Origin of the sequence: Pantoea wallisii, assembly GCF_002095485.1 — a bacterium.
Lineage (GTDB): Bacteria > Pseudomonadota > Gammaproteobacteria > Enterobacterales > Enterobacteriaceae > Pantoea > Pantoea wallisii.
This window is the reverse complement of record NZ_MLFS01000038.1, coordinates 1-48,433: the sequence shown is the minus strand read 5'-3', so window position 1 is coordinate 48,433 and position 48,433 is coordinate 1. Positions and strand designations below refer to the sequence as shown.

Genomic DNA, 48,433 nt, shown 5'->3' with positions numbered 1-48,433 from the left:
GCCATCCAGCGTTGGCAGGCCCAGCGCGGCCGTGAAGTTACCGTCGCTGCCGCCGCCTACGGCTTTGCCCTCAAGAGAGAAGCCCAGCTGTTGCGCCACCTGCTGCGCACGATCAAACAGCGCACGGGACGCGGCCGTCTGGCGCATTGGCGGGCGGCTCTGTTCACCTGTCACCTGCAGGGTGACGCGGGGATCTACAACCGTGAGATGGCGAATGGCTTTGTGTACGCGCGCAGCTTCCTCTTCTGAGGTTACCCGGGTATCAATACCGAGCTGTGCACGATCGGCGACGACGTTCACGCGGCTACCACCATGCGCAATGCCGACATTCACTGAGGTACCACGCTCCGGCGCATTCAGGCTATGCAGATAGATAATCTGCTTTGCCATCTCCTGAACGGCGCTGGCACCCTCTTCGGGGTTATTGCCCGCGTGGGCAGCCTGGCCGGTAATGCTGACCTCATAGCGGCCAACACCTTTGCGTGCTACCTTCAGCGCGCCGCTGCCCGCGACAGCCGGTTCAACCACCAGCACCTGTGCGGAACCCTGCGCATGCTGCTCAATCCAGGCGCTGGAGCTGGGGCTGCCCAGCTCCTCATCGCTGTTGCACAGGAAAACAATGCGCTGCCCAATCGGCCCTTTACAAGCCTGTAGCGCGCGGACGGCCCAGATGGCCTGGATCAAACCTGATTTCATGTCAAGAATACCCGGCCCGTAGAGCTTACCGTCCGCTTCACGAAGCGCCAGCTCCCCTTTATCCCACACGGTATCAAAATGGCCCAGCACGGTGGTTTGTGGTCCGCTGGTGCCGAGCACAAATTTTCGATGATTACCGTAATCGCGCTGTTCGGCGATCGCCGCACTCAGCCCGAGCCGCTGCTGAAAAATGGCTTCCAGTACATCACCACAGGCATCCACCGCCGCTTTGTCATGCGAAGGTGACTCTGCCAGTACCAGGCGTCTGATATCACCCAGAATCTCATCGGCATGCCGGGCTAACCAGGTTTGTATATTTTTCATGTAATTACCCTGTCTGTTGAGTTTGCTCAGGCAGTATGCGCAGATTAAATGCTGTAAAAAAATGAGGCGTAATGGCTATTATTGTTGCTCTGTGAGCAACGAATAAGTGAAAAATATGACGCTCTCCACCTATCCGGAGAAATCCATCAGTTATTTGTATGAAGTGGGGATGCACGGCGGGATTCGGCGCGCCGCGGATGCGCTGGGGATCAATCCCTCGGTGGTCAGCCGCCAGCTCTCCCTGCTGGAGAGAACGTTACAATTGCCGCTGCTGGAGCGGCGCGGACGCAACGTGGTGCTCACCGAAGCGGGCAGGCTGCTGGCCGAGGATTACGCGCTGACCGCTCAGCGCCGTAAACAGCTGGCGCGGCAGCTACAGGATATGCGCCACATGCGCGGCGGAACGATTACGCTGCGCATCGGACAGGGGATGGTTGATGAAGTCATCCGCAACGTGATCGCCGAGTTTTCCCAGGCCTATCCCGGCGTGTTTGTGAATATTCAGTCCGGAGATATGCAGACCACGCTTACGCTGCTGGGAAAAGGCGAAGTGGATATGGCGGTAAGCTTTGGCCCCGCCGGGCCGCCAGGCTTTAAGTGCAACAGTTTCCGCCGTGGCCCGATTTGCGCCATTGTGCGGCCAGACCATGCACTCGCTGAACTCAGTTCAGTTAGCCCACAGCTTCTGTCGGAGCAGCGATTAATCGCGATGAGCGAACACTTCGGTTTACAGCGCTATCTGAATGCCATATTCAAAAGCGAAGGGTTGATTTTGACGCCGTCCTGGTGCTGCAACCTGTTCACCAGCGCGATCGCATTGTGTCAGGCGGGACAGGGCGTTGCCTTTATGACGCCGCAAACGTTGCAAAGTATTCAGTATCATGATCAGCTGGTTGCCGTGCCGATAGCGCACCGCATCGCGCACGAGAGTCAGTGCCATCTGTTGCACAGTACCGATCACCGCATGACGCCTGCAGCACACTACCTCTGGCGTTTGCTTAACAGCTACTTTGCTGCGCAACCCCGGCAGGCCTGACGAAAAAAAACCGGCCAGCGCATTAAGCGCTAACCGGTTTTCAGCATTACCGTTTGCAGCAGATGTGGCTGATTACAGCGCCATATCCTGCTTTGCAGACTCTTCACGCGGCTTCGCCTGCAGCGGTGCAGCCTGCTGATCGCCCATGTTGATCACTGGCGGTTTAGTCAGCAGCAGCGTTGCGGCAGTATTGTCCCAAACCTGCTGAGTCAGCGCGGTGTTACCATTCAGTTTCTGACCGAAGCTTGGAATGATGCTACGAATTTTCTGCTGCCACTCCGGTGAAGCGAACTGCTCCGGGAACAGCTTCTTCATCACGTCCAGCGTGATCGGTGCAGCCGTTGAGGCACCCGGTGACGCACCCAGCAGGGCCGCAACCGTTTTCTGCTGGTCGGTGACGATCTCCGTACCCAGCTTCAGCACGCCGCCTTTCTCAGCATCTTTCTTGATGATCTGAACACGCTGACCGGCCTGAATCAGCTTCCAGTCCTCTTTACGCGCATTCGGATAGTACTCTTTCAGCGCAGCAAAGCGGTCATCATCATTCAGCATCACCTGACCAATCAGGTATTTCACCAGGTCAAAGTTATCAATGCCTACGTGGGTCATCGGCATGAAGTTGCTGGTGGTGGTGGCGCTCAGCAGATCAAACAGTGAACCGTTTTTCAGGTACTTGGTTGAGAAGGTCGCGAATGGCCCGAAGAGCACCACTTTTTTGCCGTCGAGGTTACGCGCATCGATATGCGGAACCGACATCGGCGGCGCACCGACCGAAGCCTGGCCGTACACTTTTTGCAGGTGACGGCTGGTGATCTCCGGATTCTCAGTCATCAGGAACGAACCGCCAACCGGGAAGCCACCGTAGTTGTCCGCTTCCGGAATACCGGTTTTCTGCAGCAGTTTAATGGCTGCGCCGCCCGCACCGATGAACACATACTTCGCGTCCACTTCACGGTTAGCGCCGCTCTTCACGTCTTTAATGGTGACGTGCCAGGAGTTGTCGCTGTTACGTTTAAAATCAGTGACTTCAGAGGAGGTTTCCAGCTTGAAGTTCTGATCTTTTTTCAGGCTGCCGATCAGCTGACGGGTAATCTCACCGTAGTTAACATCGGTACCCACCGGCGTCCAGGTCGCAGCCACTTTCTGCGCCGGATCGCGGCCTTCCATCACCAGCGGTGCCCACTGCTCAATCTGCTTGTGATCGGTCGAGAACTTCATACCCTGGAACAGCGTGGTTTTCTGCAGTGCCGCGTAACGCTTCGTCAGGTACTCAACGTTTTTGTCGCCCCAGACAAAGCTCATGTGCGGGGTAGAGTTGATAAACGAGTGAGGATCGTGCAGCACACCGCGCTCAACCTGGCTGGTGAGGAACTGGCGGGTGATCATGAAGGATTCATTGATCTCCAGCGCCTTGGTCACGTCGATTGAACCGTCTGCACGCTCTGGCGTGTAGTTCAGTTCCATGTTGGCGGAGTGGCCGGTACCGGCGTTGTTCCAGCCATTCGACGACTCCAGCGCGACGCCATCCAGACGCTCAACCATCAGCTGTTTCCAGCCCGGTTGCAACTCCTGCAGCCAGGTGCCGAGTGAAGCACTCATGATGCCGCCGCCAATCAGCAGCACGTCGGTTTTTTCTGGTGCGTTTTCAGCGTGAACCGCTGAAGAGACAAGCAGTGCCGTCAGCGAAAGCGCGGACACAATTTTTTTGGTCTGAGTCATGCCAGTCCTGTCTTTATCAATTTTGTGCAGATGAACGTTAAAAATTCGCTGAGCAAATTAAAAGATTGTTACGAAAAGATTAAGTTATTTTTAGTTAATAAAGTATTGGTGTTAATTACTTAACTTATAAAAGAGAAGAGGCGGGGAAATAGTGCGCAGAATATGCCGGGTGCCGAGAGGAATATAAGTCAAATATCCGCGAGTATGGCGCGGTTATTATTTATATCGGGCTATGACACTTAGGTCAAATAATTCCCGCGGCTGTCGCCACACATCATGCACAGGCTCTGCACGAAGCGTGTTCATTCTCCCGGCATGAACTGTAGTACCCTGGTGACTCTCTATAGCCGATACATCCTTGACGTGGGCAACAGCATGGCCGGAAAAACACTCTACGAAAAGCTGATCGATCAGCATGTGGTGCGCAGGTTAGATAGTGAGGGGCATGTGCTGCTCTATATTGATCGCTCCATCCTCAACGAATATACCAGTCCGCAGGCTTTTAGCGGCCTGCGCGACAGCCAGCGCCCGGTGCGCCATCCGCAGACCATCCTGCTTAATGTCGATCACGTTAACCCAACCCGGCCGCTGCGCGATGCCGCCATGACTGATGCCGGCGGTCAATTACAGGTTGAGTATTTCCGGGAAAATGCCGCGCACTTTGGTATTGAACTGTTTGATGTGCTGGACCCGCGTCAGGGTATTGAACACGTTGTCGCGCACGAGCAGGGCCTGGTCATGCCGGGCATGGTAATCGCTGCAGGTGACAGCCATACCACAACCTATGGCGCGTTTGGCGCCCTGGGCTTCGGCATTGGAACGTCTGAGATTGAACATCTGCTGGCAACGCAAACGCTGATCTATCGCCAGCTGAAAACCCTGCTGGTCACGGTGAGCGGTGAACTGCCTTACGGCTGCTCGGCTAAAGATATCATTCTGGCGCTGATTGAGCAGATTGGTGCCTCCGGGGCGACGGGTTATGCCATTGAATTTGCAGGAAGCACCATTGATGCGCTGAGCATGGAAGGGCGCATGACCCTGTGCAACATGGCGGTAGAGGCCGGGGCGCGCGGTGCCATTATCGCGCCGGATGAGAAAGTGTACGCCTATATTGAAGGCAAGCCACAGATGCCGACCGGCGCACTCTGGCAGCAGGCGAAAGCCGAGTGGCAGACGCTGCGCAGCGACGCCGATGCGCAGTTTGATCGGCGGCTTAGCCTGGCGTGCGAGGCGCTGGAGCCTAAAGTCACCTGGGGGATCAGTCCGGATCAGACCAGTGCAATCTCCGGACGCGTGCCCGATCCGGCGCAGGAGCGCGATCGAACTAAACAGCAGGCGATGCAGAGTGCACTGCGCTATATGGGGCTGGAGTCCGGCATGCCGCTGGAGGAGATTGTCATTACGCACGCGTTTATCGGCTCCTGTACCAATGGCCGCATTGAGGATCTGCGTGCGGCCGCAGCGGTGATCGGCTCACGCAAAATCGCCCGCCACGTACGGGGGATAATCGTACCGGGCTCGACGCAGGTTCGGCTGCAGGCTGAAGCCGAAGGGCTGGCGGCTATCTTTATCAATGCCGGGTTTGAGTGGCGTCAGTCAGGCTGCTCAATGTGTCTGGCGATGAATGAGGATGTGCTGGCCGCGGGTGACCGCTGTGCATCGGGTACCAATCGCAATTTTCCCGGCCGCCAGGGGGCTGGCGCCCGCACTCATTTGATGAGTCCCGCCATGGTGGCGGCGGCCGCACTGGCGGGACATCTGGTGGATGTTCGTCGCTACATGCATTCGGAGGTCTGACATGCAAGCCTTTCAGCGCATGACCGGTAAGCTGGCGCCACTGCCGGCAGCCAATATCGATACTGATGTGATTATGCCCAAGCAGTTCCTTAAAGGCATCGATCGCCAGGGCCTGGATCGTGGCGTATTTTTCGATCTGCGTTTTCTGGCTGACGGCACGCCTGATCCGCAGTTCATCCTTAATCAGCCCGGCTGGCAGGGAGCCACATTTTTGCTGACCGGGCCGAACTTTGGTTGCGGCTCAAGCCGGGAGCATGCGGTGTGGGGGCTGCATCAGTTGGGTATCCGCGCGATAATCGGCACCAGCTTCGCCGGCATCTTTGATGACAACTGTCAGCGGAACGGCGTGCTGACGCTAACCTTAAGCGATAATGATTATCAGCGGCTGATCGCGGTAGCCGGTGACGCTGCACGCAATACCATCACCGTGTCGCTTGAACAACAGACCATTACTTTCGGCGAGGGTGACATCATCCCTTTCATGGTGAGCGCACTGAAACGTGACATGTTGCTGGGTGGCGGCAGCGCCGTTGAGTGGACCCTGCAATATGAGGCGGATATTCGCGCCTTTGAAGCGCAACACTTTGCGCAGCGTCCGTGGCTGCAACGTACACAGGAGCGGGGATGAGCAAGATTATCGCCCGGGGCCCATCGCCGTTTATTCCGGGCTTCACGTTGCAGGATGTCACGCTGGACAACGGCGTGACGCTTCGCGTGGCGCGTGGCGGGCAGGGCGCACCGCTGTTAATGCTACATGGCCATCCGCAAAACCATCTGGCATGGCGCAAAATAGCGCCTCAGCTGGCGCAGCACTACGAGGTCATCCTCCCGGACTTGCGCGGGTACGGGGACAGTGACAAACCCGCCAGCGATGAGATGCATCAGCCATACAGTAAACGCGCCATGGCCGGAGACATCAGTCAGCTGATCGATGCGCTCGGGCTTAAGCGCGTCGCCTTTGTCGGGCACGATCGGGGCGGGCGTGTAGGACATCGCCTGGCGCTCGATCACCCGGAGAAGGTGAGCTGCTGCGTGTTCGTTGATATCGCACCCACAGCCACCATGTACGCCCGCACCGATAAAATATTTGCCACGCGCTACTTCTGGTGGTTTTTCCTGATTCAGCCCTGGCCACTGCCGGAGACGATGATCGGTCACGATCCGGCTTTCTTTCTGCGTAAACACATTGATGGTCAGCTGAAAACGCCCGGTGCCACGGAGCCTGAGATATTCAACGACTATCTGCGATGCTATCAGGATCCGGCCATGATTCATGCGGTGTGCGAAGATTATCGCGCCGCCGCCAGCCTCGATCTGCAGCATGACGCCGCCGACAGCGCCAGACGCATCGGTTGCCCGCTATTGGCGTTATGGGGCGAAAAGGGCACGGTTGGCCAGCTCTATGATGTGGTGGAAACCTGGCAGGATGTCGCTGACGACGTACAGGGTTACGCGCTACCCTGCGGCCATTCGCCCCACGAGGAGGTACCGGCGCTGTTTCTGCAGCAGCTTGAGCGCTTCCTCGCGTCTGTGTGATAACCTAATAGCCCTTGCTAACCCTGTGATGTGGTGAAAGAGTGCTTGCCGGAAAGAGTTATCAGAAGCCGCTTCAGGGCTGGCCTGCAGTAGAAGATCTCTATGTGTTCATCAGCGTTGCGCGCCATGAAGGGTTTGGTCGCGCGGCGCTTGAGCTCGGCCAGTCGCCCTCTTACATCAGCAAACGTATTGCTATCCTTGAGAAGCAGTTGGATACACGGCTGTTTCTCCGCAGCAACCGCGCGATCCGTTTAACGCCGGAGGGCGAAAAAGCGCTGGAAGGTGCGCTGCAGGTGCTGCACGAGATGGATGGCTTTCTGCAAAATTTTCAGCAGTGGCGCGGTGAGCTCTCCGGTGAACTGACGGTTGGCTGCTCATTCGGTTTTGGTCAGGAGTACCTCTCTTCCGCCATTTCGGCGTTTATTCACCAGCATCCCCGGCTCAATATCAAACTGATGCTTAGCGATCGTGAATTTGATCTGCTGCAGAGCGGCACCGATATCGAGATCTGCGTAGGTGACGATCTTAATCCCGCCTATATTGCACGTAAGCTGATCGCAAACCGGCGCATCCTTTGCGCCTCTGCGGACTATTTATCCCGCGCCGGCACGCCACAATCGCTGGATGATTTAATTCATCACAGCTGTTTGATGATTAATGAACGTGGAAACTCTTTTGGCAACTGGGCGCTAACCGATGGCAGCCAGCAGGTTTTGTGTCGGCTAAATAGCCATTACGCGTCAAACAGTGGCAAAGTTATTCTTAACTGGGCGTTGCATTCGCACGGTATTGCATTGCGTTCTGCATGGGATGTAGCCCCTTATCTGGCGAGCGGACAATTAGTACAACTATTACCGGAGTGGTATCAGGAAGCGAATATCTGGGCGGTCTATACGCAACGGGCATCTGAATCCCAGCGTATTAAAGCTTTTATTGATTTTCTTGCCGGCTATTTTAACCAGCAAAGCCTGCCGCCAAAAGGAGACAGGCTTTAATGATCGGTCTGAAACAGGGTGAACATTAGCCGTACGCCACTTTATCGTTAATGTGGTACAGCGTAGCGGTTGCCGCCATAACATGTTGACCATCGTGGCCCGGCTCATGTGATTCCACATCCGTAATATGATATCCCACGGCCCCTACCGCCCGCGCTTTTTTGACAATGGCATCGGTCAGCTCCTCCATTGAGGTCGCCCAACTCACAGACGTAACGCCCAGTGGATGAATGGATGATAATTCGCGGTGGGTTAAATCCGCACGAATTAAAACGGGTTTAACATTTTGCGGTGTAAAAATGGAGATAACATCGTTAATTAACTCTTTCATGGTCTTACTCCTCAAAGAAGCTGAGCCGATGTTTTAACAGCAGCACAAAATCATTATTGATTGTTTGTTTTTAATTACCGGCAGTAGCGCACATCAGGTGATGGCTGCCGACAGCTTTAATAAACACGTTTTGATGTAACGCGTTTTAGCTTTAATTGCTAATTAGATGTTAAGAAAAGTTCCGCCACAACTCAGACAATGTTTCGGGAATATTTTTTCATCTGGTTACATTTCTCACGGAATCTTAATTATCACCTCGACAGTTAAAAGCCTGCGTTAATGTGGCAATAGGGCATTAAGCTATGGCGGCCCTGATGGGTCGCCACTCCGAAAGTCAAACGCGTCTTTATAATCAGGGACCGCATTGATGGGGCCGTAGCCGTTTCAGGCGAGCTCACGCTCGCTGCTGACCGGGCTCAAAACTCGCGCTGTCCGCCCAGCTCAATGACCCGATTGGGTGGGATGCTGAATTGTTCGTGCGCGCGTAATGCGTTGCGCTGGCAAAAATGGAAAATGCCACCGCGTATACGCGCCAGCCCCTTACGTTTCTTCATCACCAGCGTATCGTGTGAGGTGAAGAATGAGGCCTCATTCACCGTGCAGCCAAAGCCTTCCAGCCCGCACAGATGCAAAATCTCTTTCATCGACGGCACTTCGCGCCAGCCATACGCCGCGGTAACCTGCCAGAAAGAGGGCGACAGCGGTCGGATGCTGATGCGCTTCTGGTTATAGACGCGTGGGGTATCAACCGTACGGATATGCAGCAGCACGACGCGGCGATGCAGCACGCGGTTATGCTTCAGGTTATGCAGCAATGCCTGGGGAATCTCAAACTCTTTGCGCGACAGGAAAATAGCCGTGCCATCAACGCGCGTGGGCGGATTGCTCTCCAGCGATCTCACCAGCGCCAGCAGGCTCTCCTGGTCGCTGTCCAGACGACGGATCAGCCGGTTGCGCTCCGTGCTCCAGATCAGCATCAGCGCCATCATGGTTAATGCCAGCAGAACCGGCACCCAGCCGCCGGAGAGCAGTTTCATCAGGTTGGCGGCAAACAGCGGCAGGTCAATCATCCACATGCAGAGTAAAAACAGAAATGCCAGCGGCCACGGCCAGCGCCAGTTGCGCAGCGCGACAACCCCGGCGAGGCCGGCCGTGATCACCATAGTGCCGGTGACCACGATGCCGTAAGCCGAAGACAGCGCGGAGGATTGCCGGAACGCCAGCACAATCACCGTGACGGCAGCAAACAGCAGCCAGTTAACCACCGGGATATATATCTGACCGGCTTCCGTGTGCGACGTGAAGATGATGCGCATCGGCGGCAGAAAACCCTGACGAATCGCCTGATGCGTCAGAGTATAAACGCCCGAAATCACCGACTGCGCGGCGATCACCGTCGCCAGCGTCGAGAGCACGATCAGCGGAATCTGTCCCCAGCCTGGCGCCAGATTAAAGAAGGGGTTAGCAAGCGCTTTCGCATCGGCAATCACCAGCGCACCCTGACCAAAATAGTTGAGCACCAGCGCCGGCATCGCCACCAGCAGCCAGGCCAGGCGGATCGGTTTTTTACCCAGGTGGCCCATATCCGCATACAGCGCTTCCGCACCCGTTACGGCCAGCACCACCATCCCCAGCGCCGCAAATGAGAGCGCCTTGTGCGTAAGCAGGAACGTCACGGCATACGTGGGGCTGAGCGCCTGCAGCACCTCAGGATTGAGCAGAATACCTCGCACGCCCAGAACACCAATCGTAATGAACCACAAAAACATCACCGGGCCAAACACCCGGCTGACCTTCTCCGTACCGTGTTTCTGAATCATAAACAGCAGCGTCAGAATCACCACCGCCAGCGGCACCACATACTTCTCCAGTTCTGGCGAGACCACTTCAATCCCTTCAATAGCGGAGAGCACCGAAATGGCCGGCGTGATAATGCCATCCCCGTAAAAGAATGCGCCGCCAATCAAGCCCGCCAGCACCACAATGTGCCCGACCTTCGCGCTCACATGACGACGGGCCAGCGACATCAGCGTTAAAACGCCGCCTTCGCCATCGTGGTCGGCCCGCATAACAAAGCAGACATATTTCAGCGTCACGATCAGCGTCAGCGCCCAAAAAATCAGGGATAGAAAGCCCATGACGGCAATTGCCGATGCACCGCTTCCTGGCAGAATCGACAGGCACTCTTTCAGGGTATATAGCGGGCTGGTACCGATATCGCCAAAAACAATGCCGGCGGCAGCCAGCACGCCAGCGGGCAGAGACTGTTTCTCTGATTGACTCATAACGTTCCTGCTTAGTCAGGGAAGATTCGCGAGCGCTGCCTAATCACAAAACGTGCAGCCTCACGCCGGAAAATGCTGGCGAACATACCGTTTTCAGGGCGTTACGGGTAGATTGTGGCGATTATTTGTACGCAATTTTTATACAAATCGCCGATATTTTTACGCCATTTTTACACCCTGTCTATTTTTCATCCTGACTATAGCGGGTTTTAGTGACGCGGGGGGAGAGGGCGCGCGGTCGTAACAAGCACGACCGCGCAGGATTCAGGATGCGGTAACGATTACCAACCTTTGATAATGTCGCCTTTGTAGATCTCGTTGGCTTTATCCAGCACCGCCTGAGAACGGAACGCCTCTTTCAGCTTCTGCACGTTGGCGCTCTCTTTGTTGTCTTCGCGCGCTACGATGGCATTCACGTAAGGTGACGCTTTGCCCTCCATAAACATACCGTCCCGCGAAGCTGACAAGTTAACCAGCGCAGCAAAGTTGTTGTTGATGATGGAGATGTACACCTGCGGATCGTCCAGCGTTCGCGCCAGCTGCGGCGTGTCAACTTCCACAATCTTCAGCTTTTTCGGGTTTGCGGTAATATCCAGCGTCGTCGGCAGCAGGCCGGCTTCTGGCTTCACCTTGAGCAGACCCTGCGCCTGTAACAGCAGCAGGCTACGGCCAAGGGTGGTGGCTTCGTTGGAGATCGTCACCGTCGCGCCATCTGGTAGCTCGCTCAGGCTTTTGATTTTGCGGGAGTATCCGGCAATCGGGAAGACAAAGGTGTTAGTGACGACCGCAAATTTATACCCGCGCTCTTTCGACTGCATCTCCAGATACGGCAGGCTCTGGAAGGCGTTAGCATCCACATCTTTGTTAAACAGCGCTTCGTTGGGCTGCACGTAATCGTTAAACGCGATTACATCCACATCCAGCTGGTACTTATCGTGCGCCACCTGTTTGACCGTCTGCCACAGCGCTTCATCAGGCCCGGTATTGATCGCCACCTTAATCTTGTTGTCACCGTTTTGGTCGCAGGCGCTCAGCAGCGAAACAGAGGCGGCCAGCAGGGCAGTAAGCAGAACTTTCTTCATCGGAGCGGTTTCCTTATTGTTGTAGGAGATGGACTATAATATACGTCCAGACGTCTGTACATCCGCTCACGATGCGATCGATGCTTATTCAACCAGCTACCGTATCAGCGTGGCGTGCCCTGCAGGCAGGCAAGATAGTGCTCGCCTGAGCTGCGCACCCGCTGTCTGGCGTCGGCGGTTATCTCTCGTCCGGCGAACGCGCCATACAGGCGCTGATACGCTACCGGCTCCAGCCGGGCGAGCATGTCGCTAACCGATGCCGCCGCCAGCGGCAGCATATTGGGGTAGCTCCACATAAAAGAGACCGCGTTGGCGCCGGGCGTTACCTGCACAATATCACCGCTCAGTAACACGCCTTGCTGGTGTGCCCAGTGCAGCACCGTGCCACCGGCAAAGTGCCCACCGAGGCGCAAGAGCGTCACTTCCGGGAAGAGCGTGAGCGCTTCACCTTGCCACAGGTGAATATGCGGGCTGGCGCGCTGAATCCATTCGCTGTCGCTGGCATGCAGATAGATGGGCGCGTCAAAGGCGGCGGCCCAATCCTGCATAGTGCTGTAGTAGTGCGGATGGGAGATGGCGATCGCGCTGATGCCGCCCAGTGCCTGAATGAGGGTCTCCGTCGCGTCATCCAGATGGGCAATGCAATCCCACAGAATATTACCGTGGCGGGTCTGGAGCAGAAAAGCACGCTGGTCAATGGCGAAGGCCGGCACGGTTTGCACACTCAGTAAGCCAGGTTCCAGCTGCTGCCACATATTGCGATGCGTGGCACGTAGCTGAGCCCGGCTCAGCCACTGCTGTCCGCTGGCGGGAACAAACTGGCGCGCATCCTCGCAAATATTGCAGTGCGCTGGCTGGCCGTGCGTCGCATCATAAGAGGTGCCGCAGGCGGTACAGATTGTGATCATGGTTGCTCCTCATCGTGTGATGAGGATAAGGGTAGGCGCTGGCGTGCGATGCCGCGCGTCTGTTACCCGTTTTGTGGCTGCAGCTGATAGATCCACGCGCGCATCTGCTCTCCATCAACGGTGGTTACAGCCACTTCAACGCGGTCATACCCCTCTTCAAACGCATCAAGCATCGGCCAGTGCTGATCCAGCCGGGGTGAAGTAAACACATAGCCGTTGACGTGTGCGCCTTGTTGATCCAGCACGATACCGGGAAAATCGGCGGCGGCGCCCCAGCCGCGTTCATAGAAAGTCCCGTTCACCGAACCGGCCAGCCACTCACCGCCGATGTTCTCCAGAATATGTGCATTGCTATGGCCGGGCTGCAGCGTGCCGTAAACAAAGAGTGGTTTCATTTTTCCCTCGTGAATGTAAAAAGTGTTCGTTGCAGTGATATATCAACGGGTTCACCGCCCATTATGTGATGTCTGGCTATAACAAAGCCGCTATTCTGAACTACCCCCGATGCCAGGTAAAATAACAATGTTGAATTGTTCAGGCGTGTCCCGCTGGAGTAATAAAAGCTATCCGCAATCCGCCCAGTTTGACGGTAAGCGGTTCCGTAATTCCCGTCCGCGCCAGTCGCTGAGCGTGGCGGATTACAGCAAAATGATGTGGGATTTCTTCTTTAATAAACCGCGCGATACCGTACCGGATCATGCGCTACCGCTAAAAATCATCGACGCGCATGCGCTCTCTGCTGCGGCTGACAACACGGTATTTCGTCTCGGGCACTCTTCGCTGTTACTGAAATTAACCGGCAAGTACTGGCTGGTTGATCCGGTATTTTCCGAGCGCGCATCGCCTTTTAAAAGGTTTGGACCCCGACGCTTCCAGCCTGCGCCCATTGGACTTCGCGATCTGCCGCCGCTGGAGGGGATAATCATTTCACACGATCATTACGATCACCTCGATCGTCAGACAGTAATAGCGCTAAAAGATCGGGTGACATATTTCCTGGCGCCGCTGGGCGTTGGCGACTTATTGGTAAAGTGGGGTGTGGCAGCAGAGAAAATTACCCAGCTTGACTGGTGGCAGTCGCACGATATTGGCGATATCCATTTTGTCGCCACTCCATCACAACACTTCTCCGGACGCGGTCTGTTCGACAGTAATAAACGGCTATGGTGCTCCTGGACACTCATCACCCCGGAACTGCGACTATTTTTAGGCGGAGACTCAGGTTATTTTGACGGTTTTAAAGAGATTGGCCGCAAATATGGGCCGTTTGACGCTGCTTTCCTGGAAAACGGCGCATACGATCGGCGCTGGGCCGATATTCATATGCTGCCCGTGGATACCCTCAATGCATTTAGCGATCTTAAGGCGAAGTGGCTGTTCCCGATTCATAATGCTGCCTTCGATCTGGCGTTTCATCCGTGGGATGATCCCTTCAGGCAAATGGTGAAACTGGCGGCGCAAGGCAACGTTGCGCTGTGTCTGCCCATGCTCGGCCAGGGGATTGATCTGTTACAGCCGCAACCGCAGCCCGCCTGGTGGTAACGACTGAAGGGTAAACGCCACTGTGCGTTTACCCCTGTGCGGTCAGTTCATCGTACAGATTGCGCAGCCGGGTGCGTAAGAACAGCACCGCTTTATGCTTGCGCGATAACAGCGCCTGCACGCTTGTACCGCTCTCTGCGGCCAGATCCTGATAGCTGTATCCGAGCAGTTCGGTCTGCTCAAAGACCTCACGCTGGGCGGCAGGCAGCTCTGTCAGCGCATCCTCCAGCTCCTCCCACAGCAGCGTTTTTAGGTACTCATCTTCCGGGGTTTGCGGCACGCCAAACAGCGTTTCCGCAATCTCATCTTCGACAAACGTCCCTTCGTCGTCGCTCCCCGGCAGAGGCAGTTCGCGTTTCTTACGCGAGCGATCGGTCATCTCATTGCGGGCCGCGCGAAATAGCCAGGCGCTGACATTCTCAACCGGTTGCTCCACCTGCATCAGCTTAGAGACAACCTCCTGCAAAATGTCATCCGCATCGTCGCGGCTGGCGCTGCGTCCGCGAATGAAGGCGCTGACCCTGGCGTAGCAGGCGTAGAGTGCCGATATCTGCAGTGAGTCTTGCGCCATAAGAATCAGCTGGCGTCAGGCGAATCGGGATGATTTTCATCGCGGCGTTCATCGCGGCGTCCGTGACGATCGCAGCGCCCACCGTGCCGAAAACGTTCACGGCGATGCTGCATAAACTCTTCGCGCTGTTCAGGCGTCATCTGCATCCAGCGTTCATGCATGCGCCGGCGAGCCATACCAAACATGCCCGGGCGGATGCCTAAGCCGCCAAACAGGATACGGCACAGTACCAGTAGCCCCAGCGCCTGCCAAAAGCCGATGGTTTTTATGCCGGTCAGTTCAGGCAGCAGGGCATTCCACAGGGTCATTACCAGCAGTCCCAGCAGGATGAACAGCCCGGCAGCCAGCAGCAGGGGCCTGGCCATACGGTGGCGACCAAAACCCGGGCCGCGCGAATGATGCATATCAAAATCTCTCATGGTATTTCCTCATTACAGTGTGTGAGGAGGTAGACGAACCAGCGCCAGAAATATTGCTTACTTTTTTTAGCCGCAGGCGATTCATGGCAGCAGCTTGACATCCAACCTTCCAGTCAGTAGGTTCAGCAGCAGTTGTCTATTAGTGGAATTTGTTATGGCTGAACGTTCACCCAAAGCGCGCGAAATCATCGCCTACACCCGCCAGCTGCTCACCTCCGGCGGCTATAAAAGTTTTAGCTATGCCGATCTGGCTGAACGGGTCGACATCCGCAAAGCCAGCATTCATCACCACTTTCCGGGTAAAGCCGATCTGGTAAAAGCGGTGGTGGAGGAGTATCGCGCCGAAGCGCGTGCCGGGCTTAAAGCTATGGATGAACAGATAAATGATCCGCTGCTGCAGGTCAAAGCCTACGTGGATTACTGGGCGCACTGTATTAAAGAGGGAAACTCGCCGTTCTGTATTTGCGTCATGCTGGCCGCCGAGATGCCAATCCTGCCGGAAGAGGTGGCGCATGAGGTGACCGGCCATTTCAGCGATCTCTCTGGCTGGTTAGCGCAGCAGCTGGCCAAAGGCCAGGATGCCGGTGTCTTTCAGCTGAGCGCTGGTGCAGAAACAGAAGCGAAAACGCTGATGGCAAGCGTACACGGTGCCATGCTCGCAGCCCGCGCATTCAAAAACGCGGAAGTGTTCGATCAGATCGTTTATCCGCTGCTGCGCAAGATAACTTTACAGGCGTAAAACGCTGGCGATCGGGTACGGTCGCCCCTGCAGAATGGCGCTCCCGCGCCTTTTCACTCCTCTACCGCACATTTCCGTAAAAGTGCGCGTTGACAGTGTATCTACCAACTAGTAGGTTGTTATCACTGGCGTATGCCTTCCTGTTCTTCTATGATTTCGCCGACCGGGCAACGGAGCAACTATGTCTGAGACAACAACACACTTTTACCGAACCCATCCTGAGCAGTGGCTGAAACACTACTACTTCATGCGCACGCTATTTTCCGTGCTGTGGGTGGTCACGGCATTCGCCATTGGTCAGCATTCGCTGGCACTGGCTGCGGCGATGCTGGTGATCTATCCCGCATGGGATGCGCTGGCGAATTATGTAGATGCCACCTTCAGCGGCGGGCTGGGCCGTAACCGTATGCAGGCCCTTAACATTGTGGTGAGCATCATCACAACGCTGGCGGTTATCGTGGCGCTGCGTATGAGTGCCAATGCGGTGATTGCGGTGTTTGGCGTATGGGCGATTATTTCGGGTTTACTGCAGCTGGGTGCAGCGTTACGGCGCTGGAAGCGTTTTGGCGCACAGTGGACCATGATTCTTAGCGGGGCGCAGTCCGCGCTGGCGGGCGGCTTCTTTATTTTCCAGGCGAAGATGCCAGTGCCGCCTTCGATTCTGAACATCGCCGGCTATGCTGCCGTTGGCGCACTCTACTTCTTCATCTCCGCCGTGTGGTTAACGGTAAGCTTAAGAAAAAAACACGCTATCTGATTTTCGTACCGTTCAGTTAAGTCCTGATTTCGTCCGGCACACACTCCGTAGCAGTGCGATTCATCGCGCAATAAATTGTGCCGCTACGATAGTGTGCAAGCCGGGTTAATCGTTTTCATGTCTTAACTGCGCTATCTGATCCATCTGGTTTGTGAGCACACCTATGAGCACCTCATCGCTATCTACCCGTCAGAAAGCCTTTCGTCTGGCGCTGGCTGGAGTCATACCTTTACTCCTCGTTGTGCTGTTTCTCTGGGCGGGCGGCTGGTTAGCGCCACAGCGCCTGAGCGCAGATAAACTGGTCACCGTGCTGCAGCAGTCTGGTGGAAAACACGCCGGTTTCCGCCGTAATCATGCCAAAGGCCTGTGCGTAATCGGCGATTTTGTCTCGAACGGCAACGCCAGTAGCCTGTCAAAAGCGGAGGTATTCGCTCAGGGGCAGATCCCCGTCATCGGCCGCTTTGCCATTGCCGGCGGCAATCCTCATGCACCGGATTATGCCGTGCCGGTGCGCAGCATGGCGCTCTCATTCCAGCAGGGCAACGGGGAGCAGTGGCGGACGGGCATGAATGCCATGCCGTTCTTCCCGGTCGCCTCGGTTGAAGCGTTTTACGCGCTGCAAACCGCAACGCTACCGGACCCTGCTACCGGCAAGCCGGACGCGAAAAAGCTGCAGGCATTTGTAGCTGCGCACCCGGAAATCAAAGCGTTCTTCGGCTGGGCAAAACAGTATGTGCCATCCTCCAGCTGGGCGAGCGATCGTTACAATAGCCTGAATGCGTTTGAGCTGATTGATCGCGACGGCCATCAGCAGCTGGTTCGCTGGAGCATGGTGCCCCATACCGACTATGCGCCTCTCAGTAATGCGGATAAGCAAGACAGCGATTTTCTGCAGCACGATTTAACGCAGCGACTGGCGCAGGCGCCTCTGGAGTGGGACCTGATCATTACGCTGGCGCAACCGGGTGATGCCAGTAACGATGCCAGCAAAGCGTGGCCTGCCGATCGTAAAACCATCAATGCCGGTACGCTGATACTGAAACAGGCAGAAGCGCAGCAGCAGGGGGCGTGCAATGACATCAACTACGACCCGTTGATTCTCCCGGCGGGGATTGCCGCATCAGATGATCCGATCCTTAATGCCCGCTCTTCGGCGTATGCGAAATCCTACAACGCCCGCACCCGTGAGCAGGCACAACAGGCTGGAGAAGCACCATGAAACAGGTAACCGTCTTTCATCCGGCACTGCGGGCGCTGCACTGGCTCATGGCCGCGGCCATCCTGGCGATGCTGTTTATCGGAGTAGGCATGGTCTCTACCGTCTCTTCCTGGCACGGTTTGCTGGTATCGATACACAAGCCGCTGGGCGTGATGATTCTGCTGCTGGTAGTGGTTCGTCTGTGGTTGCGTTTCGCCACTGTAAAACCTGCGCTGCCTGCATCAATTCCTGGCTGGCAGCGGGCCATGGCGCACCTCTCACATCTGGCGTTATATCTGCTGATGCTGGGCCAGCCGCTGGTTGGCTGGGCCATGCTGTCGGCGGCAGGTTACCCTGTCACGTTGGCGCCAGGCGTGGTGCTGCCTCCCATTACCGGAGTAAGCAACGACCTCTATGCGCTGTTGCGGCCGCTGCACACCTGGCTGGCTCTGGCGCTGTTTGCCACCGTCATGCTGCATCTGGCCGCCGCGTTACTGCATGCCTTCGTGCTGCGTGACGGCGTGTTTGCCAGTATGGCCGGCACCCGTAAACAGTAGCTGGCGCCTTATTGCTGCGCATGGGGCAGCAGCGTCAGCACCTCTTCAGAGGGGCGGCACAGTTTGGTTCCCAGTGGGGTGATCACGATAGGGCGGTTAATCAGAATAGGATGCGCCAGCATGGCATCCAGCAACTGCGCATCGGAGAAGGTGTCACTGGCGAGGCCGAGCTGCTCGTAAGGCTCGGTGTTTTTACGCAGCAGCGAACGGACCTCAATGTTCATCGCCTCGATCAATGCCGTCAGCTCCTCGCGGGTTGGCGGCGTCTCCAGGTAGTGAATAATGCGCGGCTCCGTGCCGCTGTTACGAATCAGAGCCAGCGCATTGCGTGACGTGCCGCAGGCGGGATTGTGATAAATGGTGATCTCAGACATATAAAAGCCTCTTGCAGTGGAGCGGCCTGCGCCGCAACAGACATCAGAACGACAGGCGCAGCGCCAGAGCCGCCAGCGTAACCGTCAATATCGGCAGCGTCATCACGACACCCACCCGGAAGTAATAGCCCCAGCTGATGCGGATATCTTTCTGCGCCAGAACGTGTAGCCACAGCAGCGTCGCCAGGCTGCCGATGGGGGTAATTTTAGGCCCCAAATCACAGCCAATAATGTTGGCGTACACCATGGCATGGCGAATGGTACCCTGAGCGGTGCTGGCATCAATGGATAGCGCGCCAACCAGCACCGTGGGCATATTGTTCATCACCGAGGAGAGAAGTGCGGTGAGATAGCCGGTTCCCAGCGCAGCGCTCCAGACGCCGGAGGCGGAAAAGTGATTCATCAGCGCGGTCAGATACTCTGTCATGCCGGCATTGCGTAAGCCATACACCACCAGATACATGCCCAGCGAGAAGATCACGATCTGCCAGGGCGCGCTTCTCAGCACCTGACCGGTGTTAATCACGCGGCCGCGGCGGGCAACCAGCCAGAGGATCAGCGCGGCCACCGCCGCAACCAGCTGACCGGCACGCCAAACGGCTCCAGCGCAAAGAAGCCAGTGAGCAGAAGCAGCAGCACCAGCCAGCCGGCGCGGAAGGTACTGATATCGCGGATCGCCTCCGCCGGAATTTTCAGCTTTGCTGCATCGTAGCGGGCGGGGATCTCCCGACGGAAAAACAGATGCAGCATGAGCAACGTGGCGGCAATCGTTACGAGGTTGACCGGCACCATCACCGCCGCGTAATCGCGAAAGCCCAGCCGGAAGAAGTCAGCCGAGACGATGTTAACCAGGTTTGAGACAATCAGCGGCAGGCTGGCGGTATCGGCAATGAAACCGGCGGCCATGACAAATGCCAGCGTGGCGCCCCGGCTGAACCCCAGCGCCAGCAGCATGGCGATAACAATCGGGGTTAATATTAACGCCGCGCCATCATTGGCGAACAGCGCGGCGACTGCCGCACCCAGCAGCACAATATAAGTAAACAGCTTTTTGCCACTGCCGCCGCCCCAGCGCGCCACATGAAGCGCAGCCCACTCAAAAAAACCGGATTCATCCAGCAGCAGGCTGATGATAATCACCGCGATAAAGGTGGCGGTAGCGTTCCAGACAATCTGCCAGACCACCGGGATATCCCCGATATGTACCACGCCGGTAAGCAGCGCGAGCGCAGCCCCGGTAACCGCACTCCATCCAATGCTCAGTCCCCGCGGCTGCCAGATAACCAGTATCAGGGTAAAAACAAAAATTGCGCCTGCCAGCAGCATGCATCCTCCGGATTTAGCGTCATTAGAGATTATACATATATGATAAATCGAATGTGTTTACTTAAAAATTTTAGCGGCAGAGCACGTTGCTCCGGTCCTGCGCCTGCGGAGATTGCGGCGTCAGCGCGCGGATAGCATCACGCTGGCTCAGCCATGCCTGTTCAATGACGGCGGCAGCCCAGGCGGGCATCTGCGGAGAGAGTCGATAGTGGATCCATTTTCCGTCGCGCCGATCAAGCAGCAACCCGCTGGTGCGCAGCAGTGCAAGATGGCGGGAGATCTTTGGCTGCGACAGCGCCAGGGCATCACAGAGTTCACACACGCAGAGTTCACCCTGCTCTTTCAACAGAAGCACCAGCGTCAGGCGCGTATCGTCCGAGAGGTTTTTAAACAGCTGCAGCGGGGTAAGGTGTGGCATGATGACTCCTGGCAGAAAGAGCCACAGTATCTGGTGCGGCCTGCATGAAGTCAATAACACATTTGTTTTGGTGTATATATAAATTTTGCGGAGAGGCCGCATGACGGCCTCTCCGTGCTCGTTAAAACACCCGCTATCAGGCCGTTTCCGGTAATCCCGCCAGCAGTTTATCCAGCGTCACCGGATAATCCCTGACGCGAACGCCGGTTGCATTATAGATAGCATTCACGATGGCCGCGCCCACGCCACACAAACCCAGTTCGCCCACGCCTTTGGCTTTCATGGGCGAAGAGATCGGGTCGGTGTCGTCAAGGAAGATAACCTCCTGCTGTGGAACATCGGCATGGACCGGCACTTCATAGGTCGCCATATCGTGATTCACGAAATAGCCCAGCCGGGTATCCACCGCCAGCTCCTCCATCAGCGCACCGCCTAACCCCATGGTCATGGCGCCGATCACCTGGCTACGCGCGGTTTTTGGATTGAGGATGCGGCCGGCGGCACAGACGGCCAGCATGCGGCGCACGCGCACTTCACCGGTGGCGATATCCACTGCCACCTCGGCAAAGTGTCCGGCGAAAGTGGACTGCTGGTACTTCTGATCCAGATCACCAAACTCGATGGTATCTTCGGCCGATAGCGTGCCGCTGGCCGCCGCGGCCGCCAGTGGCATACTTCTGCCGCCGGCACGAACCTCGCCCTCAATAAATTCAGCTTCCTGCACGTCAAAACCCAGCACTTCAGCCACGCGCTCGCGCAGTTTCACGCAGGCTGCATATACGCCTGCTGTAGAGGTGTTTGCACCCCACTGGCCGCCCGAGCCGGCTGAAACCGGGTAGTCTGAATCACCCAGGCGCACGTGCACTTTTTCAGGCGGTACGCCCAGCATCTCGGCGGCGGTCTGGGCGATAATGGTATAGCTGCCGGTTCCGATATCGGTCATATCGGTTTCCACCGTGACGATGCCCTGCGCATCCAGATGCACGCGGCGCCCGAAGCGGAGAGCAGATTATTGCGGAAACCTGCCGCCATCCCCATGCCGACCAGCCAGCGTCCGTCTCTGACCTGCGCCGGCACAGCATGACGTTGCTGCCAGCCAAATTTGTCAGCGCCCGTCTGCAGGCACTCTATCAACTGGCGTCGCGAGAAGGGGCGTTTGGGATCGGCGGGATCAACCTGGGTGTCGTTGAGGATGCGGAACTGTACCGGGTCGAGGCCCACACGCTCCGCCATTTCATCAATAGCGATCTCCAGCGCCATCAGGCCCGGCGCTTCACCCGGTGCGCGCATTGCATTGCCTTCAGGCAGATCGAGGGTAGCCAGGCGCAAGCCGGTAAGCCGATTGGCTCCCGCGTAGAGCAGCTCACTCTGCTGAACCGCGGTTTCGGGCGTCCCGCCGGGCAGATTACCAGACCAGCTCACATGCGAAAGGGCGGTGATGCGTCCCTCGCCATCGGTGCCGATACGAATATGCTGATTGGTCGCCGGGCGATGCGTGGTGTTATTGGGGATCATTGGCCGTGGCAGCATCACCTTCACCGCGCGCTTTACCACGCGTGCGCCCAGCGCCGCCAGCAGCGCATCACTACGCAGGAACAGCTTGCCGCCAAAACCGCCGCCGATGTAAGGCGACCGCACCCGCACTTTCTCCTGCGGAATCACCAGCGTTTTAGCCAGATCCGAGCGGCACCAGTTGATCATCTGATTGGAGGTCCAGACGGTTAGCGCATCGTTATCCCAGACCGCCATTGACGCGTGCGGCTCCATCGCCATATGGCTCTGGTCCGGCGTGGTGTAAACCGCATCCAGCGTAAAAGTCGCCTGCGTCAGGGCCTGCTCAACGTCACCGACGGTTTTATCCGGCGATGACTCTGGTGCACCAGTCACTGACGGCTTCTCCTGCGCCAGATCGTAAGCTCCCGCTTCACGCTCATAGTGCACTTCAACCAACTGCGCTGCTGCCCGCGCCTGCTCAAATGTCTCTGCTACCACCAGCGCAACCGCCTGGTGATAGTGTTCAATCTGATACTCCGCCAGCAGCCGGGCGGTGTTCATCTCACCAAGCTCCAGCTTGCCCGCGTTGGCGGCGGTGATCACGGCCAGCACGCCGGGCGCTCTGCTGGCCGCTTCGGTCTCCAGCGCGCTGATGTGACCTTTGGCAATCGGGCTGGCGACGACATAGCCATACACGGCATCTGGCGCTTCATCGTGCCACTCATAGGCATAGTGGGCGCTGCCGGTGGTTTTAAGCGGGCCGTCGATGCGATCGATCGGCTGGCCGACATAGCGCAGTCGATCGATAGGATTTTGACCCGCAGGTTTATCAAATTTCATGGTTTTGCCCTCGCTTCTGCCAGCACGGAGGCGAGCGTGCGCTTCGCCAAAACTAACTTGAACGCGTTAGCCGCGGTCGGGTTGGCATCGCCCAGTAAGCGGTCATACACCGCCTGGGTGCCATCGACCAGCGCGTCATCCGCTGCCGGGCGGCGCCACGGCTGGTGGGCCACGCCGCCCAGCGCAATCCGGCCACTGTTATCCGTTTGCACAATCGCCGCCACCGACACCAGCGCAAACGCATAGGATGCGCGATCGCGGACTTTACGATAGATATGCGTGCCCCCAACAGGCGGTGGCAGGATGACTGCCACAATCAGCTCTCCCGGTTGCAGCACGGTTTCCAGATGCGGGGTATCGCCCGGGTGGCGATAAAAGTCGGCAATGGGAATGGCGCGTGCCGTGCCATCCGGGTTAATGGTCTCGACCGTGGCATCAAGCAGCCGCATTGCCACAGCCATGTCGCTGGGATGCGTGGCAATGCAGTGCTCACTGGCGCCCACGACAGCGAGCTGCCGGCTATACCCTTGCAGCGCCGCACAGCCACTGCCTGGCGTCCGCTTATTGCACGCCTGGTTGGTGTCATAGAAATAGGGGCACCGCGTACGCTGTAACAGATTGCCTGCGGTCGTTGCCTGATTGCGCAGCTGACCGGATGCACCCGCCAGTAACGCGCGGGCAGGGACCGCATAGTCGCGGCGCACGCGCATATCCGCCGCCAGATCGGTGTTGCGCACCAGCGCACCAATACGCAGGCCGCCTTCAGGCGTTGCCTCAAGGGTATCGAGTGAAAGGCCGTTCACATCAATCAGATGAACCGGGGTTTCGATCTCCAGCTTCATTAAGTCCAGCAGGTTGGTGCCCCCGGCGATAAATTTCGCGCCGGGGTTTTGCTGTGCCTGAACGGCGGCTTCAAGCGGCGAGGCGACTTTTTCATAGGTAAAGGCTTTCACGATGGCAGGCCTCCGGCATACTCTTCAATCGCATCAAGGATATTGGCATAGGCGCCGCAGCGGCAGATATTGCCGCTCATCCGTTCGCGAATTTCATCGGCCTCGGGTGCCGGCGCGGCCAGCAGATCGGAGGAGACGTGGCTGGGAATACCGGCTTTGATCTCTTGCAGCATCGCCACTGATGAGCAGATTTGCCCTGGCGTACAGTAGCCACACTGATAGCCATCGTGTTTGATGAACGCGGCCTGCAGCGGATGCAGATCGTCTGGCGTGCCAAGCCCCTCAATGGTTGTTACCTCGGCACTCTCCTGCATCACGGCCAGCGTCAGACAGGCGTTGATGCGACGACCATTAACCAAAACGGTACAGGCGCCGCACTGACCATGGTCGCAACCCTTTTTGGTGCCGGTAAAGTGCAGATGCTCACGCAGGGCATCCAGCAGCGTGGTTCGGGTATCCACGTGTAAGGTATGTTCACTGCCATTGACCTTTAGCGTGACCGGCATCATCTCTGGCGCAGGCGTTGATGGCGGCACTGTGTCACCACATGCCAGTTGCTGATTTTCATTCGCTGGGTTGCTCATACCCGGCCTCCAGTTAAATAGCGGGTGCCAGAAGCACCTCTTTTTATAAGGTTTTTGGAAGCTTTAATCATAGACGCCAGATCGGCGAGGCGGGAGAAGAAAGGCTAAAAGCAGACAATCAGCCTCGTTCTGGGCATCCCGGGTGGTCATCTTCCTGTTGAAAATTGCAGATCTCCCGGCAAAAGAGCGTAACTGTATAAACACATCATCTCCGGGAGGATAAGGTACGGGCTTTAACGATGGGGCAAAGCGATGACAGATATCACCTCTCTTCTGAGCAATGGATCGGCACGGGCGATCGGAGAAGCTATTGCAGCCGGCCAGATCACCTCTTATGCGGCAACACAGTGGTATCTGGCGCGCATTGAACAGATAAGCGGCGGCGAGAGTGGACTCAACTGTGTCCGTACCCTCTCGCAGCCGGCGCTGGAAGAGGCGCAGCGCGCCGATGAAGAGCGCGCGGCCGGGCGCATAAGAGGACCGTTACATGGCGTACCCTGGCTGGTGAAGGATAATGTGTTCACCACGGACGGGAGCTACTGCTCAGCGGGAGCGAAAGCGCTGGAGACATTTATTCCACCTTATGAAGCCACGATTGTTGCGCGCCTGCGGGAAGCGGGAGCCGTGCTACTTGGTAAAACCAATCTGACGGAGTTTGCCGATTTTGTGTCAGATGTTATGCCAGCAGAGTTCAGCGGCGCAGGCGGCGTGGTCCGTCATCCGCTGGGCTCGTCATACGGGCGCGGGCAGGGGTCCAGTGTGGGGTCCGCCGCCGCGGTCGCGGCCGGGCTGTGTGCTTTTGCCATAGGCTCCGAGACACAAAACTCACTGCAGACGCCGGCGATTTACAGTTCTATTGTCGGTTTCAAGCCTACACCGGGCTGTGTGAGCCGCCACGGGCTTATTCCCCTGGTGCCAAGCCAGGATTCACCGGGCCCGCTGACGCGCACGGTGGAGGATGCTGCGCTGGTACTCAACGCCATTGCCGGCGCAGACATGAATGACACCGCAACGCTGGTAAAGGTTACTGCTCGTGATATCCCTGAAAAAGCGCTGCACGGCGTGCGGATTGGAATACCGCGCCGCGCTGTCGCTGACAATGTGATGACGGAGAGCCGGCAGCACGCGTTTAATAAGACGCTGCGTTTACTGGCTGAGGCTGGTGCTGTTATCGTGGATCCCTGCGATTTCCGCGAAGCAGATCAGCTTGACGCCGTGCGATCCTGCGTGTTCCGCACGGAGTTCCGCGAGAGCCTGAACCTGCTGCTTGCCCGGCTGACGCCCTGTGGCATGGAATCCCTTGACGACATCCTGCGCTGGAACAGCGATAATCCGGAGGCTATTCCGTACGGGCAGTCGCTGCTGGAGGCCACCCGCCAGGCACCGGATATTGGTTCGGCGCAGTATCGGCAGGATCGCTTGCGTGATATCAGGCTAAGCCTGCAGGAGGGGATTCTGGCTGCGCTGGCGGATGGCAATGCAGACATCCTGCTCTCACCGATGTCTGCCGCCGCAAAATGTACCGGAAAAGCGGGTGCGCCGGTTATCGCTATCCCGGTTGGCAAAGATGATGATGGCCTGCCGTTTGGGATCACCCTCTACGCTGCGCCGGGCGAAGATTGGGCTGTCCTGCAGATCGCTTCAGAAATTGAGCGCGTAGTTGGTCAGCGTATTCTCTCGCCTCTTACTGGCGGCTGACCCGGATACACCAAACAAAAAAGGCTGCCTGATGGCAGCCCCTTCTGGCAACTCCTTTTGCGACCATGATCAGTGGGTCAGACGGGCTGTCATGTGCACCTGATTTCCCGCATAAGCTTCCGTAATGCTGTAGCCCATGCCTGCCTGTTTAGCCTGTGCGGCAATTTGTGCTTCAGCGCTATCGAGCGTTGAGCCGGTTGCCGTGATGGTTTGCGCAAAGCTGGAGGCTGAAAGCAGGGAGAGAGCAGCAACTGCAACGAAAGTTTTGATGTTTTTCATGGTCATTTCCTCAAAGTGTTTTTTAAGTTGTGAGGCGTTGTGCCTCGATGGAAGCTATAGTAGGCGCAACTCACTCTGATGAAAATGCTCTGCGGTTGACGTTATAAATCAAAATATTTGAATGATTTTGAGCGACAGTGATGCGAGGCTGTTAGCGGTAAAAGGTTGACTGATTTTCACCATGGCCAGCCGCTGCACGTGACTGACCATGCAGAAAACGATTAACGGCTGAGCGTCATATTCAGAGCATCGATGGAGGTCTGCAGGCCTGCTTCCACGCTCATGGTTAAATCCTCCATTTCAAGCGAGACATCACCGTCATAGCCCGTCATGCGCAGAACCGAGAAGAACTCTTTCCACCACTTCAGATCCTGGCCGCATCCCACTGCCACATAGTTCCAGGTGCGGGTTTTGGTGCTGGTGACCGGCTGATAATCCAGTAAGCCGTCAACGTCAGCGAGGCCGCGCTCTATACGCGCATCTTTGCCATGCACGTGGAATACCGCGCCCTCCAGCGCCCGCGCCGCGGCAATCGGATCCGCCCCCATTGCAATCAGATGCGACGGGTCGAGGTTCATCCCGATCATATTGTCGACGGCGTTACGCAGCCGCAGCAGGGTAGCTGGGTTGTAAACCAGCTGGCTCGGAAACTCTTCAATGGCAATCTGCTCAACGCCATGCTGCTTTGCATGCCGCACAAACTGCTTCCACCACGGAATCGCCACATCGTTCCACTGATAACGAATGACCTCGGGCATATAATCCGGCCAGGAAACCGTAGAGGTGATCCAGTTAGGGGTGCGATCTTCCGGACAGCCACCGGGCAGGCCGCTCATCATGACGATTTTTTTTACGCCCAGCTTCCCTGCCAGCTCCACGGCGCGGTAGCTGCTGCGGGTATGAGTCTCACCCAGTGCGCCGGGTGCCAGCGGATTGCCAGAACAGTTCAGCGCAACGATGCGCATCTCCCGTTCAGCCAGCTCTTGTTTGAACTGTTCCAGTTTCGCCGGCGAGGCCAGTAACGCTTCTGTGTCAACGTGCGGGCAGGGTGACCAGCCCCCCGCGGTCATTTCAACGCCGCTGATCCCGTAGCTTTTGACTCTATCCAGCATTGCCGTAAAGGGTAAATCCGCCAGAACATCCGTACATAGTGCAAGTTTCATCTCTTTATCCTTTATGCGCGGAAGCGCTCAAACTTTCTCAAACTGTTCAATAAAATCGTGTTTGGTTTTGGCATTTGCCAGTAAGGTCGTTTTCACTTCATCACCCAGCAGATCGGCTATATTGGCCAGTACAGAAATGTGCTCATTCTCTGTGGCGGCTACGGCGATCATCACAAAAACAACTTTGCCTGCGCCCCAGCTGACGCCGTCGGGAAACTGGAAAACCTGAAAGCCCGTTTTTATCACCAAATCGAGGTTCTCTTTCGCGCAATGGGGGAACGCAATGCCGGCACCGATATAGGTCGACACACTTCTCTCACGCGCCAACATGCCGGCTAAAAAACCCGGCTTAACATAGCCGGCCGCTTCCAGTGCCTCTGCCGCAAGGGTAATCGCTTCCGTTTTATTCAGGGCCCGGCATTGAAGATGCAGTGCCTCTTCAGTCAGGTTCAGCATGTGTAACTCCTTACGTTCATTATGATCGGCGTATTAGCGATACAGCGCAGGCTGCTGTGGAATCACCACATCGTGCTTTTCACCATCGTTCAGTGATGCCAGACCGGCATCGCAGACCAGCGCCACCACATAGCCATCCCACGAAGAGGGGCCGCTCATCTCCAGACCGGCGCTGATGCGGTTAACAAAGTGCTGCACTTCCCGATCGTAAGCCGTGGCAAAGCGCTCCATGCAGGATTGGGCAATATGCTGGGCGTTACCCGTTAATGAGCGCGTCGCGATCAGTTGCTGCTCATTGAGGGCTGCAATACTGTTTTCGCCAATCACTTCACACCGAATGTCGTAGCCGTAGTGACAGTTAACAAACAGTTCATCGTCAATGCGTACGCCCGACTCGGTTTCAAAAATCACGATAAGCGGATCCTGCAGATGAGGCAGGGCGCGGCTGGTTTTTTTGCGCGGCTTATCAACGCGCACGGAGACGATGTTTTCGTTAAGCAGATAGCGGATAATGTCGATTTCATGGGTCGCGGAGTCATTAACCGCCATCTCCAGGGTGTAGCTCTCCGGCACTGAAGGGTTACGGTGCGCGCAGTGAATCAGCATAATATCGCCGAGCTCCCCGCCATCAATGGCCTGTTTCAACGCCTGGTAACCCGGATCAAACCGGCGCATAAAGCCCAGCTGCAGCAGTCGCTTACCCGCTTTGACTTCAGCATCAATGATCTCCCGGGACTCATCAGCGGTTGGCGTCAGCGGCTTTTCACAGAATACCGGCTTACCAGCGTTAAAGGCCGCCAGTATTTGTGCTTTATGTACCGGGCCGATTGAACAGATAAACACGGCGTCTACGGTTTCAGAGTTGATCATCTCTTCTGCATCGTAAAACGCGGTAACACCGTACTCACTGGCGACAGCATCTGCCGCTGCGTGGTTGATATCACAAACTGCTGTAACCTCTGCGCCCGAAATAACGTTGCGAAAACGCTTCAGGTGATCCCGGCCAATCATGCCCAGACCAATTAAGCCGATTTTGACACTCATTTAACTATCCTCAATTGCAGTAGCGTTAAAAACGAAATTTCTTTTCAATCTGCTCTAATGTCATGCCGCGCGTCTCCGGCAAATATTTCACCAGCAGAACAAGCATGATCACGTTGGTGGCCGCGAAAAAGCCAAAGGTTACGCTTCCGCCATAATGGCTGAGCAGGTAAGGGAAGATGGACTGGATCATGAAATCAAATATCCACAGGCCAAATACGGCGAAGCCCATTCCCACGCCGCGCATTCTTAATGGATAAATCTCAGCCAGCATCAGCCAAAATACCGGGGCAATCCACCCCTGCATGAATACCAGGAAAACCAGCATCAGTCCGAGAATTACATAAGGCGCATGGGCAAAATTAGCGCGCAGCGTATCAACACCTGCAACGGTTTCAGTATGAAAGAAGAAGTTAAAGGCCAGACCAATTAAGACCAGACTAATGGTGACGCCGGCCTGACCGGTAAAAAACATTTTACGGCGTGAGTGTTTGCCGATTAACGCCATGCCAAGCAGGGTAGCCAGTACGGATATAATGCCGTTCGCAACGGCGCCTGTCACCGCCGCTGCATCGCCCAGTCCGGTCGCTTTCAATACTGTCGGTGCATAATACATAATGGTATTTACGCCGGTTACGCGCGTTGCCAGTACAATCATTAATCCGATCAGCACCAGCTGAATAACCCAGCGATTTTTTAACTCAGCAAATAAGTTGAATTTAACTTCATCAGCTTTAACGATTTGCTGAATCTCCCTGACTTCACGATCAACCTCTTCAGGTAAGCGCAGCGTCTTTAGCACCTTAACTGCTTTCTCTGTCTCCCCGCGGCGAATAAAGAAGCGCGGGGATTCCGGCATCATCAACATACCAAACCACAGCAGCGCGCCAGGTAACGCGGGTATTGCCAGCATAATGCGCCAGTTATGCTGCATCTCCGGATAGAGGTTAACGATGGCGGCGTTAACCGTATAGGCAAGAAACTGCCCGGTAACAATCATCAACTCATTTACTGTCACCAGTCGTTCCCGCTGGTCGGCGCGTGCCAGTTCAGAGATATAGATAGGCACCGTCACGGAAGCACAGCCCACGGCTAAGCCGAGGATAAAGCGCGCCACGATCATCGAGGCACATCCCAGGCGAATGCGGTACCCAGCGCACCAAACATAAAAATAGCCGCTACCCATAACAGGTTTTTCCGGCGTCCCTGCTTATCGGAGAGATAGCCGCCAAAGAGCGATCCCAGCGCAGCGCCAAAGAGCAGGAATGATGTAATGAATCCCTCCTGCGCAGGTGAAAGATTGAGGTCATATTTCATAAATATCAGCGCCCCGGAAATGACGCCAGTATCGTAGCCGAAGCATAAACCGCCAATCGTTGATACGAGGGTAATTAACCGCATGCGCTGCGGGTTTTGCAGGTTAGTTTTATTATACATAGCTGTTCCGTCTGGTTGTAAATTACGCCGTTGCAGGTCATTTTTTTGGTCAGTTAATGACTGTTAAATAAGTGCCAGCCTGAAGCAGAACATAAAATAGTGATACTATGAGCGAAATGAAGCTGTCGTAGGTCACCTCTGTTTAGAGTGACGAGGCTCCTCTCTTTTATGACGACGTTATATCAAAGCAGAATTTAAACGCCAGACACCCGGTGGCATGACAGTTTGGCCGCGTGGCGGCGATCAAAAAATCGAGATAAAGATTCTGCTTTCACATGACAAACATCACAGAGCTGACAATTTTCGTTGACATAGCAAGAATGAATAGATTTTTTTACGCTGATTTTTGCCTTAATGATGTGCGCTACTGGCATAACGTATTGGGGCAGTGAAATGGAGATTGACTTTAACGATAAATAAGAGAGAGTTTACGCAGAAAGCAAGATTGATGATATTTCCATTTTATTCTTAAATCAGGCCGAAAAATTAGTCGGATTTAGATTTCGGCAATAGTTGTGCAGCCCCGGACGTTTACATGTTCATCGCCTAAAAAACGCGGTAAGAAGCTTTTTTTATAACTCCCTGTTTTTTGATCGCAATAATCGGGAAGCAGGCGCAAATGGTTTTAGTAAATCAGGTGCATTTCAACGTACTCATATTGTATAAAAAGCGAGAATGAGAAGGGGGGCTGTGCTGCATGAGTCACCATCGCTTACGGGACAGCGATATCCGCGTGGCCAGCGTTGACGACCGCTACCGCTATGATTCACTCTCGATTCTGATCGATACTGTAGGGCAGAATGTGCCGCGACTGGCGCAGACGGTTCTGCCTGCCACCTTGCGCTTGCGTAATCCGAAAGCGCAGCAATGATTCCATCAACCTGCTGATTACGCAGGAGACATTATGAGTAACGTGTTGTCCCGGAAAGCTGAGCATAAAATTGCAACCGGCGTAATTGGCCTCTCTATCATGGCCATGCTCTGCCTGCTTATTTACTATTGGCAGGATTTCGTCCAGTACTGTTTTAGCGTCCAGATCACCTTGCACCGCTATCTGGTGCTGTATCTGTTGCAGCAAAACAGCCAGCAGCTGAGCGGTGGTCTGATGCTTATCGTCGGTAGCTTTATTTATGGCTTGCTGCACGCCATAGGGCCGGGCCACGGTAAGTTTGTAATCACCACCTTCCTGGCGACTCACCGTGAAAAACTGCAAGCCAGCAGGCTGATTACCCTCTCCGGCAGCCTGATGCAGGGCGTAGTCGCCGTTGTGTTCGTGGTGGTACTGGCAATCATGTTTAATCTTTCAACCGGCGATCTCAGCCGCAGCCGGTACTGGATCGAGAAAGTGAATGCCCTGCTGATCGCCGCCTTCGGCGTCGTGCTTATCTGCCGTGCGCTGGGGATCAAATTACGGCTTTTTAAACGCGGGCGGCAAGCGGCGTGCGGATGCGGGCACCACCACTATCCCGCTGAACATGCTCTCTCTACCGGCTGGCGTAATGCCATCTGGCTGACGCTGACCATCGGTATTCGGCCATGCAGCGGCGCGCTGATGATTTTAGTGTTTTCCAATGCCATCGGGATGTTCAGCTGGGGCGTTGCGGCCGTGATGGCCATGTCGCTGGGCACTGCGCTGTCGATCATCGTTCTGGCGTCTTTAGTGCACTATGCCCGGGAGTGGATGATCGCCGCCAACAGCCGCAGGGTTAGTCAGTCTGCTGCTTCTGCAGCACAGCTTGCGCTGTTAGTCGGGGGCGTTGTGCTGATTGTATTTGCGCTGGTGCTCTTCAATACCGTCATTCCGGTGAGCGCAAACGGGGATTTTATTACCGCTGGTTGCTGATATTCACCCTCTCTCCGGTCCGGGCAGGGCTCCGATGTTATTGAAGCCCTGCCCGCAGTGATTGATTTACTGCCTATTCGCGGCCCTGGCCAAACCGAAAGGTTGCCGGATAAGCCTGATACTCAGTACCGATCCTGCGGCAAGGCAGCATGCGATCGCTATTGTCGCGGTGGCAAAGGCGTGAATAATGTCTGCTTCAGCCTCACTTTTACCTAATGTATTGTAAAAAATGGTGCCGAACACCGCCACGCCAAGCGCCGTGCTGATTTGCAGTGCCGAGCTTGTCACGCCAGCAATCATGCCGGAGAACTCTGGCGCTACGCGGCCTGTTATCATGCGCATAAGCGTCGGCATGGCTAAACCCTGACCAAAACCCGTTATAAAAAGTAACGTACCGAGCGGCATCACCGGAGGAAACGCATGCAGGGGCGTTTGGTTGATTAACCACACCAGCGCGAGTAATCCGGCGGCTTCGCATCCCATACCAATGGCGCATAAATAATTTCCTGCAAACTTTCTCAGATAAGGGGTCAGCAGAGGACCGATTAAAAACCCGGCACCAAAGGGTAAAAAGATCACACCTGCCGAGAGTGCCTCTAAATGTAAGGCTTTTTGCAGATACACCGTAAAGAGCAGGAAGAAGGCGGCCAGTGAATAGAACAGCAGGGCGATAACCAGTCCCAGACCAATTCCCGGCGCGCCTAATACCACGGGGTCGAGTAAAGGTGCGCCGCCTTTCTGACTGAGCTGCCGTTCATAACGCCAGGTCAGCGTGGCCAGTACGGGCACAGCCAAAAAGAGTAAACCTATCCACCATGCCCAGCCTGCCTCACGACCTTCAACCAGAGGAACAATCAGTGCACAGAGCGTTGCTGTTGCGAAAAACATTCCACCCGGGTCCAGTTTTCGGGCATTTTTGACCCGCGTCTCTTTCAAAAAGCGCATGCCAAAAAGCACAACCAGCAGGGCAACAGGCAGATTGACCAGGAAAATAACTCTCCAGCCCAGATTAAACAGATCCAGCGAGATCAGAACACCGCCCAATGCCTGACCGATAACGGAAGCCAGTCCAAACACGGCTCCATAGAGACTTAACGCCAGCGGTTTCTCTTTTTCAGGAAACAGCACCTGCACTGAAGCCAGCGCCTGAGGCGCCATGATGGCAGCTGTCGCGCCCTGCATAATTCGGCCAGCAATGAGCATCCCGGGTGAAGAGGCTAATCCGCACAAAAGCGATGCTGCGGCAAAACCCATTAATCCCAGGAAAAACATCTTCCCACGCCCATAAAGATCGCCCAGGCGCCCACCCGTCATTAACATCACCGCATAGACGGCGGCATAGGACGATATAACCAACTGTTCAGCGGAAGAGGATGCGCCCAGCTCTCCCTGAATGGAGGGCAGAGCCACATTAACAATAAAGAAGTCCAGCGGTGGCAGGAATGTTCCAACCAGTAAGATAGAGAACATTACCCAACGGCGCGGCTCGGGTTGCGTCACATTATATAAAATCATAGATTGCTCCATATATAATTAATTTCCCCGGAGGTAAATGTTTCAACTTATTGAAGTGGCTTTTTAAACGTTGTTAAATACAGGGATATCTGGCCCAGGAATGCTTAAAGCAGCCCGATAAAAACAGACTAATGCCTTATTACGGCATGTTTTTAAAATGGGACAAAATGGCTTCTGATAACGGTGGTTGCATCTGTGAAAAAGGGCACATCCGCCATTACCCGGGCTGTCTCATTTGATTCCAGAGCAAGGGTAATATCCTGCAAGGTGTTAAACGTATAGACGCCTATCGACAGCCAGCCACTAAGCTGGGCTACGGGATAAAACGCCTCTGCCGAAACCAGACCATAAGATTTCCAGCACTCAAGGGCGAGCGGCAGATGGATATTGGCATAATATTCACGATCGAAACGCGTGTTTTCATCGCCCGTACATACGACAATCATTTGATGCATATTTCCTCTGCTCTCTTTTTTCCAGTTTCAGATCAGGCTGCAGCACTGTTCACGGATAATGTGATGATGGCGCTTACAACTCTGTTTGGAAACTGTCATTTCCTTTCTTTCCATGTACATTTTTGAACGGTTGTCGGGGGTTGTATGCTGTCATGGCTGTCGTTCGGCGGCCACGGGAGAAGTCACTCGGGCTATAACTCAGGCGCAGATAGTCATCTCTGAGCTTTAGGCTAACCTTAAACCTCAGGTTCAAAAGTAAAGAGGAGAAGGTAATGGCTGATCCAATACTCATTGATACGCTGGAGTTTGGCGCGGAGAGTGCGTCCGCGCAAAAGTACGAAATTTACGGTGATGATGAGAAGTCGCCTGGCTATGCGCTGATTTATCGTCACAGCGATGGCGAGTGGCGCAAACTTGATGAGACGCTGGAGTTTGCTGCCCGGGATGAGCAAAAAGCCGCGACCTCGACCATGGATTATGGCTCCGGCGACGTCCTGCCGGAGCTGCGCGATCTTCCGGCTGAAGTGAAAGAGCGCTGCGAAGCGCACTGGCAGCAGAGCCAACAACAGAGTAATGACTGAGCAAAGTAAGAGAGCACAGACGCCGGGTTCTTTACGCTGAATCCGGCCGAATTTGCTGAGATCTACGTCCGCGTGATGTGCGATGATCTGCGGGCGATTTCATATCAGCCAGGAAATCACAGATTTTCCGGCACGATTATTGAGTGCGCATAATCATGATTATGTTAAATCGAATATTTTGTCAGTTCGTCTGTGCCTGTGACACCGGCCTCTGCCTTTAAATCCCCTTCCTCCGATGCTGCTCCGTCAACTTTATGAAAGAAATTATCCTGGCATAAATGTGATATTTTTCACATGCGCGCCGAAGATTAATATGGAGTGGCATTACGTTATGTCAGGATTCATTTTGGCCATTTGCCCTACGGCAAAATTTCTATGAGATCATTGACTGAGTGGTGTTTTTTTTAATCTATGTGATTGATGTATCTCTAAATATTTTTGGGCCACTATTCATCATGACTGAATCCAGGTTCTTCATCGCCCTTGTGATCGATATTGTTCTCGTTAAAGCCATAAAACCGGATCAAATTTGACAGCTGTATCCCTGAAATTTTATAGTTAGCCCGTTTTCACTTCTCATCAGAGGTATTCGTCCAATGCGCAATTAATGCCCCCGTCACCGTTGACGGCCTTCATACAGCTTCTTCCGGAAGGTGTTTTGGTGCATTAATTTCAGGATTACCGCATGACGAACTCTATTCTTACGCTGGAACGCGTCTCTTTTGTATTGCCTGACGGCAAGCCGCTTTTATCAGAACTCTGTGAACAATTTGATCACCGGCATACTGGCTTAGTGGGTAGAAATGGCGTGGGTAAGAGCTGCTGGCTAAAATTCTGGCAGGTCAGGTTATGCCAACTTCCGGCCAGCGTCGTTGCTCAGGCCGCGTCAGGTATCTGGCGCAGCATCTGTCGCCATACCACGCCGCTAACGTTGCCGTGCTGGCAGGCGTTGACACCCAGTTGGCCGCGCTAAAACGCATTGAAGCAGGAAGCGCCGACCCGGCTGATTTTGACCTTGTGGGTGACGATTGGGATCTTCGTCAGCGTTTGCAAACCCGGTTAGCGTCAGCGGGACTGGGCTACCTTACCCCTGAATCCGCGGTCAACCGACTCAGCGGCGGAGAAGCGATGCGGGTGGCACTGACTGGGGCGATGCTGTCAGAGGCAGATTTTCTTATTCTGGATGAACCGACCAACCACCTGGACGCAGCCAGCCGATCAGCGTTGATGCAGCAGCTGCAACAATGGTCTCGTGGCCTGCTGGTAATCAGTCACGATCGGGCGTTATTGCAGCAGATGGCACGGATTGTCGAATTATCATCACTTGGTTTACGCAGCTATGGCGGCAACTATGATTTTTATCAGCATATGAAAGCGCAGGAGACAGCCACCGCTTTACATAACCTCGAGCGCCTTAAAATTGAGCGCAAACATGAGGAGAAGAGCTTGCGTGAGCAGCGTGAACAGCTCGACAAACGCCGTGCGCGGGGCACTCGTCAGGGCAAAGAGGCTAATCAGGCGAAAATACTGTTGGGCCGTCAAAAAGGCCGCAGTGAAGCTTCGGCAGGAAAGCGGGTAAAACTGCAATCCCAGGTGCAGGAGGCGCTCAGTCAGAGGGTACAGCAAGCCACAAAGCAAGTTGAGACATCAGCATCTATCGTCATGCACTCAACCTCTTTATCCGGGGTATTACCGCAGAATGTTGCCAGACTTACCGACGCCGTTTTACCCTTTGTCCCGGCGCCCTTACGCCAGATAACGCTGACCATCAACGGAGGGCAACGGATCGGTGTTAAAGGCGCAAACGGTTGTGGTAAATCGACGTTGCTAAAAGTGCTAGCAGGGCTGTTGCCCTTAACGTCTGGCCACCGTGAGCTCCGGGGTGAAACAGCATACCTTGACCAGCAGCTCACCATCCTTGACCGGCAAAAAACGGCGCTTGAGCAACTTCTGGCGGTGAACACTCAGGCGGGAGAACCCCAACTGCGTATGCAACTTGCCCAACTTGGACTGGATGCCGCTCGCGTCTCCCTGCCCTGTGACAAACTCAGCGGCGGTGAGCAGCTTAAAGCTGCGCTGGCGATGGTAATATATACCGACTCCCCCGCCGGTTTTTTACTGCTTGATGAACCAAATAATCATCTGGATCTTCCGTCCCTGCATACGCTGGAGTCCTTTATCAAACAGTATCCGGGAACCTTGATGGTAGTGTCACACGATGAGGTATTCCTCAGTCAGATTGAGCTGACGCATTGGCTGGTTGCGGGAAAGAGTGGGTGGGAACTCTCTTCGCAATAACATCCCGTAGGCTTCAGCCTTAATCACGCTCTCCTTTTGATGACGTCGCTTTCACCCTGCCCACCGAGCCACGCACGACCATCCAGCCTTCAAATTCGGGGAGTGCGCCGGCGGGCTGCTGGCGGATGTGGCAGATTAATCGGCGTGCGGCTTCTCTGCCCATTTCATAAACCGGCTGGGCCACTACGGTTAACGGCGGCGTCATCAGTTCTGTCCAGGGAAAATCATCGTACATCACAAACGAGATATCTTCCGGCACGCGCAACCCACGCTTTGCCAGACCGCGCAATATGCCCATCGCGATAAGGTTGTCAGAGGCGATCAAGGCGCTGGGCGGCTCGGCATTGGCCAGCAACTCACTTAAAATCTGTTCGACCAGGTCGTCACCGGTGGCATTGAGACGCACCATTGCCGGATCAAGCGCTTTTCCCGCCTCCTGATACGCGTCCTTCATCCCTTGTACACGCTGTGCAACGGGTGTTGGCCCCAGCGTCATCGTGTGAGAGTAAGGTGCGGCGATACGCATACTCGAAAGATAAGCGATGCGTTGATGGCCGGCTGCCAGCAGTAACTGCGTTGCCTCTTTGGCCACGTTCAAAAAGTTCGCCTGGATGGTTTCCACTTCCAGCCCGGCGACTGCCCGGTCAAAAGTCATTAACGCGCGGCCTTCCGCCAGCACCTGCCGGAGATGCTCATTATCATCAGCCAGCGAACTGCATGGCGCCACGATGATTCCATCGACGCGTTTATCCAGCATCACGCGTACGGCTTCGCGCTCTTCATCCAGGGTTTCATCGCTGTTACTCAGGAGCAGATGAAAACCTGCCTGCCGGGCAACATCGGCCATGCCGCGCAGTGCGAGACCAAAATGGGGGTTTTCAATATCCCCGACAATCACGCCCAGCGTGTTAGATCGCCCGGTATTCATGCTGCGTGCCAGCTCGTTCGGCCGGTATCCTAATGTCTCTGCCGCCTGGCTCACCCGGCTCATGACCTCTTCACTCACAGAGCCGTATCCGCCCAGCGCCCTCGCCGCCTGCGCTTTCGAAACGCCGGCGAGACGCGCGACATCGGCAACGGTTGGACCCCGTGAAGGCTGGTTTTTTGTTGTCATAATTATTTCGAATCACAAGTTGATAACGACAGAATTGACGCTGCTTCCAGCGTGTGCTTAATATCAGTATATCCATTTGAGACCGGTCTCACAACAGACACCGGTCTCATTTTGAAACGCATTGAGACCGGTCTCAAAAATAACCGCCGGCTCAATGGACTCTGAAGTTTCACCTGCCAAGACGGAAGAGCCTTATGACATCGCATAAAGTAGTGACTCACCTGACCGCGGCCCTGTTCGGCACCGCCGTTATGTTTTCGACCGCCTTCAGCGCCCATGCGGCAAGCGATAACAATCCTTACGGATTGATCGAGCCGGGACATCTGCGCGTCGCCAGCCTTGGCGATGCCAAACCCTATACCTTTACCGACAAGAGCGGCAACTTTACCGGATTCGACGTCGAATTTTTCAAGAATGTGGCGCACCGCATCGGCATTGATCAGGTCAGTTTTGTCGGCCAGGATTTCTCCGCCATCCTCCCTGCCGTAGCTAACGGGCAGTACGATGCCGGCGTGGCGGCGATTGGCATCACACCGGCCCGGGAAAAGACCGTTGATTTCTCAACAGGCTACCTGGCGGGCTATCTCACCGTGCTTACCCGCAGTGATTCCGGCGTGAAAAACATTGAGACGCTGGCCCACAAGCGAATGGGGGTGATTCAGGGAACGCTGCAGGAGAGTTATGCGCTTAAGCACTTCAGGCAGACCGATCTGGTGCGTTTTCCGGATAATAACGCTGCCGTTTCCGCGCTGAATAACGGCACGCTGGACGCCATGTTTCTGGATTACGAGGCCGCGAAAGATTACGCCACCCGCTTCAAACTGGTCACCGCTGCCGATATTCCCTCGTTCGATGCTCCTGCAGGCGTGGCGATAGCCAAAGATAAGCCCGCCTTTAAAGCGGCGCTGGATAAAGCCATTAAAGAGGCGATGCAGGATGGGACCTGGAAACAGCTCTATGAGAAGTGGTTCCCGGGGTCGCCTATGCCTGCACAGTATCTGCCTCAGGGCCAGTAAACGCCTGCGCATATTCCGTGTGTGAGACTGCATCCGGTGACCGCAACGGCGGGTCACCCGTAACAGAGAGTCGGCTATGGATCTGATAACTATTCTTTCCCGTACCTTTTTCGATATCCCTTCGATGATGGACGTGCTGCCCCAGCTGCTGGCAACAGGGCTGGTCAACACCATTATCATCTCAGTGGCGGCTACCGTGCTGGGCACCGTTTTTGGCCTGATACTGGCACTGATGGGAATCTCCCCTTCACGCTGGCTGCGCGTCCCCGCACGCCTCTATACCGATCTGTTTCGTGGCCTGCCCTCGATCCTTACCATTCTGTTGATTGGGCAAGGTCTGGCGCGCTTCAGCTATCAGCTGTTTGGCCCTACGCCTTACCCACTCGGCATTTTTGCGCTCAGCCTGATTGCCAGTGCCTATATGGGTGAGATTTTCCGTGCCGGTATCCAAAGCGTTGAACAGGGCCAGATGGAGGCCTGTCGCGCGCTCGGCATGAGCTACAGCCGCGCCATGCGACTGGTGATCATTCCACAGGGGATACGCCGCGTACTGCCTGCCATCGTTAATCAGTTTATCGGCATCATTAAAGACTCTTCGCTGGTTTATCTGCTGGGGCTAATGACCAACCAGCGCGAGCTGTTCCGCGTAGGCCAGGACGCCGCAGTACTGAGCGGCAATCTCTCCCCGCTGATGCTGGCCGGTCTGTTCTACCTGATCATCACCGTGCCGCTGACGCATGCGGTGAACTATATCGATGTTCGCTACCGGACCGGGCGCCGCCGCGCCACGCCCCCACAGAGTGGCTTAAAGGAGGTTGATGAAGTGGATCATAAACGGGCAATAGTACCCGCTGCCTCATTCACCAGCGAGCGGGGACACTGATATGACGACGTCTACGGCCTTTCACGGCGCCAGCCTGGAGTTACGCAACCTGACGCTGGCTTACGGCCCGATTGAAGTGCTGCGCAATGTGTCGCTGAGCATCGAACCGGGCACCACCACCTGCATTATTGGCCCCTCGGGCTCGGGAAAATCGACTCTGCTGCGCGGCATCAATCGTCTGCATGAGCCCAAAAACGGCGATGTGCTACTGGCCGGCCGTTCCGTACTGAAAGATAAGCCAGATGCGCTGCGCCTGAGAATTGGCATGGTGTTTCAGCACTTCAATCTCTTTCCCGATCATAGCGCGCTGGAGAACGTGGCGCTGGCGCCGTGGAAAGTCAAAGGCCGGCCAAAAGCGGAAGCCATGGAGATCGCGCGTCAGCGTCTGGCGGAGGTGGGATTAGCGCAGCGTGCCGACCATCGCCCGCGCGATCTCTCCGGCGGTCAGCAGCAGCGTGTCGCGATAGCGCGCGCGCTGGCGATGGAGCCGGAAGTGATGCTGTTCGATGAGGCCACTTCGGCGCTCGATCCTGAACTGGTCAAGGGGGTTCTGACGTTAATGGCCGAGCTGTGTCAGCGCGGCATGACCATGGTTGTGGTGACGCATGAGATGGGCTTTGCCCGCCGCGTGGCCGATCAGGTGGTATTCATGGATGAGGGCGAGATCGTTGAAGCGGGCACCCCCGAACAGATCTTTGAACGCCCACAATCTGCCCGTTTACAACGTTTTCTCTCCGAGGTGCTTTGATGACACATGAGCGGGTCTCCGGCCCCATTCGTACAGCGCTGGTTGGCTTTGGCATAGCCGGGAGCGTTTTCCATGCGCCCCTGATCGCGCATAACCCTGACTATGTGCTGGAGGTGATTGTCAGCCGCGATGCACAGCGCGTGGCCTCCGCGCAGGCGCGCTATCCGCAGGCGCGCATCGTACCGGACTGGTCAACGCTATTGCAGCTGATTGATAGCGGCGCCATTGCGATAGATCTGATTGTGCTGGCAACACCGCCCGACCAGCACCCTGAGCAGGCTTTGCAGGCCAGCAGGCGCGGTATTCATCTGGTAGTGGACAAACCTTTCGCGCCAGACGCGCAGGCTGCCGCCGCGATGATCGACGCCGCCCGCCACGCGAATACTCTGCTCACGGTGTTTCATAACCGCCGCTGGGATGGCGATTTCCTGACACTGCAGCGCATGGTTAAGGCAGGCGCATTTGGCACGATCAGAACATTTGAGTCGCGCTTCGAGTGGTGGCGACCGCACGGGTTCGGTAACTGGCGTGACAACGTCACGATCAGGCAGGGTGGCGGACTGTTGCTTGATCTCGGCAGTCATCTGATTGATCAGGCTATCCAGCTGTTTGGTCCGGTGCAGGAGGCCACAGCTGAACTGGCGCGCCACTCCGGCACGCACTCTGACAGCGATGAGGAGTGCTTCGTCTCGCTACTGCACAGGAGCGGCGTACGTTCGCGCTTATGGATGAATGGTCAGGCTGCGCTGAATGCGCCCCGCTTTCACCTGCTGGGCAGTAAAGGCGCCTTTACTCACTGGGGACTGGATAATCAGGAGCCTCAGCTGGCTGCCGGGCTATCCCCTGGCGCGCCTGAATACGGCGTCACGCCTCCGGAGGGGTATGCCCGCGCAGGTGTTGTCGGGCAGAGCGACCTTATCCCGCTTGAGCGCGGCAACTATCCTGCGTTCTATCAGCAGCTGGCCAGCGCACTGTTACATGGCGCGCCCTCTCCCGTTGATGTGCACCAGGCGCTGGATGTTCTGCAGCTCATTGATGCGCTCCACCAGCAAAACAGCGTACGCATTGCCTGACGGGCGTACATTTTTAAACAGAAGGAAAAAATGATGTCTGAAAAATCTGTGGCGAAAACCGTGATTGTACTGGGCGGCGGGATCCTGGGCGTATCAACGGCCTGGCAGCTGGCGCTGGCTGGCGCGAGCGTGACGCTGGTGACGGAAGCTGCACTCTGCTCTGGCGCGTCAGGACGTTCGCTGTCGTGGCTTAACTCTGCCGGTGAGCGTTCGCAGCCCTATCACGCGCTGCGTATGGCAGGGATCGACCGCTATCGCACGCTGCATGCCCGCCATCCTCATCTTGACTGGTTGCGTTTTGACGGCGCGATATGCTGGGCCGCTAACGACGACGCGGGAACGCAGGCACGCCATGCCTGTGAGAAAGCCCACGGCTATGACTCTCATCTGATTAATGCGGCAACCGTGCATCAGTACGATCCGCACATCAATCCGGCCAGCCTGGCCCGCGTGGCGATCGCTAATCCGGGTGAAGGTTGGGTAAGCCTGCCGCATCTCATCGAACATCTTGCGCAGGCATTGCGAGCCTCAGGCGGCGAAATTATCGAAAACGCCGGCAAAGCTGCAGTCATGACGGCAGGCGGACGCGCAACGGGTGTCCGCAGTGAGAAGCGCGGAGAGTTTTACGCAGATAAGGTGCTGGTAGCCTGCGGTCCCTGGACGCCGGATGTTGTGGCGCCGCTTGGCGTACAGATTCCCAACGGATCGCCCGTTTCAATGCTGGTCACCAGCGAAGCCGACGCTCGCGGATTACAGGCGGTATTAAACACGCCGCGCGCGGCGATCCGCCCCAATCCCGGCAACACCATTGCCGTTGATCATGACTGGTATGAGGCGGATATCGTGGCGCAGCAGGATGGCCACTACAGCATTGATGCGTCTGTGGTCAGGCAACTGATGACAGAGGCGGGTCAGCTCATCGGCGATGGCAAGCCGCTGGTGGCAAAAAGCTGGAAAATCGGGCTGAAGCCGATTCCGGGTGACGGCGAACCGGTGGCTGGCGAGCTGGAGAGCGTACCGGGATGCTTTGTCGCGTTCACCCACTCCGGCGCGACGCTGGCACTGATCCTCGGCGAAATCCTTGCCCAGGAGATGCTGACCGGGGTGAAACATCCGATGCTCGCCAGTTTCCGTCCGGAGCGGTTTAGCTGACGGAGTGTTCAGCGCCACAAGGAGGGTGGCGCTGAAACACAGCGTGTTTACTGCTCATGCAAAAAGCGGCCCGGATGATCGGCAGTCAGGGGATGCAGCGTATCGTAGCGCCCAAACAGGCGGTAGCGATTATGCGCGATGCGGTTATAGATAAAGTCAGAGAGCGCGTGCGGTAAAAAGCGCAGCAGCGAGATCAGCCGCCACGGCCAGGGGAGCGCACGCATGATGCGAAAGATGGCGGCGGAGCGAAACCAGTGCCGATCGCCCTCAATCAACACAATGGTGTGAATATTCTCTGCAGACTGCCCAATCTGCCTGAGCAGTGCAGCGCCCGCCGGGCTCTGAACCGGCGCAAAACGGATGTTGCGCGCCAGACGATGCGCCAGTAAAAAGCGCACCCAGGCGTTACAGAGCCTGCATACGCCATCATAGATGACCACGGGTTCGCCAGGTTTTGTCATCTCATCCTCTGCATAGTAGTCATTAGTGGCTTCCCGGCACCGGAACGTGATAGCCCCGGTCGCGAAGCTAAGCATACCTTTAGTTTAGGCCAGGATTGATCGGCGCGAAGAGGAGCGCGCTTTTCTGGCTGCGAAAGAGAAAAAGAGGCGATCGTCGCCTCTTTTTCCTCTTACTTGCTGCGCGCTAAATCCGCGTTGTTGTTACCGCATCATTTTGGCAGGGCGTACACCACGACCTGGTCGCCCACCTGATCTTTCAGGATGGTATTGCCGCCAGCGACAAAGGCCACATACTGGCGCCCTTTATACTCATACACTGAAGGGTTGGCGACCGCTGGCGCTTCGGCCTGATCCGACCATAACTCTTCGCCCGTCTCCAGCGAATAGGCGCGCACTTTGGCATCCATAGAGGCCCCGATAAAGATGACGCCGCCCGCCGTTACGGCCGGTCCGCCAATGGTCGGCGAACCCCAGCTCTCCGGCATGAAGAAACCATACTGCTGCGATGCCCCAACCGGGCGACGCCATTTCACATCACCGGTGTGCATATCAAGCGCTACGATCTCGCCAAACGGCGGTTGCCAGCAGGGCATGCCCAGCCAGTTGTTCGCCACCATCAGGCGCAATCCATACGGCGCGCCCTCTTGCGGCGCAAAGCCGCTCTCATTACCGGCGCCGTTATCCGCTTTGTTGTAATCCTCACGATTGTAGAGCTTCACGTACTGCACAATGTGTGAGGTATTCACAATCGCGATTTGACGCTGCGGATCAAATGCCACACCGCCCCACTGCACGCCACCGGCGCTGTCCGGATAGGTCAGCGCACCCTCGCCTTTGGTGGTGGGCGGCGTGTACATACCGTCATAGCTCAGCTTCTCCCACAGACGCGAGCACTGACCAGCACCCACGATATCCGCCAGCTGCCATATCTCCGGCTTTTTCGACTGATCCAGCAGCGGTGCCGGTTTGGTCGGGAATGGCTGAGTGGGTGACAGTTTTTCACCCTGTACGGAGCCATCACCCTGCGGTACCGGGCGCTCTTCGATCGGCCAGACATCCTCGCCCGTCAGGCGATTCACCACAAACAGGAAGCCCTGTTTGGTTGCCTGTATCAGCGCCGGAATCTGCTTGCCGTCGACCGTGATGTCCATCAGCGTAGGCGCCGAGTTGATATCGTAGTCCCACACATCGTGATGTACCCACTGGCGTGACCAGACAACTTTACCGGTGTTCACATCCAGAGCGGTGGTCGAGGTGCCAAGCGGAATATCTTCAACGCGGTTACCGCCCCAGTAGTTAGGCGAAGGCGATGAGACCGGCAGGTAAACCAGGCCATGGGCTTCGTCAGCAGACATGTGCGTCCAGACGTTTGCCGTGCCGGTACGTTTGCGGATGTCGGCGGGAATCGCGTCGAATGTCCATTCGCGCTCGCCTGTCTGCGCATTGATCGAAAATACGGTACCCGGAGGCGCTTCCGCGTACGCCCAGTCTTTGCCAGCCCAGCCGACAATCAGGTGGTTACCCACCACCGTTGGCGGTTGCAGCAGCGACAGCGGGAATTTCGCGTTCACGGTATTCCACTGGTCGACATTCAGCACGCCTTTATCTGCAAAACCTTCACACGGCGTTCCGGCGTCGGCGTCCAGCGCATACAACTTGCCGTCCACGGTACCCATATAGACGATTTTCTGGCACGCCTGTCCGGCAACCGGGTTTTTCGCCTGCCAGTAGGAGACACCGCGATTTTTCAGCACCGGCTGCGTCAGCGCTTTGCGCGGAGATTTTGTGTCGTAGTGCCACTTCTCTTTACCGGTGCCCGGGTCCAGCGCAATCAGACGGTCGAACGGCGTGCCGATATAGAGGGTGTCATTGGCGAAGATCGGCGTTGCTGACCAGACGGTGGCGGGCGTATCGCCTTTACCATCGGAGACGTCACCGGTATGGAATTCCCATACTTTCTTCAGATTACCGACGTTCTCCGCATTGATCTGCTTGAGCGGACTGTACTTCTGCGCATTGAGCTGACCATGGAAGCTGTCCCAGCGAGCGGATGAGGGCACCAGCGGCGTTGCCGCGTTATCCTGCGCAACCGGCTGGCCCGCCTTCTGCAGCGAAGCCTCATCGGTGGTGTGCGTGCTGCCGCCTGCCTGCTGATCGGCGGCATCCACATTAAGCTTCTCCTGCGTTCCCTGAGAAGCTTCAGCGGCTTTATCCTGTGCCTGTAATGTGAATGGCGTCACCAGAAGGCTAAACGCGGTAACGCTGGCTTTAATCAGCGGGCTCTGTTGATGTTTAAGCACGAAGGCGATCCTCAGTTTCTGACGTAGTTATTATGACGGGCGGCGTGACGGCTCATAAGAATGACACCTGCCAGGCCCGCCACCATTGCAGCGGAGATGATCCACTGATGCAGCAGTGCCGCAGCAAAGGCGATACCGGCCAGCAGCAGCAGGATCACAACGATCCAGAAAACCCGCGCGCTGCGGCCGTGGCTACCGCGCAGAATAAATACGAGCAGCGCCAGAACAGCGTTGGCGATCGCCACGCCTAAGGCACCAATGGTGCCCGTTACGCCGGTTAACGGCGTCAGCCAGGCGTAGAGCGCCACCGCGAAGCCGATTATCGCTGCCAGAAGCAGCAACAGGCTGCCCGCGCGATGAGATGGAGAGTGCAACATACCTGTAGATTCCCTGCGTTGAAAAAGTGATGAGGCCACGGTGAGGTGTTCAGAACCGGTAAAAGCCTCAGTAGGGTAAAACCAGCAGAAGTATAGATGAGGCTGATTAATTCGCTCCGATTAAGCCCCGGCCGGCGGGTGATGCAGCTTACTTTGGTGCTGCCGCTTAAGTGAGGTATCCTGACCGCCACTCTTTCATGGACGTTCATATCAGCTGATTACATGCGAAAAAACACACTCCGTACCTCTGGTTCAACTCTGCTTAAGACGTCGCTGGGCAGAAGCATGACGATGTTTTTATTGCTGACGAGCCTGTTGGTGATCGCGATTAACGCCTGGTCGCTGTGGCACTCCTGGCAGCAAACGCTGAGTGAGAAGAATAATGATGCCCGTAACCTGTCAGTCTCGCTGGCAAAGCAGGCGGAAGACGCTTTTCTGCAGGTGGACATTACGCTGGCGGATGCGGTCAGGCAGTTGAGACAGCGCGGTAATGATTACGCCGCAACGCCTGATTTCCTGCGCCAGCTGAAGGAGCAGCAGAGCAAGCTTCCACAGCTGCATGGGCTGTTCGTTTATGATACCGACGGCCACTGGATCGCCTCTTCCGGCAATTTCATTCCAACCAATGCCAGCAATGCCGATCGCGCTTATTTTATCTGGCACCGTACCCATAACGACGCCAATCTGCTTATCAGCAGCGTGGTGCGCAGTCGCTCAACCGGCGATCTGGTCATTCCTGTTTCGGTTCGTCTTAACGATCCCCAGGGGAACTTTGCCGGCGTGGCGCTTGCCACCGTGCGGGTCGATTACTTCCGCCAGCACTACAGCTACTTCGCTTTAGGGGAAAAAGATACGCTGGGATTGATCCTGGCTGATGCAACCGCGCTGTATGTTCGTCCGTTTTCTGATGCCTATATTGGCCGCACCCTGGCTTCCAGCCCGTTATTTAAAAAAGAGCTTAAAGCTGCCTCCAGCGGTAATGCCACCTGGCGATCGTCACTGGATGGCACGATGCGCGTCTTTGGCTACGCCCGGCTTGAGCGCTATCCGCTGATCGTTACCGCCGGGTACGAACTGCAAACGATTCGCAGGGAGTGGATGGCAGAGAACGTGGTTAACGTGCTGCTGAACGTGGCGCTGCTGCTGGCCATTACCGGTATGGGAATTCTGGTGCTGCGGCAGGTTGGCACCAATGTGAAAAATCAGATCGAACTGACTTATGTGCGTGATGAGCTGACCAGCATCAATCATACCCTGCAGTCGCTGGCGCTGGTGGATGGTTTAACCGGACTGGCTAACCGGCGGCAATTTGATGCCCTGCTGGAGCAGGCGCTGCTGCGATCGCACCGATCCGGCGCGCCATCGCCCTGGTGATGATCGATATCGATTTTTTCAAGCTCTATAACGATACCTACGGGCACGTAGCGGGTGACGAGTGTCTGCAGGATGTGGCGATCGCCCTCAAGGAGAGCGTGCACTATCACGGCGATATTGTTGCCCGTTACGGCGGTGAGGAGTTTGCCATCATCATGCCGAATACCGATCTGGCAGAAGCGGGCATCGTGGCCGAGCGCGCGGTGAACAGCGTGAGAACCTTGGGCATTGCCCATGAAGCGACCGCGCTTCCGGCAGGTATTGTCACCATCAGCGCAGGTTACAGCGCGCTGGTTTCTGAAGGAAAAGCGGATGAAGCCGGTCAGCTGAAGCGTCATGCCGATCAGGCCCTGTATCAGGCAAAACGCAGTGGCCGTGACCAGTCAGTTTCGGGTTAGTGCGGCAGTTTTTACATAGGGGGCTGCAGGGCTGGAACATCGCTGTGGTTACTGTGCCGGGCCAGAAGGGAGAGCGAGCACGCCCCCTTCTTCCCTTATGCATCAGCGTGGCTGTTTCTGAATATCCAGCGCTTTTGACTTTCGCAGTGGCGACCCGTCAGGGCCGCCAGGCGGTGGGCGCCTTACGATACCGGCCTCTCAAGCCTGACCAGCATCCGGGGCAGCATGGCTTGTGTTAAAGGACCAATGCAGAGTGCAAACAGCACCGTGCCGGGCCCGAACAGCGCAGT

The 48,433-nt window shown here is 56.0% G+C and carries 46 protein-coding genes and 3 pseudogenes; 22 read left to right on the top strand and 27 right to left on the bottom strand.

Annotation, left to right across the window (positions count from 1 at the left end):
- A partial coding sequence (locus tag HA48_RS14020; RefSeq protein WP_139807989.1) for a M20 family metallopeptidase occupies positions 1–1,020 on the bottom strand: 1,020 nt, incomplete at its 3' end.
- Between the two features lie 115 nt (positions 1,021–1,135).
- On the opposite strand from HA48_RS14020, the gene HA48_RS14015 reads away from it, so the two are divergent.
- Positions 1,136–2,056, top strand: a complete 921-nt coding sequence (locus tag HA48_RS14015) for a LysR family transcriptional regulator (protein ID WP_128601864.1) — start codon at positions 1,136–1,138, stop codon at positions 2,054–2,056.
- 72 nt (positions 2,057–2,128) lie between these two features.
- Here HA48_RS14015 and mqo read toward each other — a convergent pair whose 3' ends face one another.
- Positions 2,129–3,775: a malate dehydrogenase (quinone) gene (mqo, locus tag HA48_RS14010; protein WP_128601861.1), complete on the bottom strand. Its 1,647-nt coding sequence runs from the start codon at positions 3,773–3,775 to the stop codon at positions 2,129–2,131.
- Between the two features lie 375 nt (positions 3,776–4,150).
- Here mqo and leuC point away from each other — a divergent pair, with 375 nt between their 5' ends.
- From leuC to HA48_RS13990, 4 genes are read left to right on the top strand one after another with little or no spacing between them, the layout of a single operon-like run.
- Positions 4,151–5,572 (top strand): 3-isopropylmalate dehydratase large subunit, encoded by a 1,422-nt coding sequence (leuC, locus tag HA48_RS14005; protein WP_128601863.1) that lies wholly within the window; start codon positions 4,151–4,153, stop codon positions 5,570–5,572.
- Between the two features lies 1 nt (position 5,573).
- Positions 5,574–6,200, top strand: a complete 627-nt coding sequence (leuD, locus tag HA48_RS14000; RefSeq protein WP_128601860.1) for a 3-isopropylmalate dehydratase small subunit — start codon at positions 5,574–5,576, stop codon at positions 6,198–6,200.
- A complete protein-coding gene (locus tag HA48_RS13995; protein ID WP_128601859.1) occupies positions 6,197–7,108 on the top strand; it encodes an alpha/beta fold hydrolase in 912 nt (303 codons plus the stop codon). The genes leuD and HA48_RS13995 overlap by 4 nt, the downstream gene beginning before the upstream one ends.
- 41 nt (positions 7,109–7,149) lie before the next feature.
- The gene (locus HA48_RS13990) at positions 7,150–8,103 is read left to right on the top strand and encodes a LysR family transcriptional regulator (protein WP_128601858.1); all 954 of its coding nucleotides are present in this window, start codon (positions 7,150–7,152) and stop codon (positions 8,101–8,103) included.
- Positions 8,104–8,128: 25 nt separating this feature from the next.
- On the opposite strand, the gene HA48_RS13985 is transcribed toward HA48_RS13990, so the two are convergent.
- The 5 genes from HA48_RS13985 to HA48_RS13965 form a co-directional block, all read right to left on the bottom strand.
- Positions 8,129–8,434 (bottom strand): YdgH/BhsA/McbA family protein, encoded by a 306-nt coding sequence (locus tag HA48_RS13985; protein ID WP_128601857.1) that lies wholly within the window; start codon positions 8,432–8,434, stop codon positions 8,129–8,131.
- Positions 8,435–8,850: 416 nt separating this feature from the next.
- Positions 8,851–10,719, bottom strand: a complete 1,869-nt coding sequence (gene kup / locus HA48_RS13980) for a low affinity potassium transporter Kup (protein ID WP_128601856.1) — start codon at positions 10,717–10,719, stop codon at positions 8,851–8,853.
- A 281-nt stretch (positions 10,720–11,000) separates the two neighbouring features.
- Positions 11,001–11,801 (bottom strand): MetQ/NlpA family ABC transporter substrate-binding protein, encoded by an 801-nt coding sequence (locus HA48_RS13975; RefSeq protein ID WP_128601855.1) that lies wholly within the window; start codon positions 11,799–11,801, stop codon positions 11,001–11,003.
- Between the two features lie 104 nt (positions 11,802–11,905).
- On the bottom strand, positions 11,906–12,709 hold the full coding sequence (locus tag HA48_RS13970; RefSeq protein ID WP_128601854.1) for an MBL fold metallo-hydrolase: 804 nt from the start codon (positions 12,707–12,709) through the stop codon (positions 11,906–11,908).
- Between the two features lie 62 nt (positions 12,710–12,771).
- Entirely contained in the window at positions 12,772–13,104 is a 333-nt protein-coding gene (locus HA48_RS13965) for a gamma-glutamylcyclotransferase family protein (RefSeq protein ID WP_128601853.1), read from the bottom strand.
- Between the two features lie 127 nt (positions 13,105–13,231).
- Between HA48_RS13965 and HA48_RS13960 the strand changes: the two genes are divergently transcribed.
- Positions 13,232–14,251: an MBL fold metallo-hydrolase gene (locus HA48_RS13960; RefSeq protein WP_128601852.1), complete on the top strand. Its 1,020-nt coding sequence runs from the start codon at positions 13,232–13,234 to the stop codon at positions 14,249–14,251.
- Positions 14,252–14,279: 28 nt separating this feature from the next.
- On the opposite strand, the gene HA48_RS13955 is transcribed toward HA48_RS13960, so the two are convergent.
- Together HA48_RS13955 and HA48_RS13950 are read right to left on the bottom strand one after the other, a co-directional pair.
- Positions 14,280–14,822, bottom strand: coding sequence for an RNA polymerase sigma factor (locus HA48_RS13955; protein ID WP_128601851.1), 543 nt, complete (start codon positions 14,820–14,822; stop codon positions 14,280–14,282).
- A gap of 5 nt (positions 14,823–14,827) precedes the next feature.
- A complete protein-coding gene (locus HA48_RS13950; RefSeq protein ID WP_128601850.1) occupies positions 14,828–15,241 on the bottom strand; it encodes a hypothetical protein in 414 nt (137 codons plus the stop codon).
- Positions 15,242–15,395: 154 nt separating this feature from the next.
- On the opposite strand from HA48_RS13950, the gene HA48_RS13945 reads away from it, so the two are divergent.
- The 4 genes from HA48_RS13945 to HA48_RS13930 all read left to right on the top strand — a co-directional run bounded on the left by HA48_RS13945 (position 15,396) and on the right by HA48_RS13930 (position 18,492).
- Positions 15,396–15,980: a TetR/AcrR family transcriptional regulator gene (locus tag HA48_RS13945; protein ID WP_128601849.1), complete on the top strand. Its 585-nt coding sequence runs from the start codon at positions 15,396–15,398 to the stop codon at positions 15,978–15,980.
- A 181-nt stretch (positions 15,981–16,161) separates the two neighbouring features.
- Positions 16,162–16,737, top strand: coding sequence for a DUF308 domain-containing protein (locus HA48_RS13940; protein WP_128601848.1), 576 nt, complete (start codon positions 16,162–16,164; stop codon positions 16,735–16,737).
- Between the two features lie 163 nt (positions 16,738–16,900).
- Positions 16,901–17,956, top strand: a complete 1,056-nt coding sequence (locus HA48_RS13935; RefSeq protein WP_128601847.1) for a catalase family peroxidase — start codon at positions 16,901–16,903, stop codon at positions 17,954–17,956.
- Positions 17,953–18,492: a cytochrome b gene (locus HA48_RS13930; RefSeq protein WP_128601846.1), complete on the top strand. Its 540-nt coding sequence runs from the start codon at positions 17,953–17,955 to the stop codon at positions 18,490–18,492. The genes HA48_RS13935 and HA48_RS13930 overlap by 4 nt, the downstream gene beginning before the upstream one ends.
- Before the next feature lie 8 nt (positions 18,493–18,500).
- On the opposite strand, the gene arsC is transcribed toward HA48_RS13930, so the two are convergent.
- The 6 genes and pseudogenes from arsC to paoA all read right to left on the bottom strand — a co-directional run bounded on the left by arsC (position 18,501) and on the right by paoA (position 24,481).
- Complete coding sequence (arsC, locus tag HA48_RS13925) at positions 18,501–18,866, bottom strand: arsenate reductase (glutaredoxin) (protein ID WP_128601845.1); 366 nt, start codon at positions 18,864–18,866, stop codon at positions 18,501–18,503.
- Between the two features lie 43 nt (positions 18,867–18,909).
- A pseudogene (locus tag HA48_RS13920) lies at positions 18,910–20,192 on the bottom strand (arsenic transporter).
- A 70-nt stretch (positions 20,193–20,262) separates the two neighbouring features.
- On the bottom strand, positions 20,263–20,610 hold the full coding sequence (locus tag HA48_RS13915) for a metalloregulator ArsR/SmtB family transcription factor (RefSeq protein ID WP_128601844.1): 348 nt from the start codon (positions 20,608–20,610) through the stop codon (positions 20,263–20,265).
- Between the two features lie 136 nt (positions 20,611–20,746).
- Positions 20,747–22,944: pseudogene (gene paoC / locus HA48_RS13910) on the bottom strand (aldehyde oxidoreductase molybdenum-binding subunit PaoC).
- Positions 22,941–23,897: an FAD binding domain-containing protein gene (locus tag HA48_RS13905; protein ID WP_128601843.1), complete on the bottom strand. Its 957-nt coding sequence runs from the start codon at positions 23,895–23,897 to the stop codon at positions 22,941–22,943. The pseudogene paoC and the gene HA48_RS13905 overlap by 4 nt, the downstream one beginning before the upstream one ends.
- Positions 23,894–24,481 carry an aldehyde dehydrogenase iron-sulfur subunit PaoA gene (gene paoA, locus HA48_RS13900; RefSeq protein WP_128601842.1) on the bottom strand — a complete coding sequence of 196 codons (588 nt, stop codon included), beginning with the start codon at positions 24,479–24,481 and terminating at the stop codon, positions 23,894–23,896. Before paoA ends, HA48_RS13905 begins: the two co-directional genes overlap by 4 nt.
- 252 nt (positions 24,482–24,733) lie before the next feature.
- Here paoA and HA48_RS13895 point away from each other — a divergent pair, with 252 nt between their 5' ends.
- Positions 24,734–26,179, top strand: coding sequence for an amidase family protein (locus tag HA48_RS13895; RefSeq protein ID WP_128601841.1), 1,446 nt, complete (start codon positions 24,734–24,736; stop codon positions 26,177–26,179).
- 69 nt (positions 26,180–26,248) lie between these two features.
- On the opposite strand, the gene HA48_RS13890 is transcribed toward HA48_RS13895, so the two are convergent.
- The 6 genes from HA48_RS13890 to HA48_RS22820 form a co-directional block, all read right to left on the bottom strand.
- Positions 26,249–26,458 carry a YdgH/BhsA/McbA-like domain containing protein gene (locus HA48_RS13890; protein ID WP_128601840.1) on the bottom strand — a complete coding sequence of 70 codons (210 nt, stop codon included), beginning with the start codon at positions 26,456–26,458 and terminating at the stop codon, positions 26,249–26,251.
- A 221-nt stretch (positions 26,459–26,679) separates the two neighbouring features.
- Positions 26,680–27,621, bottom strand: coding sequence for a sugar phosphate isomerase/epimerase family protein (locus HA48_RS13885; protein WP_128601839.1), 942 nt, complete (start codon positions 27,619–27,621; stop codon positions 26,680–26,682).
- 27 nt (positions 27,622–27,648) lie between these two features.
- Entirely contained in the window at positions 27,649–28,077 is a 429-nt protein-coding gene (locus tag HA48_RS13880; RefSeq protein ID WP_128601838.1) for a PTS mannitol transporter subunit IIA, read from the bottom strand.
- Between the two features lie 33 nt (positions 28,078–28,110).
- Positions 28,111–29,121, bottom strand: coding sequence for a Gfo/Idh/MocA family protein (locus HA48_RS13875; protein ID WP_128601837.1), 1,011 nt, complete (start codon positions 29,119–29,121; stop codon positions 28,111–28,113).
- A gap of 25 nt (positions 29,122–29,146) precedes the next feature.
- Positions 29,147–30,241 carry a sugar porter family MFS transporter gene (locus tag HA48_RS13870; protein ID WP_279626744.1) on the bottom strand — a complete coding sequence of 365 codons (1,095 nt, stop codon included), beginning with the start codon at positions 30,239–30,241 and terminating at the stop codon, positions 29,147–29,149.
- Positions 30,238–30,555, bottom strand: a complete 318-nt coding sequence (locus tag HA48_RS22820; protein ID WP_279626743.1) for an MFS transporter — start codon at positions 30,553–30,555, stop codon at positions 30,238–30,240. The genes HA48_RS13870 and HA48_RS22820 overlap by 4 nt, the downstream gene beginning before the upstream one ends.
- A 679-nt stretch (positions 30,556–31,234) precedes the next feature.
- Here HA48_RS22820 and HA48_RS13865 point away from each other — a divergent pair.
- Positions 31,235–31,426, top strand: a pseudogene (locus HA48_RS13865) (transcriptional regulator); the annotation flags it as partial.
- Between the two features lie 33 nt (positions 31,427–31,459).
- A complete protein-coding gene (locus HA48_RS13860) occupies positions 31,460–32,398 on the top strand; it encodes a nickel/cobalt transporter (RefSeq protein WP_139807988.1) in 939 nt (312 codons plus the stop codon).
- 66 nt (positions 32,399–32,464) lie between these two features.
- Here HA48_RS13860 and HA48_RS13855 read toward each other — a convergent pair whose 3' ends face one another.
- Both HA48_RS13855 and HA48_RS13850 read right to left on the bottom strand, forming a co-directional pair.
- Complete coding sequence (locus HA48_RS13855) at positions 32,465–33,913, bottom strand: MFS transporter (protein ID WP_128601836.1); 1,449 nt, start codon at positions 33,911–33,913, stop codon at positions 32,465–32,467.
- A 152-nt stretch (positions 33,914–34,065) separates the two neighbouring features.
- Positions 34,066–34,368: an EthD family reductase gene (locus tag HA48_RS13850; protein WP_128601835.1), complete on the bottom strand. Its 303-nt coding sequence runs from the start codon at positions 34,366–34,368 to the stop codon at positions 34,066–34,068.
- Positions 34,369–34,640: 272 nt separating this feature from the next.
- Between HA48_RS13850 and HA48_RS13845 the strand changes: the two genes are divergently transcribed.
- Positions 34,641–34,949, top strand: a complete 309-nt coding sequence (locus tag HA48_RS13845) for a hypothetical protein (RefSeq protein WP_128601834.1) — start codon at positions 34,641–34,643, stop codon at positions 34,947–34,949.
- An 849-nt stretch (positions 34,950–35,798) separates the two neighbouring features.
- Positions 35,799–37,247, top strand: a complete 1,449-nt coding sequence (locus HA48_RS13840) for an ATP-binding cassette domain-containing protein (protein WP_244182856.1) — start codon at positions 35,799–35,801, stop codon at positions 37,245–37,247.
- A gap of 19 nt (positions 37,248–37,266) precedes the next feature.
- Here HA48_RS13840 and HA48_RS13835 read toward each other — a convergent pair whose 3' ends face one another.
- Positions 37,267–38,361, bottom strand: coding sequence for a LacI family DNA-binding transcriptional regulator (locus HA48_RS13835; RefSeq protein WP_128601833.1), 1,095 nt, complete (start codon positions 38,359–38,361; stop codon positions 37,267–37,269).
- A gap of 194 nt (positions 38,362–38,555) precedes the next feature.
- On the opposite strand from HA48_RS13835, the gene HA48_RS13830 reads away from it, so the two are divergent.
- From HA48_RS13830 to HA48_RS13810, 5 genes are all read left to right on the top strand, one after another.
- Entirely contained in the window at positions 38,556–39,377 is an 822-nt protein-coding gene (locus tag HA48_RS13830; protein WP_128601832.1) for an ABC transporter substrate-binding protein, read from the top strand.
- A 76-nt stretch (positions 39,378–39,453) separates the two neighbouring features.
- Positions 39,454–40,260, top strand: coding sequence for an amino acid ABC transporter permease (locus tag HA48_RS13825; RefSeq protein WP_128601831.1), 807 nt, complete (start codon positions 39,454–39,456; stop codon positions 40,258–40,260).
- Position 40,261: 1 nt separating this feature from the next.
- Entirely contained in the window at positions 40,262–41,008 is a 747-nt protein-coding gene (locus HA48_RS13820; protein WP_128601830.1) for an amino acid ABC transporter ATP-binding protein, read from the top strand.
- Positions 41,008–42,081, top strand: coding sequence for a Gfo/Idh/MocA family protein (locus tag HA48_RS13815; RefSeq protein WP_128601829.1), 1,074 nt, complete (start codon positions 41,008–41,010; stop codon positions 42,079–42,081). Before HA48_RS13820 ends, HA48_RS13815 begins: the two co-directional genes overlap by 1 nt.
- 33 nt (positions 42,082–42,114) lie before the next feature.
- The gene (locus HA48_RS13810; RefSeq protein WP_128601828.1) at positions 42,115–43,233 is read left to right on the top strand and encodes an NAD(P)/FAD-dependent oxidoreductase; all 1,119 of its coding nucleotides are present in this window, start codon (positions 42,115–42,117) and stop codon (positions 43,231–43,233) included.
- A 47-nt stretch (positions 43,234–43,280) separates the two neighbouring features.
- Here HA48_RS13810 and HA48_RS13805 read toward each other — a convergent pair whose 3' ends face one another.
- The 3 genes from HA48_RS13805 to HA48_RS13795 form a co-directional block, all read right to left on the bottom strand.
- Positions 43,281–43,694: a thiol-disulfide oxidoreductase DCC family protein gene (locus HA48_RS13805; protein WP_128601827.1), complete on the bottom strand. Its 414-nt coding sequence runs from the start codon at positions 43,692–43,694 to the stop codon at positions 43,281–43,283.
- A gap of 209 nt (positions 43,695–43,903) precedes the next feature.
- Positions 43,904–45,994 carry a pyrroloquinoline quinone-dependent dehydrogenase gene (locus tag HA48_RS13800; protein ID WP_128601826.1) on the bottom strand — a complete coding sequence of 697 codons (2,091 nt, stop codon included), beginning with the start codon at positions 45,992–45,994 and terminating at the stop codon, positions 43,904–43,906.
- A gap of 11 nt (positions 45,995–46,005) precedes the next feature.
- Positions 46,006–46,371: a hypothetical protein gene (locus tag HA48_RS13795; protein ID WP_128601825.1), complete on the bottom strand. Its 366-nt coding sequence runs from the start codon at positions 46,369–46,371 to the stop codon at positions 46,006–46,008.
- Positions 46,372–46,656: 285 nt separating this feature from the next.
- Here HA48_RS13795 and HA48_RS13790 point away from each other — a divergent pair, with 285 nt between their 5' ends.
- Positions 46,657–47,745 carry a sensor domain-containing diguanylate cyclase gene (locus HA48_RS13790; RefSeq protein WP_244182855.1) on the top strand — a complete coding sequence of 363 codons (1,089 nt, stop codon included), beginning with the start codon at positions 46,657–46,659 and terminating at the stop codon, positions 47,743–47,745.
- Positions 47,745–48,143, top strand: a complete 399-nt coding sequence (locus tag HA48_RS22550; protein WP_244182857.1) for a diguanylate cyclase — start codon at positions 47,745–47,747, stop codon at positions 48,141–48,143. The genes HA48_RS13790 and HA48_RS22550 overlap by 1 nt, the downstream gene beginning before the upstream one ends.
- Positions 48,144–48,433 lie beyond the last annotated feature (290 nt).

Bases quoted from the DNA above. Each gene is read 5' to 3' on its own strand.
- HA48_RS14015 (WP_128601864.1), top strand. From the start codon at position 1,136: ATGACGCTCTCCACCTATCCGGAGAAATCCATCAGTTATTTGTATGAA.
- mqo (WP_128601861.1), bottom strand. From the start codon at position 3,775: ATGACTCAGACCAAAAAAATTGTGTCCGCGCTTTCGCTGACGGCACTG.
- leuC (WP_128601863.1), top strand. From the start codon at position 4,151: ATGGCCGGAAAAACACTCTACGAAAAGCTGATCGATCAGCATGTGGTG.
- leuD (WP_128601860.1), top strand. From the start codon at position 5,574: ATGCAAGCCTTTCAGCGCATGACCGGTAAGCTGGCGCCACTGCCGGCA.
- HA48_RS13995 (WP_128601859.1), top strand. From the start codon at position 6,197: ATGAGCAAGATTATCGCCCGGGGCCCATCGCCGTTTATTCCGGGCTTC.
- HA48_RS13985 (WP_128601857.1), bottom strand. From the start codon at position 8,434: ATGAAAGAGTTAATTAACGATGTTATCTCCATTTTTACACCGCAAAAT.
- kup (WP_128601856.1), bottom strand. From the start codon at position 10,719: ATGAGTCAATCAGAGAAACAGTCTCTGCCCGCTGGCGTGCTGGCTGCC.
- HA48_RS13975 (WP_128601855.1), bottom strand. From the start codon at position 11,801: ATGAAGAAAGTTCTGCTTACTGCCCTGCTGGCCGCCTCTGTTTCGCTG.
- HA48_RS13970 (WP_128601854.1), bottom strand. From the start codon at position 12,709: ATGATCACAATCTGTACCGCCTGCGGCACCTCTTATGATGCGACGCAC.
- HA48_RS13965 (WP_128601853.1), bottom strand. From the start codon at position 13,104: ATGAAACCACTCTTTGTTTACGGCACGCTGCAGCCCGGCCATAGCAAT.
- HA48_RS13960 (WP_128601852.1), top strand. From the start codon at position 13,232: ATGTTGAATTGTTCAGGCGTGTCCCGCTGGAGTAATAAAAGCTATCCG.
- HA48_RS13955 (WP_128601851.1), bottom strand. From the start codon at position 14,822: ATGGCGCAAGACTCACTGCAGATATCGGCACTCTACGCCTGCTACGCC.
- HA48_RS13950 (WP_128601850.1), bottom strand. From the start codon at position 15,241: ATGAGAGATTTTGATATGCATCATTCGCGCGGCCCGGGTTTTGGTCGC.
- HA48_RS13945 (WP_128601849.1), top strand. From the start codon at position 15,396: ATGGCTGAACGTTCACCCAAAGCGCGCGAAATCATCGCCTACACCCGC.
- HA48_RS13940 (WP_128601848.1), top strand. From the start codon at position 16,162: ATGTCTGAGACAACAACACACTTTTACCGAACCCATCCTGAGCAGTGG.
- HA48_RS13935 (WP_128601847.1), top strand. From the start codon at position 16,901: ATGAGCACCTCATCGCTATCTACCCGTCAGAAAGCCTTTCGTCTGGCG.
- HA48_RS13930 (WP_128601846.1), top strand. From the start codon at position 17,953: ATGAAACAGGTAACCGTCTTTCATCCGGCACTGCGGGCGCTGCACTGG.
- arsC (WP_128601845.1), bottom strand. From the start codon at position 18,866: ATGTCTGAGATCACCATTTATCACAATCCCGCCTGCGGCACGTCACGC.
- HA48_RS13915 (WP_128601844.1), bottom strand. From the start codon at position 20,610: ATGCCACACCTTACCCCGCTGCAGCTGTTTAAAAACCTCTCGGACGAT.
- paoA (WP_128601842.1), bottom strand. From the start codon at position 24,481: ATGAGCAACCCAGCGAATGAAAATCAGCAACTGGCATGTGGTGACACA.
- HA48_RS13895 (WP_128601841.1), top strand. From the start codon at position 24,734: ATGACAGATATCACCTCTCTTCTGAGCAATGGATCGGCACGGGCGATC.
- HA48_RS13890 (WP_128601840.1), bottom strand. From the start codon at position 26,458: ATGAAAAACATCAAAACTTTCGTTGCAGTTGCTGCTCTCTCCCTGCTT.
- HA48_RS13885 (WP_128601839.1), bottom strand. From the start codon at position 27,621: ATGAAACTTGCACTATGTACGGATGTTCTGGCGGATTTACCCTTTACG.
- HA48_RS13880 (WP_128601838.1), bottom strand. From the start codon at position 28,077: ATGCTGAACCTGACTGAAGAGGCACTGCATCTTCAATGCCGGGCCCTG.
- HA48_RS13875 (WP_128601837.1), bottom strand. From the start codon at position 29,121: ATGAGTGTCAAAATCGGCTTAATTGGTCTGGGCATGATTGGCCGGGAT.
- HA48_RS13870 (WP_279626744.1), bottom strand. From the start codon at position 30,241: ATGATCGTGGCGCGCTTTATCCTCGGCTTAGCCGTGGGCTGTGCTTCC.
- HA48_RS22820 (WP_279626743.1), bottom strand. From the start codon at position 30,555: ATGTATAATAAAACTAACCTGCAAAACCCGCAGCGCATGCGGTTAATT.
- HA48_RS13860 (WP_139807988.1), top strand. From the start codon at position 31,460: ATGAGTAACGTGTTGTCCCGGAAAGCTGAGCATAAAATTGCAACCGGC.
- HA48_RS13855 (WP_128601836.1), bottom strand. From the start codon at position 33,913: ATGATTTTATATAATGTGACGCAACCCGAGCCGCGCCGTTGGGTAATG.
- HA48_RS13850 (WP_128601835.1), bottom strand. From the start codon at position 34,368: ATGCATCAAATGATTGTCGTATGTACGGGCGATGAAAACACGCGTTTC.
- HA48_RS13845 (WP_128601834.1), top strand. From the start codon at position 34,641: ATGGCTGATCCAATACTCATTGATACGCTGGAGTTTGGCGCGGAGAGT.
- HA48_RS13840 (WP_244182856.1), top strand. From the start codon at position 35,799: ATGCCAACTTCCGGCCAGCGTCGTTGCTCAGGCCGCGTCAGGTATCTG.
- HA48_RS13835 (WP_128601833.1), bottom strand. From the start codon at position 38,361: ATGACAACAAAAAACCAGCCTTCACGGGGTCCAACCGTTGCCGATGTC.
- HA48_RS13830 (WP_128601832.1), top strand. From the start codon at position 38,556: ATGACATCGCATAAAGTAGTGACTCACCTGACCGCGGCCCTGTTCGGC.
- HA48_RS13825 (WP_128601831.1), top strand. From the start codon at position 39,454: ATGGATCTGATAACTATTCTTTCCCGTACCTTTTTCGATATCCCTTCG.
- HA48_RS13820 (WP_128601830.1), top strand. From the start codon at position 40,262: ATGACGACGTCTACGGCCTTTCACGGCGCCAGCCTGGAGTTACGCAAC.
- HA48_RS13815 (WP_128601829.1), top strand. From the start codon at position 41,008: ATGACACATGAGCGGGTCTCCGGCCCCATTCGTACAGCGCTGGTTGGC.
- HA48_RS13810 (WP_128601828.1), top strand. From the start codon at position 42,115: ATGTCTGAAAAATCTGTGGCGAAAACCGTGATTGTACTGGGCGGCGGG.
- HA48_RS13805 (WP_128601827.1), bottom strand. From the start codon at position 43,694: ATGACAAAACCTGGCGAACCCGTGGTCATCTATGATGGCGTATGCAGG.
- HA48_RS13795 (WP_128601825.1), bottom strand. From the start codon at position 46,371: ATGTTGCACTCTCCATCTCATCGCGCGGGCAGCCTGTTGCTGCTTCTG.
- HA48_RS13790 (WP_244182855.1), top strand. From the start codon at position 46,657: ATGACGATGTTTTTATTGCTGACGAGCCTGTTGGTGATCGCGATTAAC.
- HA48_RS22550 (WP_244182857.1), top strand. From the start codon at position 47,745: ATGATCGATATCGATTTTTTCAAGCTCTATAACGATACCTACGGGCAC.